49 protein-coding genes, 1 tRNA gene, 1 rRNA gene and 2 pseudogenes (1 of these 53 only partly in view) are annotated in these 56,262 nt (G+C 70.7%); 32 read left to right on the forward strand and 21 right to left on the reverse strand.

Going from position 1 to position 56,262, the window contains the following annotated elements; translation table 11 throughout:
• The first annotated feature begins 2 nt into the window (after window positions 1-2).
• From rrf to ACGFW6_RS40370, 3 genes are all read left to right on the forward strand, one after another.
• A 5S ribosomal RNA gene (rrf, locus tag ACGFW6_RS40360) occupies window positions 3-119 on the forward strand.
• Window positions 120-232: 113 nt separating this feature from the next.
• Window positions 233-895, forward strand: coding sequence for a DegT/DnrJ/EryC1/StrS family aminotransferase (locus ACGFW6_RS40365; protein WP_393521658.1), 663 nt, complete (start codon window positions 233-235; stop codon window positions 893-895).
• Window positions 896-971: 76 nt separating this feature from the next.
• Window positions 972-1,047, forward strand: a tRNA-Thr gene (locus ACGFW6_RS40370).
• Window positions 1,048-1,105: 58 nt separating this feature from the next.
• Here ACGFW6_RS40370 and ACGFW6_RS40375 read toward each other — a convergent pair.
• Window positions 1,106-3,850: a SpoIIE family protein phosphatase gene (locus ACGFW6_RS40375; protein WP_393521526.1), complete on the reverse strand. Its 2,745-nt coding sequence runs from the start codon at window positions 3,848-3,850 to the stop codon at window positions 1,106-1,108.
• 378 nt (window positions 3,851-4,228) lie between these two features.
• On the opposite strand from ACGFW6_RS40375, the gene ACGFW6_RS40380 reads away from it, so the two are divergent.
• The 9 genes from ACGFW6_RS40380 (at window position 4,229) to ACGFW6_RS40420 (ending at window position 18,630) form a co-directional block, all read left to right on the forward strand.
• Window positions 4,229-9,703 (forward strand): HAMP domain-containing protein, encoded by a 5,475-nt coding sequence (locus tag ACGFW6_RS40380; RefSeq protein WP_393521528.1) that lies wholly within the window; start codon window positions 4,229-4,231, stop codon window positions 9,701-9,703.
• Between the two features lie 244 nt (window positions 9,704-9,947).
• Complete coding sequence (locus tag ACGFW6_RS40385) at window positions 9,948-10,631, forward strand: two-component system response regulator (RefSeq protein ID WP_393521530.1); 684 nt, start codon at window positions 9,948-9,950, stop codon at window positions 10,629-10,631.
• Window positions 10,632-10,792: 161 nt separating this feature from the next.
• Window positions 10,793-13,531 (forward strand): DNA translocase FtsK, encoded by a 2,739-nt coding sequence (locus ACGFW6_RS40390; RefSeq protein WP_393521532.1) that lies wholly within the window; start codon window positions 10,793-10,795, stop codon window positions 13,529-13,531.
• A 282-nt stretch (window positions 13,532-13,813) separates the two neighbouring features.
• Window positions 13,814-14,650, forward strand: a complete 837-nt coding sequence (locus ACGFW6_RS40395) for a helix-turn-helix domain-containing protein (protein WP_393521534.1) — start codon at window positions 13,814-13,816, stop codon at window positions 14,648-14,650.
• Between the two features lie 94 nt (window positions 14,651-14,744).
• The gene (gene rimO, locus ACGFW6_RS40400) at window positions 14,745-16,226 is read left to right on the forward strand and encodes a 30S ribosomal protein S12 methylthiotransferase RimO (protein WP_393521536.1); all 1,482 of its coding nucleotides are present in this window, start codon (window positions 14,745-14,747) and stop codon (window positions 16,224-16,226) included.
• Complete coding sequence (pgsA, locus tag ACGFW6_RS40405; RefSeq protein ID WP_393521538.1) at window positions 16,223-17,005, forward strand: CDP-diacylglycerol--glycerol-3-phosphate 3-phosphatidyltransferase; 783 nt, start codon at window positions 16,223-16,225, stop codon at window positions 17,003-17,005. The genes rimO and pgsA overlap by 4 nt, the downstream gene beginning before the upstream one ends.
• Window positions 17,002-17,547: a CinA family protein gene (locus ACGFW6_RS40410; protein WP_393521540.1), complete on the forward strand. Its 546-nt coding sequence runs from the start codon at window positions 17,002-17,004 to the stop codon at window positions 17,545-17,547. The genes pgsA and ACGFW6_RS40410 overlap by 4 nt, the downstream gene beginning before the upstream one ends.
• Window positions 17,548-17,656: 109 nt before the next feature.
• The gene (locus tag ACGFW6_RS40415) at window positions 17,657-18,037 is read left to right on the forward strand and encodes a helix-turn-helix domain-containing protein (protein WP_030046881.1); all 381 of its coding nucleotides are present in this window, start codon (window positions 17,657-17,659) and stop codon (window positions 18,035-18,037) included.
• 293 nt (window positions 18,038-18,330) lie between these two features.
• Window positions 18,331-18,630, forward strand: coding sequence for a hypothetical protein (locus tag ACGFW6_RS40420; protein WP_393521542.1), 300 nt, complete (start codon window positions 18,331-18,333; stop codon window positions 18,628-18,630).
• Here the strand turns inward: ACGFW6_RS40420 and ACGFW6_RS40425 are convergent.
• The 3 genes from ACGFW6_RS40425 to ACGFW6_RS40435 are packed head-to-tail and all read right to left on the reverse strand — an operon-like array spanning window position 18,578 to window position 25,257.
• The gene (locus ACGFW6_RS40425; RefSeq protein ID WP_393521544.1) at window positions 18,578-19,342 is read right to left on the reverse strand and encodes an SDR family NAD(P)-dependent oxidoreductase; all 765 of its coding nucleotides are present in this window, start codon (window positions 19,340-19,342) and stop codon (window positions 18,578-18,580) included. The genes ACGFW6_RS40420 and ACGFW6_RS40425 overlap by 53 nt on opposite strands.
• Window positions 19,343-19,374: 32 nt before the next feature.
• The gene (locus ACGFW6_RS40430; protein WP_393521546.1) at window positions 19,375-20,262 is read right to left on the reverse strand and encodes an Fpg/Nei family DNA glycosylase; all 888 of its coding nucleotides are present in this window, start codon (window positions 20,260-20,262) and stop codon (window positions 19,375-19,377) included.
• 51 nt (window positions 20,263-20,313) lie between these two features.
• Window positions 20,314-25,257 carry an ATP-dependent helicase gene (locus tag ACGFW6_RS40435; RefSeq protein ID WP_393521548.1) on the reverse strand — a complete coding sequence of 1,648 codons (4,944 nt, stop codon included), beginning with the start codon at window positions 25,255-25,257 and terminating at the stop codon, window positions 20,314-20,316.
• Between the two features lie 575 nt (window positions 25,258-25,832).
• Between ACGFW6_RS40435 and ACGFW6_RS40440 the strand changes: the two genes are divergently transcribed.
• From ACGFW6_RS40440 to ACGFW6_RS40450, 3 genes are read left to right on the forward strand one after another with little or no spacing between them, the layout of a single operon-like run.
• Window positions 25,833-26,669, forward strand: a complete 837-nt coding sequence (locus ACGFW6_RS40440) for an AraC family transcriptional regulator (protein WP_393521550.1) — start codon at window positions 25,833-25,835, stop codon at window positions 26,667-26,669.
• 22 nt (window positions 26,670-26,691) lie between these two features.
• Complete coding sequence (locus ACGFW6_RS40445) at window positions 26,692-27,417, forward strand: AzlC family ABC transporter permease (RefSeq protein ID WP_393521552.1); 726 nt, start codon at window positions 26,692-26,694, stop codon at window positions 27,415-27,417.
• Window positions 27,414-27,722 carry an AzlD domain-containing protein gene (locus ACGFW6_RS40450; RefSeq protein ID WP_393521554.1) on the forward strand — a complete coding sequence of 103 codons (309 nt, stop codon included), beginning with the start codon at window positions 27,414-27,416 and terminating at the stop codon, window positions 27,720-27,722. Before ACGFW6_RS40445 ends, ACGFW6_RS40450 begins: the two co-directional genes overlap by 4 nt.
• Before the next feature lie 6 nt (window positions 27,723-27,728).
• On the opposite strand, the gene ACGFW6_RS40455 is transcribed toward ACGFW6_RS40450, so the two are convergent.
• On the reverse strand, window positions 27,729-28,673 hold the full coding sequence (locus ACGFW6_RS40455) for a hypothetical protein (RefSeq protein ID WP_393521556.1): 945 nt from the start codon (window positions 28,671-28,673) through the stop codon (window positions 27,729-27,731).
• Window positions 28,674-28,753: 80 nt separating this feature from the next.
• Here ACGFW6_RS40455 and ACGFW6_RS40460 point away from each other — a divergent pair, with 80 nt between their 5' ends.
• A complete protein-coding gene (locus ACGFW6_RS40460; protein WP_393521558.1) occupies window positions 28,754-28,948 on the forward strand; it encodes a DUF3046 domain-containing protein in 195 nt (64 codons plus the stop codon).
• Between the two features lie 60 nt (window positions 28,949-29,008).
• Window positions 29,009-30,283 carry an AI-2E family transporter gene (locus ACGFW6_RS40465; protein ID WP_393521560.1) on the forward strand — a complete coding sequence of 425 codons (1,275 nt, stop codon included), beginning with the start codon at window positions 29,009-29,011 and terminating at the stop codon, window positions 30,281-30,283.
• A gap of 68 nt (window positions 30,284-30,351) precedes the next feature.
• Here ACGFW6_RS40465 and ACGFW6_RS40470 read toward each other — a convergent pair whose 3' ends face one another.
• On the reverse strand, window positions 30,352-31,518 hold the full coding sequence (locus ACGFW6_RS40470; protein ID WP_393521562.1) for an MFS transporter: 1,167 nt from the start codon (window positions 31,516-31,518) through the stop codon (window positions 30,352-30,354).
• Window positions 31,515-32,105, reverse strand: a complete 591-nt coding sequence (locus ACGFW6_RS40475) for a helix-turn-helix domain-containing protein (protein WP_393521564.1) — start codon at window positions 32,103-32,105, stop codon at window positions 31,515-31,517. The genes ACGFW6_RS40470 and ACGFW6_RS40475 overlap by 4 nt, the downstream gene beginning before the upstream one ends.
• Between ACGFW6_RS40475 and ACGFW6_RS40480 the strand changes: the two genes are divergently transcribed.
• From ACGFW6_RS40480 to recX, 3 genes are all read left to right on the forward strand, one after another.
• The gene (locus tag ACGFW6_RS40480; RefSeq protein ID WP_393521566.1) at window positions 32,104-32,625 is read left to right on the forward strand and encodes a GNAT family N-acetyltransferase; all 522 of its coding nucleotides are present in this window, start codon (window positions 32,104-32,106) and stop codon (window positions 32,623-32,625) included. The two genes, ACGFW6_RS40475 and ACGFW6_RS40480, sit on opposite strands and share 2 nt — an antisense overlap.
• 379 nt (window positions 32,626-33,004) lie before the next feature.
• Window positions 33,005-34,129, forward strand: coding sequence for a recombinase RecA (recA, locus tag ACGFW6_RS40485; RefSeq protein ID WP_393521567.1), 1,125 nt, complete (start codon window positions 33,005-33,007; stop codon window positions 34,127-34,129).
• Between the two features lie 3 nt (window positions 34,130-34,132).
• Window positions 34,133-35,077 (forward strand): recombination regulator RecX, encoded by a 945-nt coding sequence (gene recX, locus ACGFW6_RS40490; RefSeq protein ID WP_393521569.1) that lies wholly within the window; start codon window positions 34,133-34,135, stop codon window positions 35,075-35,077.
• A gap of 148 nt (window positions 35,078-35,225) precedes the next feature.
• Here the strand turns inward: recX and ACGFW6_RS40495 are convergent, their stop codons facing one another.
• The 8 genes from ACGFW6_RS40495 to ACGFW6_RS40530 all read right to left on the reverse strand — a co-directional run bounded on the left by ACGFW6_RS40495 (window position 35,226) and on the right by ACGFW6_RS40530 (window position 42,216).
• On the reverse strand, window positions 35,226-35,681 hold the full coding sequence (locus tag ACGFW6_RS40495) for a rhodanese-like domain-containing protein (RefSeq protein ID WP_393521660.1): 456 nt from the start codon (window positions 35,679-35,681) through the stop codon (window positions 35,226-35,228).
• 134 nt (window positions 35,682-35,815) lie between these two features.
• Window positions 35,816-36,412 carry a cysteine dioxygenase gene (locus ACGFW6_RS40500; RefSeq protein WP_393521571.1) on the reverse strand — a complete coding sequence of 199 codons (597 nt, stop codon included), beginning with the start codon at window positions 36,410-36,412 and terminating at the stop codon, window positions 35,816-35,818.
• A 90-nt stretch (window positions 36,413-36,502) separates the two neighbouring features.
• Window positions 36,503-36,700, reverse strand: a complete 198-nt coding sequence (locus ACGFW6_RS40505; protein ID WP_393521573.1) for a putative leader peptide — start codon at window positions 36,698-36,700, stop codon at window positions 36,503-36,505.
• Between the two features lie 268 nt (window positions 36,701-36,968).
• On the reverse strand, window positions 36,969-38,624 hold the full coding sequence (locus ACGFW6_RS40510; RefSeq protein WP_393521575.1) for an FAD-dependent monooxygenase: 1,656 nt from the start codon (window positions 38,622-38,624) through the stop codon (window positions 36,969-36,971).
• 176 nt (window positions 38,625-38,800) lie between these two features.
• Entirely contained in the window at window positions 38,801-39,703 is a 903-nt protein-coding gene (locus ACGFW6_RS40515; RefSeq protein WP_393521577.1) for an amino acid ABC transporter permease, read from the reverse strand.
• A complete protein-coding gene (locus ACGFW6_RS40520; protein WP_393521579.1) occupies window positions 39,700-40,374 on the reverse strand; it encodes an amino acid ABC transporter permease in 675 nt (224 codons plus the stop codon). Before ACGFW6_RS40520 ends, ACGFW6_RS40515 begins: the two co-directional genes overlap by 4 nt.
• A 96-nt stretch (window positions 40,375-40,470) precedes the next feature.
• Window positions 40,471-41,313, reverse strand: a complete 843-nt coding sequence (locus ACGFW6_RS40525; protein WP_393521581.1) for a glutamate ABC transporter substrate-binding protein — start codon at window positions 41,311-41,313, stop codon at window positions 40,471-40,473.
• A 126-nt stretch (window positions 41,314-41,439) separates the two neighbouring features.
• Entirely contained in the window at window positions 41,440-42,216 is a 777-nt protein-coding gene (locus ACGFW6_RS40530; protein ID WP_393521583.1) for an amino acid ABC transporter ATP-binding protein, read from the reverse strand.
• Window positions 42,217-42,499: 283 nt separating this feature from the next.
• On the opposite strand from ACGFW6_RS40530, the gene ACGFW6_RS40535 reads away from it, so the two are divergent.
• Together ACGFW6_RS40535 and ACGFW6_RS40540 are read left to right on the forward strand one after the other, a co-directional pair.
• Complete coding sequence (locus tag ACGFW6_RS40535; RefSeq protein WP_393521585.1) at window positions 42,500-43,186, forward strand: response regulator transcription factor; 687 nt, start codon at window positions 42,500-42,502, stop codon at window positions 43,184-43,186.
• Window positions 43,187-43,194: 8 nt separating this feature from the next.
• Complete coding sequence (locus tag ACGFW6_RS40540; RefSeq protein ID WP_393521587.1) at window positions 43,195-44,586, forward strand: ATP-binding protein; 1,392 nt, start codon at window positions 43,195-43,197, stop codon at window positions 44,584-44,586.
• An 18-nt stretch (window positions 44,587-44,604) separates the two neighbouring features.
• Here the strand turns inward: ACGFW6_RS40540 and ACGFW6_RS40545 are convergent, their stop codons facing one another.
• The gene (locus ACGFW6_RS40545; protein ID WP_393521589.1) at window positions 44,605-45,600 is read right to left on the reverse strand and encodes a TAXI family TRAP transporter solute-binding subunit; all 996 of its coding nucleotides are present in this window, start codon (window positions 45,598-45,600) and stop codon (window positions 44,605-44,607) included.
• 118 nt (window positions 45,601-45,718) lie between these two features.
• Between ACGFW6_RS40545 and ACGFW6_RS40550 the strand changes: the two genes are divergently transcribed.
• A complete protein-coding gene (locus ACGFW6_RS40550) occupies window positions 45,719-46,123 on the forward strand; it encodes a MazG nucleotide pyrophosphohydrolase domain-containing protein (protein ID WP_393521591.1) in 405 nt (134 codons plus the stop codon).
• A gap of 127 nt (window positions 46,124-46,250) precedes the next feature.
• On the opposite strand, the gene ACGFW6_RS40555 is transcribed toward ACGFW6_RS40550, so the two are convergent.
• Window positions 46,251-47,198, reverse strand: coding sequence for an NADP-dependent oxidoreductase (locus ACGFW6_RS40555; protein ID WP_393521593.1), 948 nt, complete (start codon window positions 47,196-47,198; stop codon window positions 46,251-46,253).
• A 50-nt stretch (window positions 47,199-47,248) separates the two neighbouring features.
• Between ACGFW6_RS40555 and ACGFW6_RS40560 the strand changes: the two are divergent.
• A pseudogene (locus tag ACGFW6_RS40560) lies at window positions 47,249-47,299 on the forward strand (hypothetical protein); the annotation flags it as partial.
• Between the two features lie 153 nt (window positions 47,300-47,452).
• Here ACGFW6_RS40560 and ACGFW6_RS40565 read toward each other — a convergent pair.
• A pseudogene (locus ACGFW6_RS40565) lies at window positions 47,453-47,668 on the reverse strand (DUF2218 domain-containing protein); the annotation flags it as partial.
• Window positions 47,669-47,718: 50 nt separating this feature from the next.
• Window positions 47,719-48,438, reverse strand: coding sequence for a GTP cyclohydrolase II (gene ribA / locus ACGFW6_RS40570; protein ID WP_393521595.1), 720 nt, complete (start codon window positions 48,436-48,438; stop codon window positions 47,719-47,721).
• Between the two features lie 164 nt (window positions 48,439-48,602).
• Here ribA and ACGFW6_RS40575 point away from each other — a divergent pair, with 164 nt between their 5' ends.
• From ACGFW6_RS40575 to ACGFW6_RS40590, 4 genes are all read left to right on the forward strand, one after another.
• The gene (locus tag ACGFW6_RS40575) at window positions 48,603-49,079 is read left to right on the forward strand and encodes a MarR family winged helix-turn-helix transcriptional regulator (protein WP_393521597.1); all 477 of its coding nucleotides are present in this window, start codon (window positions 48,603-48,605) and stop codon (window positions 49,077-49,079) included.
• A 116-nt stretch (window positions 49,080-49,195) separates the two neighbouring features.
• Window positions 49,196-50,722: a tRNA (N6-isopentenyl adenosine(37)-C2)-methylthiotransferase MiaB gene (gene miaB, locus ACGFW6_RS40580; RefSeq protein ID WP_393521599.1), complete on the forward strand. Its 1,527-nt coding sequence runs from the start codon at window positions 49,196-49,198 to the stop codon at window positions 50,720-50,722.
• Between the two features lie 46 nt (window positions 50,723-50,768).
• Window positions 50,769-51,059, forward strand: coding sequence for a hypothetical protein (locus ACGFW6_RS40585; RefSeq protein WP_393521601.1), 291 nt, complete (start codon window positions 50,769-50,771; stop codon window positions 51,057-51,059).
• A 10-nt stretch (window positions 51,060-51,069) separates the two neighbouring features.
• Complete coding sequence (locus ACGFW6_RS40590; protein ID WP_393521603.1) at window positions 51,070-51,798, forward strand: class III extradiol dioxygenase subunit B-like domain-containing protein; 729 nt, start codon at window positions 51,070-51,072, stop codon at window positions 51,796-51,798.
• A gap of 76 nt (window positions 51,799-51,874) precedes the next feature.
• On the opposite strand, the gene ACGFW6_RS40595 is transcribed toward ACGFW6_RS40590, so the two are convergent.
• Both ACGFW6_RS40595 and ACGFW6_RS40600 read right to left on the reverse strand, forming a co-directional pair.
• A complete protein-coding gene (locus ACGFW6_RS40595) occupies window positions 51,875-52,144 on the reverse strand; it encodes an antitoxin (protein WP_393521605.1) in 270 nt (89 codons plus the stop codon).
• Window positions 52,145-52,168: 24 nt separating this feature from the next.
• The gene (locus ACGFW6_RS40600; RefSeq protein WP_393521607.1) at window positions 52,169-52,438 is read right to left on the reverse strand and encodes a hypothetical protein; all 270 of its coding nucleotides are present in this window, start codon (window positions 52,436-52,438) and stop codon (window positions 52,169-52,171) included.
• Between the two features lie 182 nt (window positions 52,439-52,620).
• Between ACGFW6_RS40600 and miaA the strand changes: the two genes are divergently transcribed.
• The 4 genes from miaA to ACGFW6_RS40620 form a co-directional block, all read left to right on the forward strand.
• Window positions 52,621-53,559: a tRNA (adenosine(37)-N6)-dimethylallyltransferase MiaA gene (gene miaA / locus ACGFW6_RS40605; protein ID WP_393521609.1), complete on the forward strand. Its 939-nt coding sequence runs from the start codon at window positions 52,621-52,623 to the stop codon at window positions 53,557-53,559.
• Between the two features lie 108 nt (window positions 53,560-53,667).
• Entirely contained in the window at window positions 53,668-54,171 is a 504-nt protein-coding gene (locus ACGFW6_RS40610) for a hypothetical protein (protein WP_393521661.1), read from the forward strand.
• Between the two features lie 111 nt (window positions 54,172-54,282).
• Window positions 54,283-55,158 carry a diaminopimelate epimerase gene (dapF, locus tag ACGFW6_RS40615; RefSeq protein ID WP_393521611.1) on the forward strand — a complete coding sequence of 292 codons (876 nt, stop codon included), beginning with the start codon at window positions 54,283-54,285 and terminating at the stop codon, window positions 55,156-55,158.
• A gap of 299 nt (window positions 55,159-55,457) precedes the next feature.
• Window positions 55,458-56,262: the beginning of a RelA/SpoT family protein gene (locus ACGFW6_RS40620; RefSeq protein WP_393521613.1), read on the forward strand. It continues 1,367 nt past the right edge of the window; 805 of the gene's 2,172 nt are visible here — the first part of the coding sequence; it begins with the start codon at window positions 55,458-55,460; the stop codon falls past the right edge of the window.

Consider the following 56,262-nt stretch of genomic DNA (forward strand, 5'->3'; position numbering starts at 1 on the left):
GTTTCGGTGGTTATAGCGTGAGGGAAACGCCCGGTTACATTCCGAACCCGGAAGCTAAGCCTTACAGCGCCGATGGTACTGCAGGGGGGACCCTGTGGGAGAGTAGGACGCCGCCGAACTCCTTTTATAGGGTTGGACCCTGAACTTCGGTTCTGGGTCCAACCCTTTTTTGTTGTCCGTCACCTGACGTTCACGTTCCGCAACCAACATCACCCACATGGGTACTGCTGCAATGCTCAGGGCCGCCGGCGTCGGTGTCGGTGATGAGGTTGTCGTACCGGCCTTCGGGAACGTCGAAGTCGCCGAGGCCGTGGTCCTGGCCGGAGCGCTGCCGGTGTTCGCCGACATAGATCCGGTGACGTACTGCCTGGACGGCTCCGCTGTCGAGGCGGTGGTCACTCAGCGCACGGCCGCCGTCGTCGCCGTACACCGTTTCGGTCGGTCGGCTGATATCGCGCGGTTGCACGAGATCGGTCAGCGGCACGGGCTGCTGGTGCTGGAGCAGGGTGAGTCCGAGGCTCCGTACGACGAGATCGCTCAGCGCAGGCAGCGGGCCTCGTACCTGGATGCGAAGCTCAAGGGTGTGTACACGCCGGACGGCGGCGACGGGCACACCTACCAGCAGTACGTCGTGCGGGTTCCGGGGAACGGGCGGCCGGATCGGGACGCTTTCGCTCGGGCCGTGCGGGCCAGGGGAGTTGAGTGCCGGGTGCCGGTGAAGACGCCCGTGCATCGGCTGCCTGAGTTCCGGCGGTGCGTGTCCCTGCCGGAGACCGAGCGAGCCTCTGATGAAACGTTGGCTCTGCCGGTCGACGCTTCCCTGACCAAGCGCGACATGCAGCGCATCGTGTCTGCCTGTAATGCGCTGGGAGGACTGCTTCAGCCCGCCTTCTGAGCGAGTTTGGGAGCATGGCGCGTTCAGGGTATGATCTATTCCGTTGCCGCGAGGGAAACTTCGCAAAGGGCAGCAGGCCCCTATAGCTCAGTCGGTAGAGCGTCTCCATGGTAAGGAGAAGGTCAACGGTTCGATTCCGTTTGGGGGCTCCACGCAGAAGGCCCCGCCCATTCGGGCGGGGCCTTTCTCATGCCCTTGTTCCAGCCTGCCTCAGTCCTTGTGGATGCCCGGCACCCGCATCGCCAGGATCGCCATGTCGTCGGACGGGGCGTCAGAGGCGAAGCGTTCGACCGCGCGCATGATGCGGGCCGCCACAGCGCCGGCTGTGAGGCCGGTGCAGGTCGTGAGGACGTCGGTGAGGCCGTCGTCGCCCAGCATGCGGCTGCCTTCGCGGCGTTCGGTGACACCGTCCGTGACGCAGAGCAGGACATCGCCCGGGTCGAGGGTGACCGTCTGCTCGTAGAGCTCCAGGTCCTCCATGACGCCGAGGAGCGGCTGGGGTTCCGCGGCCGGCTCGACCGTGCCGTCCTGGCGCAGGCGGAGCGGCAGCGGGTGGCCGGCGCAGACCACCTTCAGTTCGGCGCTGCCGTCCTCCTGTGGCCTCAACTCGCCGTAGAGGAGGGTCAGGAAGCGGCTGCGGGCGCCCTCGTCGAGGATCGCGGAGTTGAGGCGCTCCAGGACCGCGGGGCCGCTGAGGCCCTCGCGCGCCAGGAGCCGGAGGGCGTGCCGGGCGAGGCCGGTGACCGCCGCCGCGTTCGGGCCCGTACCGCAGACGTCGCCGATGGCGAAGCCGTAGGCGCCGTCGCTGATCGGGAAGAGGTCGTAGAAGTCGCCGCCGACCTCGTTGCCCTCGCCGGCCGCGCGGTAGATGACCTCGACCTCGACGCCGTCGATCTCCGGGAGCTCGGGCGGCAGGAGGCTGCGCTGGAGGGACTGGCTGATGGCGGTGCGCTCGGAGTAGAGGCGGGCGTTGTCCAGGGCCAGAGCGGCCCTTCGGGAGAGGTCCTCGGCCAACTCCAGGATTTCCTGGCGGAAGTGTTCGTCCGTGGGCTTGCCGAGGGTGAGCATGCCGATGACGCGGTTGCGCGCCACCAGGGGCAGGACGACCGTCTCGCCGCCGACCGCGGACGCCGTGGCCAGCGTGGGGCCGATGCCGGCGCTGATGCGGCCGACGGGCTCGCCCAGGCCGAGGCTGCGCATGGAGGTGCGCAGGGCGGCCTGGTGGGCGGATTCGGCGGGGGCCGACCAGACCCGGGCGCCCGGGGTGGGTACCGGGTCCGGCGGGGGGATCTTCGAGAGCAGTGACTTAATGCCGTCGATGAGTTCCTCGTCCTCGTGCAGGACGTAGGACAGGTACGGCTCCGAGGCCTGGTCGGCGATCGTGTAGACCGCGCACCAGGTGGCCAGGGTCGGGACCGTCATCTGTGCCATCAGGGCGAGGGTCTGGTCGCGGTCCAGGGTGCCGGCGAGGAGGTCGGAGGCCTCCACCAGGAAGCTGAGGGAGCCGCGGCGCAGGCGTTCGAGCTCGCCCAGGCGGGCCGATTCGACCGCGAGCGCGATGCGGTCGGCGGCGAACTGCAGGCGCAGGGCCTCTTCGTTGGAGTATCTCGCGGGGCCCTCGGCGGCGACGCCGAGGGAGCCGGTCAGGCGGCCCTCGACTTTCAGGGGGACCGTGACGACCGAGCGCATGCCGGTGCCGCGGAGCAGGGGTACGGCGCCGGGGACCATGGTGAGGTCCTCGTGGACCGCCGGCATCCGGGCGGAGCCGTAGCGGCCGGGGCCGGCTTCGACGGGCACGCGCGCGAAGCGCTGGCGGGCGGAGGGCAGGCCGGTGGACGCGCGGACCTCCAACTCCGTCTCGTCGTCGGTCGCGAGGAGCAGGAACGCGGAGTCGCCGTCCAGCATGTCCCGGGCGCGTTCCACCGTGCGCTGGAGGAGGCCGTCGAGGTCGTCCGGGGCCGGGGAGCCGATGAACACCTCGAACGGGTCGGTGCTCGTCGACTCGCTGGACGCGTCGGAGGCGGGGACCCGCAGCGGGGTCTGGAGGACGGCGCGTTCGTGGTCGCGGACCAGGAGGCAGACCGTGGAGGGTTCGCCGCCCGTGTCGCGGACGCGGAGATGAGAGGCGTACACCGGGGTGACGCGGCCGTTGGCGCCCCTGATGCCGTAGCTGCCCTCCCAGCGTGAGAGCTGGAGGGCCTCCGCGATGCCGGTGCTGGTGCCCGGGGTGTGCGGCCAGGCCGCGAGGTCCGTGAGGGGCTTGCCGGTGACCTGCTCGGCCGCGTAGCCGAAGAGCTCCTCGGCGTCCTCGTTCCACGACGAAATGGAGCCCGTGCGGTCGATCTGGACGACCGCGACGCGGACCCGGCCGTCGGCGAGCGGGAGGAGGTCGGAGGGCAGCGAAGGGCCGGCGGCGCGCGTGCCCACCGGGCGTGCGGGGAGGTCGAGTTGGAACCAGACCTGCTTGTGCGTGGGGGTGTACTCGACGCCCCAGCGGCCGGCGAGGGCCGCGCAGAGCTGGAGGCCGCGGCCGCCCTCGCGGTCGGGGCTGCCCATGTTGACCGGTGAGCCCTGGAGCGGGATCTCGCGCTCCGGATACCGGTCGGCCACCTCGATTCGTACACCTTCCTCACTGCGCAGACACAGGACGTCCGCGGAGGTGCCGGCGTGCACGACGGCGTTGGTCACCAGTTCACTGGTGAGGACGACGGCGTCGTCGACGATGTCGGCGAAACCCCAGCCCTGCAGCGTGTCGCGGACGAAGGAGCGGGCGCTCGCGACCGATCGCCCGACGGGATCGAAGCTGGCTGCCGCGCGCGCGGTGATCACTGAACTCCTCGTCCGGTTGTCGACGTGCAGGCCTACCTGGCCGACCGGCTCACGCCGCTGGTGCGGCATGTGCGCCCCCGTCGGCCGGTCCGGGGATTGTCCCCCCGGGATCAGTCCGGTGGTCATGTCCGGCTGCCCCTCCGATGCCCGCTCGTGCTCCTCCTGTCACCGCCCAGGCCGGACGGGACCGGCGCGGCTGGACAGCCGCATGCAAGGTTACTTACCTTCGCCGTCCATGCGGATGCCGGTCTGCAGTGTTTCCGCCCAGAGGGTGTGCGGACGATGTGCGAAGCTGCCGAACTGTTATGGCCGGGTTCAGGCAGGGTGAAACACTGGGCAAGCTTCTTGTGAAGGTCCGGGCAGGCTGAGTGTGAGTCGCGTACCGCGGGCAGCAGCACGTGGTGTGGCCTGGTATATCCGGCAGGAATACCCAGCAGTAATGGGTACGCGGAGCAGCAGCAACCCGAGCACGGCATAACGGTCGACCCCTGCGGGAGGGACACAGTGGAGTCTGGCGCAGCGACGCGGGGCACTAAGACGCGCGCGAAAGGCGGACAGTCCCTGAGGAACGAGCGCAAGGCGCGTGGCGGGACCACTGCCGTGGACACGGCTGCCCTGAACCGGCTGCTTGCGGCACTGGTGTCCATGCGCGACGGGAACTTCCGGAAGCGGCTCACGGTGTCCGGCGACGGCGTGATGTCGGAGATCGCCGCCGTCTTCAACGAGGTGGCCGACCGCAATCTCCACCTCACGGGTGAGCTGGCGCGTGTGCGGCGCATGGTCGGCCGGGAGGGCAAGCTCACGGAGCGGCTGGAGACGGGCGCCTGCGAGGGCTCCTGGGGAGCCGCGATCGACAACTCCAACTCCCTGGTCGACGACCTCGTACGGCCGGTCTCCGAGGTCGGCCGGGTGCTGTCCGCGGTGGCGGACGGTGATCTGTCGCCGCGCATGGAGTTGCGTACGCAGGGCGCGGACGGGACCGGGCATCCGCTGCGGGGCGAGTTCCTCAAGGTCGGGCGTACGGTGAACAACCTCGTCGATCAGCTCTCGACGTTCACCGACGAGGTCACCCGGGTGGCCAGCGAGGTCGGTACCGAGGGCAAGCTCGGCGGGCAGGCACGCGTGCGCGGGATGTCGGGTTCGTGGAAGGACCTCACGGACTCCGTCAACACGATGGCCTACCGGCTGACGGCGCAGGTGAGGGACATCGCGCTGGTGACCACGGCGGTCGCCAAGGGCGATCTGTCCCGCAAGGTCACCGTGCACGTCGCCGGCGAGATGCTGGAGCTCAAGAACACCGTCAACACGATGGTGGACCAGCTGTCGTCCTTCTCCTCCGAGGTGACGCGAGTCGCGCGCGAGGTGGGCACGGAGGGCGAGCTCGGCGGGCAGGCGCAGGTGCCGGGTGTGGCCGGCGTGTGGAAGGACCTCACCGATTCGGTGAATCTCATGGCCGGCAACCTGACGGCCCAGGTGCGTGGGATCGCCCAGGTGACGACGGCGGTCGCCAACGGTGATCTGTCGCAGAAGGTGACCGTGTCGGCGCGGGGCGAGGTCGCCCAGCTCGCGGACACGATCAACCAGATGACCGAGACGCTGCGCATCTTCGCGGACGAGGTCACCCGCGTGGCCAACGAGGTCGGCGCCGAGGGCCGGCTGGGCGGCCAGGCGAACGTGCCGGGCGCCGCGGGCACCTGGAAGGACCTGACGGACTCCGTCAACACCGTCTTCCGCAATCTCACCATTCAGGTGAGGGACATCGCCGCCGTGACGACGGCCGTGGCCAGTGGTGACCTGTCGCAGAAGGTCACGGTCGACGTGGCCGGCGAGATGCTGGAGCTGAAGAACACCGTCAACGGCATGGTGGACCAGCTGTCGGCGTTCGGTGCCGAGGTCACGCGGGTCGCGCGTGAGGTCGGTGTCGAGGGTGAGCTGGGCGGCCAGGCGCAGGTGCCGGGCGCGGCCGGGACCTGGAAGGACCTGACGGACTCCGTCAACACCGCGTTCCGGAACCTCACCGGACAGGTGAGGAACATCGCCCAGGTGACGACGGCCGTGGCCAACGGCGACCTGTCGCAGAAGGTCACCGTGGACGTCTCCGGCGAGATGCTCCAGCTGAAGAACACCGTGAACACGATGGTCGACCAGCTGTCGTCCTTCGCCGACCAGGTCACGCGGATGGCCCGGGACGTGGGTACCGAGGGCAGGCTCGGCGGTCAGGCCGTCGTACCGGGGGTCGCCGGTACGTGGAAGGAGCTGACCGACTCCGTCAACGGCATGGCAGGCAACCTGACCGCCCAGGTGCGCAACATCGCGCAGGTCACCACTGCGGTGGCCCAGGGTGACCTGTCGCAGAAGATCGACGTCGACGCGCGCGGCGAGATCCTGGAGCTGAAGAACACCATCAACACGATGGTCGACCAGCTCTCCGGCTTCGCCGACCAGGTGACCCGGGTGGCCCGCGAGGTGGGCACCGAGGGCCGGCTGGGCGGGCAGGCGCAGGTGCCCGGTGTGGCCGGCGTGTGGCGGGACCTGACCGACTCCGTGAACGGCATGGCGGGGAACCTCACCGCCCAGGTGCGCAACATCGCCCAGGTCGCCACCGCGGTGGCCCGCGGTGACCTGTCGCAGAAGATCACCGTGGACGCGCGCGGCGAGATCCTGGAGCTCAAGAACACGCTGAACACGATGGTGGACCAGCTGTCGTCGTTCGCGGAGGAGGTCACCAGGGTCGCCCGTGAGGTGGGTACGGAGGGCCAGCTCGGCGGTCAGGCCGAGGTCCAGGGCGTCTCCGGCACCTGGAAGGACCTCACGCAGTCCGTGAACTTCATGGCGAACAACCTGACCATTCAGGTGCGCCAGATCGCCGAGGTCACGACCGCGGTCGCCAAGGGCGACCTGTCGAAGAAGATCACCGTCGACGCCAAGGGCGAGATCCTCGAGCTCGTGACGACCGTCAACACGATGGTCGACCAGCTCTCCAGCTTCGCCGAGCAGGTGACCCGGGTGGCCCGTGAGGTGGGCACCGAGGGCATCCTGGGCGGTCAGGCGCACGTTCCGGGTGTCACGGGCATCTGGAAGGACCTCAGCGGCAACGTGAACCTGATGGCCAAGAACCTGACCATGCAGGTGCGCAACATCTCCCAGGTCGCTGCGGCCGTCGCCAACGGTGACCTGACCCGTACGGTGACGATCGAGGCGCGCGGCGAGGTCCAGCAGCTCGCCGACACCTTCAACACCATGGTGAAGACCCTGAGTTCGTTCGCCGACCAGGTCACCAAGGTGGCCCGCGAGGTGGGCACGGACGGCATCCTCGGCGGCCAGGCGCACGTACCGGGTGTGGCGGGTACGTGGAAGGACCTCACCGACTCCGTGAACGGCATGGCGTCCAACCTGACCGGCCAGGTGCGCAACATCGCGATGGTCACCACGGCCATCGCCAAGGGCGACCTGACCAAGAAGATCGACATCGATGCCCGCGGCGAGATCCTCGAACTGAAGACGACGATCAACACGATGGTCGACCAGCTGTCGTCGTTCGCCGAGGAGGTCACCCGAGTCGCCCGCGAGGTGGGCACCGAGGGACAGCTCGGCGGCCAGGCACGCGTGCGTGACGTCGACGGAACCTGGCGCGACCTCACCGAGTCCGTGAACGAGATGGCAGGGAACCTGACGCGTCAGGTGCGCGCCATCGCGCGCGTGGCGACCGCGGTGACCCGTGGTGACCTGAACCTGAAGATCGACGTCGACGCGTCCGGCGAGATCCAGGAGCTCCAGGACTACATCAACAAGATGATCGCCAACCTGCGCGACACCACGATCGCCAACAAGGAGCAGGACTGGCTCAAGGGCAACCTCGCCCGGATCTCCGCGCTGATGCAGGGCCGCCGCGACCTGGCGGACGTGGCCTCGTTGATCATGAGCGAGCTGACGCCGGTGGTGACCGCGCAGCACGGCGCGTTCTTCGTCGCCATGCCGCTCCTGGACGGCAAGGACCTGGCCGCGGAGAACGACGAGGCGTACGAGCTGAGGATGCTCGGGTCGTACGGCTATTCGATGGGCTCCATGCCGACGTCCTTCCGGCCGGGTGAGGCGCTCATCGGGACGGCCGCCGAGGAGAAGCGCACGATCCTCGTGGAGAACGCGCCCAGCGGCTATCTGAAGATCTCCTCCGGGCTCGGCGAGGCGCCTCCGGCGCAGGTGATCGTCCTTCCGGTGCTGTTCGAGGGCAAGGTGCTCGGCGTCATCGAGCTGGCCTCCTTCACCCCGTTCACCCAGATCCAGAAGGACTTCCTCAACCAGATCGCCGAGATGATCGCGACCAGCGTCAACACGATCTCGGTCAATACCAAGACCGAGGTGCTGCTGAAGCAGTCGCAGGAGCTGACCGAGCAACTGCGCGACCGCTCCGAGGAGTTGGAGAACCGGCAGAAGGCCCTCCAGGCGTCCAACGCCGAGCTGGAGGAGAAGGCCGAGCTGCTGGCCCAGCAGAACCGCGACATCGAGGTGAAGAACACCGAGATCGAGGAGGCGCGGCAGGTCCTGGAGGAGCGCGCCGAGCAGCTCGCCGTCTCGATGCGCTACAAGAGCGAGTTCCTCGCCAACATGTCGCACGAGCTGCGTACGCCGCTGAACTCGCTGCTGATTCTGGCCAAGCTGCTCGCCGACAACGCCGAGGGCAACCTCTCGCCCAAGCAGGTCGAGTTCGCCGAGACCATTCACGGCGCCGGCTCCGACCTGCTCCAGCTGATCAACGACATCCTGGACCTGTCGAAGGTCGAGGCGGGCAAGATGGACGTCTCGCCGACGCGTATCGCGCTCGTCCAGCTCGTGGACTACGTGGAGGCCACGTTCCGGCCGCTGACCGCGGAGAAGGGCCTGGACCTGTCCGTACGGGTCTCTCCGGAGCTGCCCGCCACGCTGCACACCGATGAGCAGCGGCTGCTCCAGGTGCTGCGGAACCTGCTGTCGAACGCGGTGAAGTTCACCGACTCCGGCGCGGTCGAGCTGGTGATCCGGCCCGCCGGGATGGACGTACCGCAGGTCATCCGGGAGCAGCTGCTGGAGGCCGGTTCGCTGTCCGAGGTGGGCGCGCCGTTGATCGCGTTCTCCGTGACCGACACCGGCATCGGGATCGCGGCCAGCAAGATGCGGGTGATCTTCGAGGCGTTCAAGCAGGCGGACGGCACGACCAGCCGCAAGTACGGCGGCACGGGGCTGGGGCTGTCCATCTCGCGGGAGATCGCGCAGCTGCTCGGCGGCGAGATCCACGCGCAGAGCGAACCGGGACGCGGCTCGACGTTCACGCTCTACCTGCCGCTGCACCCCAGCGAGCTGCCGCCGCACGGCTACCAGCAGCAGCTGCCGGCTCTCAACGCCGGCGATCTGGTGGCCGCGGCCGACCTCGCGGAGCTGTCCGACGTGGAGGTCGAGACGCCGGCGGAGGTGCGGTCGTACCGGGAGACCCAGAACGGCGCCGCCGCGCTCTTCAGGCGCCGTCGCAGGGCCGTGCACGAGCTGGAACAGGCTCCGGCGCAGCCGGAGCAGTGGCCGGCGCCGGAGCGGCAGGAAACGGCTCCGAAATCGCGTCGCGGGATCCGGTTCGGTGGTGAGAAGGTGTTGATCGTCGACGACGACATCCGCAACGTCTTCGCGCTGACCAGTGTCCTGGAGCAGCACGGCCTGTCGGTGCTGTACGCCGAGAACGGCCGCGAGGGCATCGAGGTCCTGGAACAGCACGACGACGTGGCGGTCGTCCTGATGGACATCATGATGCCGGAGATGGACGGATACGCGACGACGACGGCGATCCGCAGGATGCCGCAGTTCGCCGGGCTTCCGATCATCGCGTTGACCGCGAAGGCGATGAAGGGTGACCGGGAGAAGGCGATCGAGTCGGGCGCTTCCGATTACGTGACGAAGCCGGTCGATCCCGATCATCTCCTGGCGGTGATGGACCAGTGGATGAGGGACCAGTGACGAGAGCCGAAAGTGTTCACACGGAGTTGCTGACTCAGTGTGCTCGAAGCCGTGTAGAAGTGCGGGATTCGGGGAACCTTCTGGTCTCCTGCTGCGTTTCTGCTACGTGCACAGTGACATCGCGGTGACAGGGTGTGGCGACAGGCGGGGTGCGGCTACCATGACCGGCACGAGGGCGGGCGGCGTAAGGGAGTCGTCCCCTGGGGCGGAGCCCGGTGCACTGCCGGGGCGAGGAGGGCGGGCCATGGTGCAGAAGGCCAAGATCCTCCTGGTCGATGACCGGCCGGAGAATCTGCTGGCGCTGGAGGCGATCCTCTCTGCGCTCGATCAGACCCTGGTGCGGGCATCGTCCGGGGAGGAAGCGCTCAAAGCACTGCTGACGGACGACTTCGCAGTCATTCTGCTGGACGTCCAGATGCCGGGCATGGACGGTTTCGAAACCGCGGCGCACATCAAGCGGCGGGAACGGACCAGGGACATCCCGATCATCTTCCTCACCGCGATCAATCACGGCCCGCACCACACGTTCCGCGGCTACGCGGCCGGCGCGGTGGACTACATCTCCAAGCCGTTCGACCCGTGGGTGCTGCGGGCGAAGGTCTCCGTGTTCGTCGAGCTGTACATGAAGAACTGCCAGCTCCGGGAGCAGGCGGCGCTGCTGCGGCTCCAGTTGGAGGGCGGTGGCGGCAAGGCCGCGGGCGCCGAGTCCAAGGAGCCGGCGGGGCTGCTCGCCGAGCTGTCGGCGCGGCTCGCGGCCGTCGAGGAGCAGGCCGAGGCGCTGTCCAAGCAACTCGACGACGACTCGGCGGACGCGGCTGCGGTGGCCACCGCGGCTCATCTCGAACGCAAACTCACCGGGCTGCGGCGGGCGCTGGACGCGCTGGAGCCGGGCACCGGGAGCACGTCGTCGGTGCCGTCGCAGAACTGACTCCCCGTCGGCTCCGGTTGGCGGGTGGGCGGCGCCCGACCGTCCTGTACGTGACCGGCTCGTGAACCGGCGTCAGTTCGCCGCCTCCGCAAGGGCGACACGAACGGGTGAAGCAGTGGGCACACGTGTCCACTGTCTTCTCCACCGGTAACCTCACACCCATGGCCTCACGTTCCTCCGCAGCCAAGAAGCCGCCCGCGAAGAAGGCGGCCGCTTCCGCGAAGGCTCCGGCGAAGAAGGCCGCCGCCAAGAAAGCCCCCGCGAAAAAGGCGCCGGCGAAGAAGGCCGCGGCCAGGAAAGCCGCGCCCCCGAAGCCCGCGCCCAACCCCACCGGGGGCGTGTACCGGCTCGTGCGCGCCGTCTGGCTCGGGCTCGCGCACGCGGTCGGCGCCGTGTTCCGCGGCATAGGGCAGGGCGCGAAGAACCTCGACCCCGCCCATCGCAAGGACGGCATCGCGCTGCTGCTGCTCGGCCTCGCGCTGATCGTCGCCGCGGGCACCTGGTCCAATCTGCGCGGTCCCGTCGGCGACCTCGTCGAGATCATCGTGACCGGCGCCTTCGGCCGGCTCGACCTGCTCGTGCCGATACTGCTCGCGGTCATCGGCGTGCGGTTCATCCGGCACCCCGAGCAGCCCGAGGCCAACGGCCGCATCGTCATCGGCCTGTCCGCGCTCGTCATCGGCGTGCTCGGCCAGGTCCACATCGCCGTCGGCTCGCCGGCCCGCAGCGACGGCATGCAGGCCATAAGGGACGCGGGCGGGCTGATCGGCTGGGGCGCGGCGACCCCGCTGACGCACACCATGGGCGACGTCCTCGCCGTACCGCTGCTCGTGCTGCTGACGATCTTCGGTCTGCTGGTGGTCACCGCGACCCCGGTCAACGCCATCCCGCAGCGGCTGCGGCAGTTGGGCATCAAGCTCGGCATCCTGCCCGACCCCGAAGAGGACGACGAGTACAGCGACGACGACGAGCGCTACGACGACCAGTGGCGCGAGGCGCTGCCGGCGGCGCGCGGGCGCAAGCGGGCTCCGGCGCGCGAGGCGTACGACCCCGAGGGCGCCGAGCAGCAGGCCCTCTCGCGGCGTCGTGGGCGTCCGAGGCGCTCCGCGGTGCCGCAGCCCGAGATGGACCGTCCCATGGACGCTGTGGACGTCGCCGCGGCGGCCGCGGCAGCGCTCGACGGCGCCGTCCTGCACGGTATGCCGCCGTCGCCGATCGTCGCCGACCTCACCCAGGGCGTCAGCGTGGGCGACCGCGCGGAGACGACCCCGGTGCCGACGCCGGTCCCGGCCGCGCGGCCCAAGCAGGAGAAGCTCCCGAAGACCGCCGTCCCCGACCCCGCCAAGTCCGAGGTGCCGGACCTCACCAAGGCCGCGCCCGACGAGATGCGCGACCTGCCGCCGCGCGCGGAGCAGCTCCAGCTGTCCGGAGACATCACGTACGCGCTGCCGTCTCTGGACCTCCTGGAGCGCGGCGGTCCCGGCAAGTCGCGCAGCGCCGCCAACGACGCGATCGTCGACTCGCTCACGACCGTCTTCTCCGAGTTCAAGGTCGACGCCCGCGTCACCGGCTTCACGCGCGGTCCGACGGTCACGCGCTACGAGGTCGAGCTCGGGCCCGCCGTGAAGGTCGAGCGGATCACCGCGCTCACGAAGAACATCGCGTACGCGGTCGCCAGCCCGGACGTGCGGATCATCAGCCCGATCCCCGGCAAGTCCGCGGTCGGCATCGAGATCCCCAACACCGACCGCGAGATGGTCAACCTCGGCGACGTGCTGCGTCTGGCGGCCGCCGCCGAGGACGACCACCCGATGCTGGTCGCGCTCGGCAAGGACGTCGAGGGCGGCTACGTGATGGCGAACATCGCGAAGATGCCGCACGTGCTGGTCGCCGGTGCGACCGGTTCCGGTAAGTCCTCGTGCATTAACTGCTTGATCACTTCGATCATGATGCGTGCGACCCCCGAGGACGTCCGCATGGTCCTCGTCGACCCCAAGCGCGTCGAGCTGACGGCCTACGAGGGCATCCCGCACCTGATCACGCCGATCATCACCAACCCGAAGCGGGCCGCCGAGGCGCTCCAGTGGGTCGTACGCGAGATGGACCTGCGCTACGACGACCTGGCGGCGTTCGGCTACCGGCACATCGACGACTTCAACGAAGCCGTGCGCAACGGCAAGGTGAAGGCACCCGAGGGCAGCGAGCGCGAGCTCCAGCCGTACCCGTACCTGCTGGTGATCGTCGACGAGCTCGCCGACCTGATGATGGTCGCGCCGCGCGACGTCGAGGACGCGATCGTGCGCATCACGCAGCTCGCGCGTGCCGCCGGCATCCACCTGGTGCTCGCCACGCAGCGGCCCTCCGTGGACGTCGTCACCGGTCTGATCAAGGCGAACGTGCCCTCGCGGCTCGCCTTCGCCACCTCCTCGCTCGCCGACTCCCGGGTCATCCTCGACCAGCCCGGCGCCGAGAAGCTGATCGGCAAGGGCGACGGGCTGTTCCTGCCGATGGGCGCCAACAAGCCCACGCGTATGCAGGGCGCGTTCGTGACCGAGGAAGAGGTCGCGGTTGTCGTCCAGCACTGCAAGGACCAGATGGCGCCCGTCTTCCGGGACGACGTCACCGTCGGGACGAAGCAGAAGAAGGAGATCGACGAGGAGATCGGCGACGACCTCGACCTGCTCTGCCAGGCCGCGGAGCTGGTGGTCTCCACGCAGTTCGGTTCGACCTCGATGCTGCAGCGCAAGCTGCGCGTCGGGTTCGCCAAGGCCGGGCGGCTGATGGACCTCATGGAGTCCCGCGGCATCGTGGGGCCGAGCGAGGGATCCAAGGCTCGTGACGTTCTTGTGAAGGCTGATGAGCTGGACGGAGTGCTCGCCGTGATCCGCGGGGAGGCATAAAGCGAGCCCCACGCGGAATACGAGCTTGAAGTGGTCGCCTCGCGGGTGGGTGGGCGACGAGCCCGATGCCCGATCGTGACTCACCCGTAAGGGATCATTGAGCAACCGTTCCCCTTCGGCGTACGTCAAGTTGAGGGAAGCGACAATCGCGTACCCCACCATCGGTCTGACCGGCCATACCGATGGCGTACAAAGTCCCACCGCCCGGTTGCCCCACCCTTTCGTTACCCCCCTAGACTGAACCTCCAGCACAGGTGGCTTAAACGCTCGAAAGGCGCCCCCGTGTCCATCGGCAACTCCCCTGAAGACGAGCGTCCGTTCGAAGACGTATCCGAGGAAGCCCGCCCCTCGATCGGCCGTGCCCTGAGGCAGGCGCGCCTCGATGCCGGGCTGACCGTCGACGACGTCACCAACGCCACCAGGGTCCGCATCGCCATCGTGCAGGCCATCGAGGCGGACAACTTCGCCCCCTGTGGCGGCGACGTGTACGCCCGTGGTCACATCCGAACCCTGGCCAAGGCCGTCCACCTCGATCCGGCCCCGCTGCTCGCCCAGTACGACGCCTCGCACGGCGGGCGACCGGCGCCGACCCCCGCCGCCCCTCTGTTCGAGGCGGAGCGCATCCGTCCCGAGCGGCGCGGGCCGAACTGGACCGCGGCCATGGTCGCCGCGATCGTCGCCGTGGTCGGTTTCGTCGGGTTCACCGCCTTCAAGGGCGGCGACGACGGCGGCAACTCGGCCGTCGCCGAGGGCGGCTCGACGCCGACGTCCGACAAGACCACCCCCACCCCGAAGACCGACAAGCCCAAGGACCCGAAGCCCGAGCCGTCGGACAGCGCCATCGCCGCCGTCCCGCAGGACAAGGTGACCGTCCAGGTCAGCGCCGCCGACGGACGGAGCTGGATCGCGGCCAAGGACCACAACGGCCGGTTCCTCTTCGACGGGCTCCTCAAGCAGGGCGACACCAAGACCTTCCAGGACAACGAGAAGATCAACCTGGTCCTCGGTGACGCGGGCGCGATCGACCTCTACGTCAACGGCAAGAAGATCGAGGACGACTGGCAGCCCGGCGCCGTGGAGCGCCTCACGTACACCAAGGGCGACCCGCAGGCGGGATGAGTCCGACCGAACGGTCGAGCTGAGGACGGGGTTGGCCAAGATCGGCCAACCCCGTCGACGTGGGCTGTCAGTGAGACAAAGTAGTCTTGAGCCCATGCCTGAACGCCGTACCGTCGCACTCGTCACTCTTGGCTGCGCCCGTAACGAGGTGGACTCGGAGGAGCTCGCAGGCCGCTTGGAGGCGGACGGCTGGGACCTCGTGGAGGACGCCGCGGACGCGGACGTCGCCGTCGTCAACACCTGCGGCTTCGTCGACGCCGCCAAGAAGGACTCCGTCGACGCCCTCCTGGAGGCCAACGACCTCAAGGACCGTGGAAGAACCCAGGCCGTCGTGGCGGTGGGCTGTATGGCCGAGCGGTACGGCAAGGATCTCGCCGAGGCCCTTCCCGAGGCCGACGGAGTGCTCGGCTTCGACGACTACGCCGACATCTCCAACCGCCTCCAGACCATCCTGTCCGGCGGCATCCACGCCTCGCACACCCCGCGCGACCGGCGCAAGCTGCTGCCGATCAGCCCGGCCCAGCGGCAGGAGTCCGCGGCCGACGTCGCGCTGCCCGGGCACGCCCCCGTCGACCTCCCGGAAGGGCTCGCTCCGGCCTCCGGCCCCCGCGCGCCCCTGCGCCGCCGCCTCGACGGCGCCCCGGTCGCCTCGGTGAAGCTCGCCTCCGGCTGCGACCGGCGCTGCTCCTTCTGCGCCATCCCGTCCTTCCGCGGTTCCTTCATCTCACGCCGGCCCAGCGATGTGCTGAACGAGACGCGGTGGCTGGCCGAACAGGGCGTGAAGGAGATCATGCTGGTCTCCGAGAACAACACCTCCTACGGCAAGGACCTGGGCGACATCCGCCTGCTGGAGTCCCTCCTGCCGGAGCTCGCCGAGGTCGACGGCATCGAACGCGTCCGTGTCAGCTACCTCCAGCCGGCCGAGATGCGTCCCGGCCTGATCGACGTGCTGACCTCCACGCCGAAGGTCGCCCCCTACTTCGACCTGTCCTTCCAGCACTCCGCGCCGGACGTGCTGCGCGCGATGCGCCGCTTCGGCGACACCGACCGGTTCCTCGAGCTGCTCGACACCATCCGCGGCAAGGCCCCGCAGGCCGGCGTCCGCTCCAACTTCATCGTCGGCTTCCCCGGCGAGACCGAGGCCGACCTGGCCGAGCTGGAGCGCTTCCTGAACCACGCGCGGCTGGACGCCATCGGCGTCTTCGGCTACTCCGACGAGGACGGCACCGAAGCCGCGACGTACGACAACAAGCTCGACGAGGACCTCGTCGCCGAGCGGCTGGCGCGTGTCTCCCGGCTGGCCGAGGAGCTTGTCTCGCAGCGGTCGGAGGAGCGCGTCGGGGAGACCGTGCACGTGCTCGTCGAGTCCGTGGACGACGAGGACTCGGCGGAGGGCGCGTACGGCCGGGGTGCGCACCAGGCGCCCGAGACGGACGGCCAGGTGCTGCTCACGAGCGGCGAAGGGCTGCGCGTCGGTCGTATGGTCGAGGCGAAGGTGGTCGGTACGGAAGGTGTCGACCTGGTGGCCGAGCCGCTGCTGGGCTCGCTCGCGTGTAGTGAGGAGGCGGACAGATGACCGGAGTTCCGGCGTCCGCCGCGGGCGGCTCCCAGGCGGGTGCGGCGGCGGGCAAGGCGAGCGCGATGGGCTCGTCCAAGGCCGGCGCGTCCAAGGGTGTCGGCCCGAGGGCGGGCGGCTCCGACGCGGGCGGCGCCGAGGGCGGGGCGAAGTCGCCCCGCGGCGGGAAGATCGCGGCCGCGGCCGTCAACCAGGCCAGCGTCTGGAACATCGCCAACCTCCTGACCATGCTCCGCCTGGTCCTCGTGCCCGCGTTCGTGGCCCTGATGCTGGCCGACGGAGGCTACGACCCGGCGTGGCGCTCGCTCGCCTGGGCGGCCTTCGCCATCGCCATGATCACGGACCTCTTCGACGGTCATCTGGCGCGCACGTACAACCTCGTCACCGACTTCGGGAAGATCGCCGACCCCATCGCCGACAAGGCGATCATGGGTGCGGCGCTGATCTGTCTGTCGGGACTGGGCGATCTGCCGTGGTGGGTGACGATCGTCATCCTCGGCCGGGAACTCGGGATCACGCTCCTGCGTTTCCTGGTCATCCGGTACGGCGTGATCCCGGCCAGCCGCGGCGGCAAGCTCAAGACGCTCACGCAGGGCGTGGCCGTCGGGATGTACATCCTGGCGCTGACGGGGTGGCTGGCCACCCTGAGGTGGTGGGTGATGGCCGGTGCGGTCGTCCTGACCGTGCTGACCGGGCTCGACTATGTGAGACAAGCCATTGTGCTGCGCAGGCAGGGAATCGCCGAGCGCAAGGCCGCGTTGGAGGAGACGGAAGCGTGAGTTCCCGGGCCACCGACGTGGTGCGACTACTCACAGTGAACGGTGAGACGCTCGCTGTGGCGGAGTCGCTGACCGGCGGGCTGGTGGCGGCGGACATCACGACCGTCCCGGGGGCATCAAAGGTCTTCCGGGGGTCGGTGACCGCTTACGCCACCGAGCTGAAGCACCGGCTACTCGGCGTCGACGCCACCCTGCTGGAGCAGCACGGCGCGGTGAATCCGCAGGTCGCGGCCCAGATGGCGGCCGGCGTGCGGAAGGCGCTGGGTGCCGACTGGGGCATCGCCACCACCGGTGTGGCGGGGCCCGACATGCAGGACGGACACCCCGTAGGGACCGTTTTCGTCGCCCTGGACGGGCCGATCGGTCCTGGTTCCGGTTCTGCCGGTGGCGGAAAAGTGGAGGCCCTGCGGTTGAACGGCGGCCGCGAGGAAATTCGTATGGAGAGTGTACGGAGCGTACTCGCACTGCTCCTGACGGAGCTTGCGGGCGAACACAGTGGGAATGAGCGGGCACAGGATACGGAACAGAACGGGGGGTTTTGATGTTTGCAGCCCTGAGTGAACACGACATCGCTCCCCGCACGGCCGCGGCGCAAGGCGGTACGGTGGGGCGTGAAGGATGCGGCTACGCGGTCCGAGGAGGGAGCCACCGATGATTCTGCTCCGTCGCCTGCTGGGTGACGTGCTGCGTCGGCAGCGCCAGCGCCAGGGCCGTACTCTGCGCGAAGTCTCCTCGTCCGCCCGAGTCTCACTCGGCTATCTCTCCGAGGTGGAGCGGGGGCAGAAGGAGGCTTCCTCCGAGCTGCTCGCCGCGATTTGCGACGCGCTGGACGTACGGATGTCCGAGCTCATGCGAGAAGTGAGCGACGAGCTCGCCCTCGCCGAGCTGGCCCAGTCTGCTGCGGCCACACCCAGCGAGCCCGTCCCCGCGTCGGTCCGTCCGATGCTGGGTTCCGTGTCGGTGACCGGTGTGCCACCGGAACGGGTGACCATCAAGGCGCCCTCCGAGGCGGTGGACGTGGTCGCCGCGTGACGGTGACGCCGGTGCGCATGGGCTGACCATGCGCTGAGGAGTTGTGTGAGACCCCGGTCGGGGCTTCGCCAGGGAGACCTGGAGAAGAGCGGCCGGGGTTTCGTGCTGTCTGGGGCCGGGGCCGGCGGTTGCCGTCGGGTCCGTTTGCCGGGGTGTGGTCGCGCGGTCAAGGTGGAGGGTGTGACGGTGCCCGACACGGCGTGAAGGCGTTGGCCCGCGCCGTCACCGTGTGCCGTTGCTGCGCCCTCCCGGCCGGTGTGCGGGCGGCCTAGCCTCGGGCTGGAGGTGAGCTGATGGCAGGGCCGATAGCGCGCTGGGGGGCGGCTCTCGGGTTCGGGGCGCTGTGGTGGTGGGCCGTGCTGCGGCTCGCGCTGGCGCCGGACGCGGGGGCGATGGAGGCGGGCGTGGCCGCCGGGGGGTGGGGGCTGAGCCTGCTGCCGGTGCACTGTGTGCCGAAGGCGCGGGCCGTGGGCGCCGTCGATCCTCGGCGTTGGGTGCGGGCCTGGCGGGCCGGGCGGACGGGGCGGGCCGCGGTGGCGGCTACCACGGCATCGCCACACCACCGTTCGGACGCAGGATCTGGCCCGTGGTGAAGGACGACGCGTCGGACGCCAGGTGCAGCACCGCGTGCGCGACGTCTTCCGCTTCACCGACGCGGCCCAGCGGCGACATCCGCGCCATGAACGTCTCTGTGTGAGTCTGCGCCGCGGTGTCGTGGCGGTCGGTCATCCGAGTGCGGATCCAGCCGGGGGCGACGGCGTTGACGCGGATGCCGTGCGGGCCCATCTCGGTGGCCAGTGTCTTCGTGAGCTGGACGACGGCCGCCTTCGCCGCGCCGTAGCAGAGGAGCCCGGGGCCGCCGGTGTCCACGGCGCCCGAGGCCATGGTGACGATGCTGCCCTTGACGCGCTGGGCGAGCATCGCGCGGGCCGCCTCCTGGCAGGCGTACAGCACACCCTTGAAGTTGACGTTCAGTACCCGGTCGAGGTCCTCGTCGCGGGTCTCCAGGACCGGGCTGCTGTGCATGATCCCGGCGACCGCGGCCATCACGTCCAGCCGCTCGCAGGCGGCGACGGCCTGGCGGAGCTGCGTGCGGTCGGTGACGTCGAGGTGGTGGACGTGGGCGGTGCCGCCGCTCGACTTGATGAGGGTCGCCGTGTCGTGCAGGCCCTGCTCGTCGCGGTCGGCGCAGTGCACGCTCGCGCCGGCCTCGGCGAGCAGCACGGCCGAGGCGCGGCCGATGCCGCTGGCGGCGCCGGTGACGAATGCGGTGCGTCCGGTGAGGTCGTACGCCTTAACGGCCATGAGGGGACGGTACGAGTCGATCTGACGGGGCGTCAATTAGTCGTACGCGGTTGGGTTCTGCGAGGGGCTGCTGTGCCGCGCGTCCGGCTCGGGGACGGGCCCGCCTGGCAGTTGGGGCACCAGTAGGTGGGGCGCTCGCGGGAGCCGTCGCCCTGGTCGGCCGCGCGGATGGGGGTGGCGCAGCGCAGACAGGGGCGGCGGGTGCGGCCGTAGACGAAGAGGTCCTGGCCGCGGCGGCCCGTGGTGTTGCGGACCGGGCGGTCGCGGTTGGCTTCCAGGAGCTTCTTGGCGAGAAGCGGCAGTTGGGCGGTGTGCTCGGCGGGGAGCGCGCCGACGGGGAGCCAGGGGGTGACGCGGAGCAGGAAGCAGAGCTCGCTCTTGTAGACATTGCCGATACCGGCGAGGTTGCGCTGGTCCAGCAGGGCCTCGCCGAGGGCGCGGGCGGGGCCGGTGAGCAGGTTGGCGAGGGCGCGGTCCGGGTCCCAGTCCGGGCCCAGGAGGTCGGGGCCCAGGTGACCGACGGCTCGGTCCTCCTCGATGGTGCGCAGGAGTTCGAGGACCGGGAGGCGGTAGCCGACGGCCGTGCGGGCGGGGCGGGCGTCGGCGGTGCCCGGGATGTCCGGGCCGGGGGCGGTGGTGAGGACCACGCGGATCTGGTGGACGGGACCGCCGGTCCAGCGCTGCTGGTCGGTGAACACCTTCCAGGAGCCTTCCATCCCCAGGTGCGAGTGGATCGTCAGGCCGCCTTCGACGCGGGTGAGGAGGTGTTTGCCGCGAGGGGTGACGTTCAGGACGGTGCGGCCCGTGAGGTCGGCCGTGGCGAACTTGGGCACCCGGAAGTCGCTCCGGGTCAGCGTCCCGCCGGCGAGGGCGGTGTGGAGCCGCTTCGCGGTCTGCCAGACCGTGTCTCCTTCGGGCATGGGTCAAGGGTGGCACGGGCCGAGGGCCTGCGCGGGTGGGCGGTCGGCCGGTCAGGCTCGTAGCCGCAGACCTCTGGGTGTGGCGATGAAACCGGCTCTCTCCAGGAGGGTGCCCATGGGGGAGGTCAGGGCCGAGGCGCCGTTCACCCGTTCCACCGTGACCGTGCCGAGGGAGCCCGCACGGGCGGCCGAGGCGAGGGCCTCCGCCGCCGCGTGGAGGCGTGGGTCGTCGGTGGGTTCCGTGTCCGGGGCGGAGGGCCAGGCCAGCAGGGTCTTGCCGCCGCGCTCCATGTAGAGAGTCAGCTCGCCGTCGACGAGGACCACCAGGGAACCCGCCTTGCGCCCCGGCTTGTGGCCGGCGCCGGTGGGGGGCTCCGGCCAGCCGAGTGCGGCGCCGTAGGCGTTCGCCGGGTCGGCGGCGGCGAGGACTACGGCTCTGGTGTCCGGGGTGGACCGGGTGCGGCGGGTGGCGGAACCGGGGCCGGCGCCCGGGCCGTACTGGGCTCCGCCGTTGTGCCATGCGGGCCCTTGCGGGGTGCGTCGGCCACTCTCGGCGGCGAGGTCGCGGGGCGAGACCCATTCGCTCGGTCCGAGATGAGCGTCGAGGAAATCGTGGTCGAGGTCGGGGATGTCGTACGAAGGGGCGCCGTCGGGGCCGTCGTACGCCGACGGGCCGGCGTCCGCATTCCCCGAGGTGCCGTAGGACGCCGGGTCGAAGGCGCCGAGGGTGTCAGGGGCAGGCAGGTCGTCACCGCGGTCACGGGCGTTGGACACCGCGCGGAGACGGTCCACCGCGCCGTCCATCGCGAACTGGGCCGCGCCGAGCCCCTCCACCACATAGCCGCGCCGTGCCTGGCCGCTGTCCTCGAAGGCGGACAGGATGCGGTACGTCGCCGAGAAGCCGCCTTCGACGCCCTCCGCTCCTACCGCTCCCCGGGTCACCACGCCGTGCCGGTCCAGGAGGGTCCGCGCCAGGGCGTGCGCGCGGACGGTGGGGTCGGGCTCGTGTGCCGGGAGCACCGACCAGCGGCCGGCGACGGTCGGCGGGCCCGTGCGGGACGCGGGGCGGGCGGCGGACGTGAGGGAGCCGTAGCGGCCCCGCGGGATGGTGCGCTTGGCGCGGTGGGCCGTGGAGCCCGCAGTGCGGCCGGAACCCAGCAGGGAGCGCATCGGAGCGAGCGTGTCGTTGGTCAGACGGCCCGACCACGCCAGCTCCCAGAGAGCGTCGGCGAGTTGAGGGTCGGTGGCGTCGGGATGGGTGGTGGCGCGGACCTGATCGGCGATCTGGCGGAAGAACAGGCCGTAGCCGCCGGACAGGATGTCCAGAACGGACTGGTGCAGTGCCGTCAGCTCCAGCGGGTGCGGCTGCGGCAGGAGCAGAGGGGCCGCGTCCGCCATGTAGAGGGAGACCCAGCCGTCCTTGCCGGGGAGCGAGCCGGCTCCGGCCCAGACCACCTCGCCGGCCGAGGTGAGCTCATCGAGCATCGCCGGGGTGTAGCCGGCGACGCGTGACGGCAGGACGAGCTTCTCCAGGGCGGACGCGGGCACGGACGCGCCCTGCAACTGCTCGATGGCGCGGACCAGCCCGTCGATGCCGCGCAGCCCATGGCCCTTGCCGATGTGCTGCCACTGCGGCAGGAACTGCGCGAGCGCGGCCGGCGGCACCGGCTCCAGCTCGTGCCGCAGCGCGGCGAGGGAGCGGCGGCGCAGACGGCGCAGGACCGTCGCGTCGCACCACTCCTGGCCGATGCCGGCCGGGTGGAACTCGCCCTGGACGACGCGCCCGCCGGCCGCCAGCCGCTGGAGGGCGCCGTCGGTGATCGCCACCCCCAGGCCGAAGCGGGCGGCCGCCGTGGCCGAGGTGAACGGGCCGTGGGTGCGGGCATGACGGGCGAGGAGGTCGCCGAGCGGATCCTTGACCGGCTCGGTGAAGGCTTCGGGGACGCCCACCGGCAGGGCTGTGCCGAGCGCGTCGCGCAGACGGCCCGCGTCCTCGATCGCCGCCCAGTGGTCGGTGCCGGCGATGCGGACCTTGATGGCCCGGCGGGCGCCGGCCAGCTCCTGAGCCCACTGCGGCTCGGCACCGCGCTCGGCCAACTCGCCGTCGGTGAGCGGGCCGAGCAGGCGCAGCAGGTCCGCGACCCCCTCGGCGTCCTTGACACGGCGGTCCTCGGTGAGCCACTGCAGCTCACGCTCCAGCTCGGTCAGCACCTCGGCGTCGAGCAGCTCGCGCAGCTCCGCCTGGCCGAGCAGCTCGGCGAGCAATCGGGAGTCCAGCGACAGGGCGGCGGCCCGGCGCTCGGCGAGCGGGGAGTCCCCCTCGTACAGGAACTGGGCGACGTACCCGAACAGGAGGGAGCGGGCGAAGGGGGACGGCTCGGGGGTGGTGACCTCGACGAGGCGCACCCTGCGGGACTCCAGGTCGCCCATCAGCTCGACGAGTCCCGGAACGTCGAAGACGTCCTGGAGGCACTCGCGGACCGCCTCCAGGACGATCGGGAACGAGCCGAACTCGCTGGCCACCTGGAGCAGCTGGGCCGCGCGCTGCCGCTGCTGCCACAGCGGGGTGCGCTTGCCGGGATTGCGGCGCGGCAGCAGCAGCGCGCGGGCGGCGCACTCGCGGAACCGGCTCGCGAACAGGGCCGAGCCGCCGACCTGGTCGGTGACCATCTGATCGACGTCACCCTTGTCGAAGACGACGTCCGCCGCGCCGACCGGCGCCTGGTCCGCGTCGTACTCCGTGCCGGCCTTGCGCGGCTCCTGGTCCAGCAGGTCCAGGCTCATCAGATCGGCGTCGGGCAGGCGCAGCACGATGCCGTCGTCGGCGTGCATGACCTGCGCGTCCATGCCGTACCGCTCGGAGAGCTTCGCACCGAGGGCCAGGGCCCAGGGCGCGTGGACCTGGGCGCCGAAGGGGGAGTGCACGACGACGCGCCAGTCGCCCAGTTCGTCGCGGAACCGCTCGACGACGATCGTGCGGTCGTCCGGGACGTGCCCGCATGCCTCGCGCTGCTCGTCGAGGTACGACAGGACGTTGTCCGCCGCCCACGCGTCCAGGCCGGCGGTGACGAGACGCAGACGGGCGTCGTCCTTGGTCAGGGAGCCGACCTCGCGCAGGAACGCGCCCACCGCGCGGCCCAGTTCGAGCGGGCGGCCCAGCTGGTCGCCCTTCCAGAAGGGCAGGCGGCCCGGGACGCCCGGTGCCGGGGAGACCAGGACGCGGTCGCGGGTGATGTCCTCGATGCGCCAGGAACTCGTGCCCAGCGTGAACACGTCGCCGACGCGGGACTCGTAGACCATCTCCTCGTCGAGCTCGCCGACCCGGCCGCCGCCCTTCTTCGGGTCCGATCCGGCGAGGAAGACACCGAAGAGACCGCGGTCGGGGATGGTGCCGCCGGAGGTGACCGCGAGGCGCTGGGCGCCCGGGCGGCCGGTGATCGTGCCGGCGACACGGTCCCAGACCACGCGCGGGCGCAGCTCCGCGAAGGCGTCGGACGGGTACCGGCCGGCGAGCATGTCGAGGACCGCGGTGAAGGCGGACTCGGGGAGCGACGCGAAGGGCGCGGCCCGGCGGACCGCGGCGAGAAGGTCGTCGAACTGCCACGTGTCCATCGCCGTCATCGCGACGATCTGCTGCGCCAGGACGTCGAGGGGGTTGGCGGGGACCCTCAGCGACTCGATGGAGCCCGTGCGCATGCGCTCGGTGACCACTGCCGCCTGGACCAGGTCGCCGCGGTACTTCGGGAACACCACGCCGGTGGACACGGCGCCGACCTGGTGGCCCGCGCGGCCCACACGCTGGAGGCCGGAAGCCACGGAGGGCGGTGATTCGACCTGGACGACCAGGTCGACCGCGCCCATGTCGATGCCCAGTTCCAAGCTGGAGGTGGCCACGACGGCCGGGAGGCGGCCCGCTTTGAGGTCCTCCTCCACGAGGGCGCGCTGCTCCTTGGAGACGGAGCCGTGGTGGGCCCGGGCGATGACCGCCGGCGCGCCCTGGGCTGCTCCCGAGCCGCCCATCAGCTCCGCCGGGGCATGGTGTTCGTCCAGGGGTTCGCCGGTGGCCCGCTCGTAGGCGATCTCGTTCAGGCGGTTGCAGAGGCGTTCCGCGAGGCGGCGGGAGTTGGCGAACACGATCGTGGAGCGGTGGGACTGGACGAGGTCGGTGATGCGTTCCTCGACGTGCGGCCAGATCGAGGGGCGTTCCGCGCCCTCGGAGCCGTCGGCGACCGGGGAGCCGCCGAGTTCACCGAGGTCCTCGACGGGGACGACGACCGAGAGGTCGAACTCCTTGCCCGACTTCGGCTGGACGATCTCCACCTTGCGGCGGGGGGAGAGATAGCGGGCGATCTCGTCGACCGGGCGGACCGTCGCGGAGAGGCCGATGCGGCGGGCCGGCTTCGGGAGGAGCTCGTCCAGGCGCTCCAGGGTGAGGGCGAGGTGGGCGCCGCGCTTGGTGCCGGCCACCGCGTGGACCTCGTCCAGGATCACCGTCTCGATGCCGGTCAGAGCGTCGCGGGTGGCCGACGTCAGCATCAGGAACAGGGACTCGGGGGTCGTGATGAGGATGTCCGGGGGGCGGGTCGCGAGGGCTCGGCGCTCCGCGGCGGGGGTGTCGCCGGAGCGGATGCCGACCTTCACCTCGGGTTCGGGGAGGCCCAGGCGGACGGATTCCTGGCGGATGCCGGTGAGGGGGCTGCGGAGGTTGCGCTCCACGTCGACGGCTAGGGCCTTGAGGGGGGAGACGTAGAGGACGCGGCAGCGCTTCTTGGGGTCGGCCGGTGGGGGTGTGGAGGCCAGCTGGTCCAGGGCGGCCAGGAATGCGGCGAGGGTCTTGCCGGAGCCGGTGGGGGCTACGACCAGCACGTCCGAGCCTTCGTTGATGGCTTGCCACGCGCCTGCCTGGGCTGGCGTGGGCGCGGAGAAGGCGCCCGTGAACCAGCCGCGGGTTGCGGGGGAGAAGCCGGCCAGGGCTCGGTGTGGGTTGCTGACCATGCGTCCATCCTGCACCCGGGGACTGACAATCGGGTTGACCTGCGGGGACGTCGGTGGCGGGGGCGGGATGCCTGCGGCGGCCTGTGCGGGTTGGGTGGGGGTGCGGGTAGCGCCTGCGGGGTGGGGGGTGGGTCGGGGGGGGGGGGGGGGGGGGGGGGGGGGGGGGGGGGGGGGGGGGGGGGGGGGGGTGTCCGTCCTCGGTCGGGCGGTGCTGTCTCTCAAGACGGTGCCCTGCGTTGACGCCCGCCGCTGCGGGCGGACACCCCCCGGCACGTCCCCTTCTCGCCGTCGGCGACCGCAGGTGCTTCGTGGCCCACCTGTTTTCAGGGGCGCGGGGAACTGCGCGAACGGTCGCGACGGCTGCGGTCACGTCATGGCGCAGCCCGCCTGCAACGCCCTTCTTGGGGGCGCGGGGAACTGCGCGATCAATCACGACGGACCCGCGGCCGCGGTCCGGCCCAACCCCTAGCGCGGGGAACTGCGCGACCAGCCACGTCGGACCCGCGGCCGAAGTCCGGCGCAGCCCGCTAGGGACCCGCAGGCGGCGTGTGTGGGTGCTCGCGGACAATGGCCGTATGGGTTCTCGGGAGCGGGCGCGGCATTGGCGGTATGCCGAGTTGCCCGGTGTTGATCTGCTGCGGGCCCGGTACATAGAGAAGACGTTCGTACGGCATACCCATGAGCACTTCGTGATCGCTGCTATCGCGGAGGGCGTGGAGGTCTTTCATCATCGGGGGGCCGATCAGTACGCCGGGGCCGGGGCGCTGGCGTTGGTCAATCCTGATACGCCGCATACGGGGCGGGCGGGGGTGCCGGAGGGGTGGCAGTACGGGGCTGTTTATCCGTCGCCCGAGCTGGTGGCGGAGATCGCGGCCGAGACGACCTCTGTGCGCGGGACGCCGGGGTTCGTGCGGCCGGTGCTCGATGACGTCTATGCGGTGCAGCTGGTGCATCGGGTGTTGCGGGCCGCTGATGAGGGCAATGCCCTGGCTGCGGATACTTTGCTGCGGGTCGCCGTGACGCGGTTGCTGCGGTTGAACGGTGGGGCGCTGCCGCAGCGGGAGGTGCGGACGGCGGGGGATCTCGTCGCCGTACGCGCGCGTGAGGTGCTTGAAGGGCGGATGGCCGAGCCGCCCAGTCTGGAGCGGTTGGCCGCCGATCTCGGTACCGGGCCGTTCGCCTTGTTGCGGGCCTTTCGGGACGTCTATGGGATGCCGCCGCACACCTGGCTGACGGACGCGCGGGTGCGGCGGGCTCGGCGGTTGCTGGACGCGGGCGTCTCGCCGGCCGAGGCGGCGGTGGCCGTGGGGTTCACCGATCAGCCTCATCTGAATCGGCACTTCGCGCGGATCGTCGGAGTGCCGCCGGGGGCTTATCAGCGGGAGCGCAAGAACGTACAAGACGCGCGGTAGCGGGTTGCCTAGCGTCGAAGGCGTGCAAGAACGGAACGCTGTCACTGATCTTCGCGTCGGCCGGGACGACAAGCCCGACGCCGCCGTCGTACGGGACGCCCTCGGCGTCGGGGTCGCCGTCGGGCTGTCCGGGTTCGCCTTCGGGGTGACGTCGGCGGGCAGCGGGCTCACGCTCCTGCAGACCTGTGTGCTCAGCCTGCTGGTGTTCACCGGGGCCTCGCAGTTCGCGCTCGTGGGGGCGCTCGCTGCCGGTGGCAGTCCGTTCACCGCGGCTGCCGGGGCCTTCTTCCTGGGGGTGCGCAACGCCTTCTACGGGCTGCGCCTGTCCCAGGTGCTGCGCCTCACGCGCGCGATGCGGCCGTTCGCGGCGCAGTGGGTGATCGATGAGACGACGGTCGTCGCGCTGGCGCAGCCCACTCGGCGCAGTGCGCGGATCGGGTTCGTGGTGACCGGGCTGAGTCTGTACGTGCTGTGGAATCTCACGACGCTGCTGGGCGCGCTGGGGGCCGAGGCCATCGGTGACACCGCCGCCTGGGGGCTCGACGCCGCCGGGCCCGCCGTGTTCCTCGCGCTGCTCGCGCCGATGCTGAAGTCCGGCACCGAGCGAGCCGTCGCCGCGCTGGCGGTCGTACTGGGGCTCGGGCTGCTGCCCGTGCTCCCTGCCGGGGTGCCCGTACTGGTGGCCGCGCTCGCCGCGCCGGTCGTGCTGTGGGCGCAGGGACGGCGTGGGCGGGAGGAGGCGCGGTGAACACCTGGATCGCCATCGGTGCCACCGTCGTGGGCTGCTACGCCGTGAAGCTCATCGGGCTGCTGGTGCCCGCCGGGGCGCTGGAGAAGCCTCTCGTGCGACGTCTCGCCGCCCTGCTGCCCGTCGCTCTTCTCGCCGCCCTCACGGCCCAGCAGACCTTCGGCGACGGACAGGCGCTGGTGCTGGACGCGAGGGCGGCAGGGGTCGCCGCGGCGGCCGTGGCGCTCGTCCTCAGGGCGCCGTTCCTGCTCGTCGTCGCGGCGGCCGTCGCGGTGACCGCCGGGGTGCGGGCTCTGGGCGGGTGAGACGGGTCAGCCGATGTGGCGGCCGTACGCCCTGAGCGTGCGCAGCGCCTGGATGGTCACCATGGGGCGTGCCTCCAGCAGGATGCCCGGCGTCCACTGGCGCCAGCGGACGGGCCAGCCGCCGTCCTCCTGCTGCTCGCCGGCGAGGTGGTCCAGGGAGCGGCTCATCTCGGCGTCCGTGAACCACGCGCGCGCGAGCGAGCGCGGAGTGCGCGCGTAGTCGTGCGGGAAGTGGTGCTCGCCCGCGGCGTAGCCGGGTGGGACGGGGTACGCGTCGAGGTCGTCCGGCTCCAGTACCGCCAGGCGCTGCTCGCGCACCAGGCGGCCCAGTCGGTCCGCGGCCGTCTCCGCGCGCGGGCGGTCGGGAGCGGAGTCCAGGAAGGCCACGGCGGCCTCGATCTCGTACGGATGGGACTTCTCCAGGGACTCCACCGCCTGCCAGCAGAAGTCCGTCGCACGGAACAGCCACGCGTGCCAGACCTCGTTGCGGTGCAGCAGACCGACCACCGGACCGGTCGCCAGGAGCGAGCTGGACGGGTTGTCCTCGATCGGGATGAACGGCGCCGTGGGGTAGCCGCGCTGGCCGGTGTGGACCGCCGGGAGGGCGCCGTCCGGGGTGGAGACCGACGTCAGGTAGCGGCACACGCGGTCCACGCGCTGGCCGCCGCAGCGCTCCACGGCGTCCAGGACGTGGAGGGCCTGACCGACGTGCAGCGGCTGGCTGACCGGGCCGCGCAGATCCGGCTCCAGGGCGTGGCCGTAGCCGCCGTCCTCGTTGCGGTAGGCGTCCAGGGCGGTCTCCACCGGGTCGGCGGCGCCGTTCAGGAAGTGGTACGCGAACAGGCGCTGTTCCAGCACGCGCGCGGTGAGCCAGACGAACTGCTCGGCGCGGAAGAGCGGGGAGTGCGCCGGGGGCGTCGGTGGGAGCGGGGGCGCTCCGGATTCGGGCATGCGTCAGACCGTAGGGCGGAAAGCGGTCTCGGCAAGCGGTCCCGGCGCAGGCCCACCCCCAGGGGCGGGATACTGGACGCATGCGGTTGACGGTCTTCTGGCAGCGGATGGCGGAACATTTCGGTCCGGGGTACGCCGACACCTTCGCGCGCGACCACGTGATGGCGGAGCTCGGCGGACGCACGGTGCACGAGGCGCTGGACGCGGGCTGGGAGGCGAAGGACGTATGGCGTGTGGTCTGTGCCGTGATGAACGTTCCGGGGGAGAGGCGCTGACCGGTAACGAAGATCGCATGACCGGGGCCGATTGTCGGTGGCGTGGGCGAGACTTGCTTCGTGGCACGCACTGACGAGACCGGGGAGATCGCCCGGCACGGGTCCCCGTTCGGCACGACGCCGCCCGATCCGCCCAAGGGCGGGGGCGACGCCGGGACGAACGGCCGTATGCCGCGCTGGCTGCCGCGCGCCCTGGTGCTCGCGCTGGCGCTCGTCGGCGTGTTCCAGCTGGGCAGCTGGGCGTTTCACCAGCTCACCGGGCTGCTGATCAACATCCTCATCGCGTTCTTCCTGGCGCTCGCCATCGAGCCCGCGGTGAGCTGGATGGCCTCGCGCGGCCTGCGCCGGGGACTGGCCACGGCCCTCGTCTTCTTCGCCGTGATCATCGTGTCCGCCGGGTTCGTGACCTTGCTGGGGTCGATGCTCGCGGGTCAGATCATCAAGATCGTCGAGGATTTCCCGAACTACCTCGACTCCGTCATCAATTGGATCAATGCGCACTTCAACACCGACCTGCGCCGCGTCGACGTCCAGGAGGGGCTGCTCAAGTCCGACTGGCTGCGCAACTACGTGCAGAACAGCGCCACCGGCGTCCTGGACGTGTCCGCCCAGGTCCTCGGCGGTCTCTTCCAGCTGCTGACGATCACGCTGTTCTCGTTCTACTTCGCCGCCGACGGCCCCCGGCTCCGCCGCGCTCTGTGCTCCGTACTGCCGCCCGCCAGGCAGGCCGAGGTGCTGCGCGCCTGGGAGATCGCGGTCATCAAGACCGGCGGCTATCTGTACTCGCGCGGCCTCATGGCGCTGATCTCCGGCATAGCCCACTACGTCCTGCTGGAGATCCTGGACGTGCCGTACGCGCCCGTGCTCGCGGTGTGGGTCGGGCTGGTGTCGCAGTTCATCCCGACCATCGGTACGTATCTCGCGGGCGCCCTGCCCATGCTGATCGCGTTCACGGTCGACCCCTGGTACGCGCTGTGGGTGCTGATCTTCGTCGTGGTCTACCAGCAGTTCGAGAACTACGTGCTGCAGCCCAAGCTGACCGCCAAGACCGTCGACATCCACCCCGCGGTCGCCTTCGGTTCGGTCATCGCGGGCACCGCGCTCCTGGGCGCGGTGGGCGCGCTGATCGCCATCCCGGCCGTCGCCACGCTGCAGGCGTTCCTGGGGGCCTACGTGAAGCGCTACGACGTCACGGACGACCCCCGTGTCCACGGGCACCGGGAGCGGGGGCGCAGCTTGTTCGCACGCGCGCGTGACCTCTGGCTACGCCCGCCGGATCAGTCCGGCCAGAACCTTCCGGAGGGAACCGGAGGGGCGGGGGACGGGAAGAACTGACCCCCGATCGGCCGGCGTCGTCGCGCAGGCGTCGGCGCCCGGCGTTCATGAGGTCGATCGCCCGGCGTTCATGAGGTCGATGCGGAGGACGCGCGTCCGAGGGCGGCTGCGAGGAGGAGTGCCGTGATGGCGGTCAGCGCGGTGCCCTGCCAGCCGACCGTGTCGAGCAGAGGCGCGGCGACGGCGGTGCCGAGGGCGCCGACGGTGAAGTAGAGCACCAGGTAGACGCTGCTGAGGCTGCCCGAGTGGTGCGGGTCGAGGGCGATGACGCGGCTCTGGTTGGCGGCCTGGGCGGCGAAGCAGCCGGCGTCGAACAGAGCGAGCCCGAGGGCCGTGGCGGGCGGGCTGTCCAGGCCGGTGACGAGCAGGGCCGTGCCCGCCGCCGCGGTCAGCATGCCGGCGATGATCACGACCTGGGGGGTGTAGCGGTCGATGAGCCGTCCGGTGACGGGGAGCACGGCGAAGCCGAGGATTCCGGCCAGGCTGTACAGGCCGATCGCGGTGGGGTCCAGGGAGTGGGGCGGCCGGGCCAGGGTGAGGGCGAGGGCGACCCATATGAGGTTGAAGGCGAAGTACCACAGGCCGCCGGTGGCCACGGCGTGGCGCAGTTGCGGATGGCGACGCAGGAGCGGGGGAAGCGAGGCGAGCGTGGCGCGGTAGCCGCGGTCCGGCCGGGGTCGTTGCCGAGGCAGGAGGGCGAGGGCGGCCACCGCGCCGAGCAGGGCGAGTGCGGCGAAGACCAGCAGCATCCGCCGCCACCCGACGAGGTCGGCCAGCGCCCCGCCCGCCAGACGGCTGAGCAGGATGCCGGCCGACATCCCGGCGGCCACGGTGGCGACGCCGGTTCCACGGCGGCCCGGCGGGGCGTGCCGGCCCGCGATGTTGCCGGCCTGCGCGGCGACGCTGGCGGAGGCGCCGATCAGCAGGTAGGCGGCCAGCAGCGGGACCGGGCCCGGTGCCGCCGCGGCGAGAGCGAGGGCGACGGTCAGCGCGCCGAGTTGCGCGGCGACCAGACGGGCCGGGGCGAGGTGGTCGGTGAGGGGCAGCAGGACGGCGAAGCCGATCATGCAGCCGACCAGTGCGGCGGTGGGGACGAGGCCGATCACCGGAGCGGGGACGTCCAGGTCGGCGGCCACAGCGGTGAGCGCGGGCTGGACGGCGTAGTTGTTCGCGATCGCCGTACCGGCTATGGAAGCCAGGAAGAACGTGCCGCCCCGGGGGAGGGGCCGGGTCACGGCCGGGTGCCGCGAGTGAGGACGACGGCGTAACGGCAGGTGGTGTCGGTGGTGTTGGCGAAGACGCGCTCGGCGGGCTCCCCGAGCTCGATGGTGTCGCCCGCGTCGAGTTCGTGGACGGTGTCGCCGTCGTGGAAGGTCAGACGGCCGTCGAGGACCCAGACGACCTGCCGGACGAAGGCGAAGGCCGCTGCCGGATACGGGACCCGGGCGCCGGCGGGCAGACGGATCTCGGCGATCTCCGCGGGGAAGTGCGGGCTGGTGATCTGGCGGCGCAGGTAGCCGGTGGCGGGGTCGCGCCACTCGGCCGCCTCGGCCTCCCGCCGCACCTCCCCGAGTCCGTACGTCTCGTCCGGCGTTCCTTCGGCGAGGGCGAGCAGGGAGGAGACGCTGAGCTGGAAGGCGGCCGACAGCTTGCCCAGGACGACTGCGGTGGGGCTGCTCTCGCCGCGCTCGATCCTGCTGATCATGGCCTGCGAGACGCCGGAGGCCTCCGCGAGCTGGGCCAGCGTCCAGCGGCGACGCTCCCGTTCGGTGCGGATACGGGATGCGATCTGCCCCACCAGAGGATCTACTATGTTGGACATGAATCCAATATACGAGAGAGCGCGAGCGGCCGTGACCGTGCGCCCCGCCCGCTCCGGTGACGTGGAGGCCGCCCGCGCGATCCGCAATCACGCCATCGAGCACTCGACCGCCCTGTGGACGCAGACCCCGCAGTCCCTCGTCGAGGCTGAAGCCTGGCTGGCCGTCCACTTGGAGCGCGGCTCGGCCTTCGTGGCCGAGGTGGAAGGTGAGGTGGCCGGCTTCGCGGTCTACGGGCCGTGGCGCGAGTTGGACGGGTATCGCCACACGGTGGAGGACTCGGTCTACGTCCGCGACGGCCGGCACGGACTCGGCATCGGCTCCGCCCTCCTCGGGGCGCTCGTCACCGCCGCGCGCGAGGCGGGCCACCATGTCGTGATCGCCGGTATCGAGGCGGAGAACGTCTCGTCGATGCGGCTGCACGAACGCTTCGGGTTCCAGTGCGTCGGCGTGATCCCGGAGGTGGGGACGAAGTTCGGCCGCTGGCTCGACCTGACGCTCATGAGGCTGGCGCTGTCCTGAGCCCGCCGGTCGGGTCGTGGGCGCTGTTCGTGGGGTCTTGGTGTCGACGGAGGCCGGGGCAGGTCGCGAGGGGCACCCGACCGGGTTGCCGCGGATTGCCCGGACGTGGTCAACCGGCCCGCCTGGCGCACCCGGTCGTGGTCGGCACGAGCCGGGTCGCGGGGTGTGCGTGAGTGTCGCGTGGTGCGCTTGACACGAAAATCGAACATCCATTCTTATGGAAGAGCCGGCGAGGCGCTCGGCAGGCATTTCGCCATGGTTTCGACGGAGAAGTGCCCGAGTTATCCACAGGCCGGACGGGCGTCGGGGCGCATTGTCAGTGGCAGGCGTTAGCGTCTTTGACGTGAAGCGATCGACTCAAGCAAACCGGGTGGAACCCATGGCAGGAACCGACCGCGAGAAGGCCCTGGACGCCGCGCTCGCACAGATTGAACGGCAGTTCGGCAAGGGTGCGGTCATGCGCCTGGGCGAGCGGCCGAACGAGCCCATCGAGGTCATCCCCACCGGGTCGACCGCGCTCGACGTCGCCCTCGGCGTCGGTGGTCTGCCGCGCGGCCGTGTGGTGGAGGTCTACGGACCGGAGTCCTCCGGTAAGACCACGCTGACCCTGCACGCCGTGGCCAACGCGCAGAAGGCCGGCGGCCAGGTCGCCTTCGTGGACGCGGAACACGCACTCGACCCCGAGTACGCGAAGAAGCTCGGCGTCGACATCGACAACCTGATCCTCTCCCAGCCCGACAACGGCGAGCAGGCCCTGGAGATCGTGGACATGCTGGTCCGCTCCGGCGCCCTCGACCTCATCGTCATCGACTCCGTCGCCGCGCTCGTCCCGCGCGCGGAGATCGAGGGCGAGATGGGCGACAGCCACGTCGGTCTGCAGGCCCGACTGATGAGCCAGGCCCTGCGGAAGATCACCAGCGCGCTCAACCAGTCGAAGACCACCGCGATCTTCATCAACCAGCTCCGCGAGAAGATCGGCGTGATGTTCGGCTCCCCGGAGACCACGACCGGTGGCCGGGCGCTGAAGTTCTACGCCTCGGTGCGTATCGACATCCGCCGCATCGAGACCCTGAAGGACGGCACGGACGCGGTCGGCAACCGCACCCGCTGCAAGGTCGTCAAGAACAAGGTCGCGCCGCCCTTCAAGCAGGCCGAGTTCGACATCCTCTACGGCCAGGGCATCAGCCGCGAGGGCGGTCTGATCGACATGGGCGTGGAGCACGGCTTCGTGCGCAAGGCCGGCGCCTGGTACACGTACGAGGGTGACCAGCTCGGCCAGGGCAAGGAGAACGCGCGCAACTTCCTGAAGGACAACCCCGACCTGGCCAACGAGATCGAGAAGAAGATCAAGGAGAAGCTGGGCGTCGGGGTACGGCCCGAGGAGCCGGCCGCCGAGCCGGGCGCGGATGCCGCGGTCTCCGCCACGGACGACGCCGCGAAGACGGTGCCGGCACCGGCCGCGGCCAAGGCGACCAAGACCAAGGCCGCGACCGCCAAGAGCTGATCCGTGACACGGCGAACCGACTGGGCCGAGTACACCGCCTACCCGGACGCTCCATGGGGGCAAGGGAGAGACGGCGACGAGGGCTCCTCCGGGACGGGCGGACACGCCTCCGGAGGAGACGCGGCCCATCACGCGGACGGGGGGAAGGACGGCATGGCGCCGTACGGTACGAGCGACTCGTACGGCGCGGGCGATGCGTACGACGGCGGCGCGCACGGCACGGGCGACTCGTACGGGGCGAGTGGCTCGCACGGGGGATACGGCGATCACGGCGACGAGTCGGGCCCGGCGGCGTACGGCGCCTCCGGTGGCGGCTCGCGTCGAGGTCGTGGCGGGACTCGGGGCACGGACGGCTCACGGGGGCGTCGCCGACGCGGTCGCGCCGAGTCGTCCGGTGAGGACGGAGGCACCTCTTCCTCGTCGAGGGCCGAGGAGGGGACGCCCCCGGCGGACCCGGTGGAGCGGGCGCGGGCGATCTGCCTGCGCCTGCTCACCGGGACCCCGCGCACGCGGAAGCAACTCGCGGACGCCCTGCGCAAGAGGGAGATCCCGGACGACGCCGCCGAGGAGGTGCTGTCGAGGTTCGAAGAGGTCGGCCTCATCAACGACAGCGCGTTCGCGGAGGCCTGGGTGGAGTCCCGGCACCACGGTCGAGGGCTGGCGCGGCGCGCGCTCGCCCAGGAACTGCGCACCAAGGGCGTCGACTCCACGCTGATCGACGCGGCCGTCGCCCAACTCGACTCCGAGCAGGAAGAGGAGACCGCCCGCGAACTGGTCGAGCGCAAGCTCCGCTCCACGCGGGGCCTCGATCGCGACAAACGCCTGCGCCGCCTCGCGGGCATGCTCGCCCGCAAGGGCTATCCGGAGGGCATGGCCCTGCGGGTGGTCCGACAGGCACTGGAGGAAGAGGGCGAGGACACGGAGTTCCTGGGGGACGAGGGCTTCTGATCGGTCCTGGGGGCGAGAGCTTTCCGGCCCGAGCACGGTGGACGCGCGGGGGCGCCCATCGCGTACCGGGCCGGGGTCGACGTTCGCAAGTGGGTCGAGGGAAGGGGCAGGGAGCGGGCAGGACAGTGGCTCCGGACCGAACCTGAGATCAGGGGGCGTGCACGGCACGGGGCGGTGGAGGCGGTTCCACCTCCGTCGTCACCGGCAAGCCCTCCGCTCGCCAGGCCTGGAATCCGCCGACCAGATCGGTGGTCCGGTGCAGCCCCAGCCGTCGTAGCGACTCGACCGCCAGACTCGACGCGTACCCCTCGTTGCAGATCACCACGACCAGCAGATCGTGACTCGTCGCCTCGGGGGCGCGGTGGCTCCCCTGGGGGTCGAGCCGCCACTCCAGTTCGTTGCGCTCGACGACGAGGGCACCGGGGATGAGGCCGTCCCGCTCGCGCAGGGCGGCGTACCGGATGTCGACCAGCAGGGCCCCGCCGTCCTGGGCGGCCTCGTACGCCTCCCGGGGCTTGATTCGCTCGTAGCCGGCGCGGATCCGCTCCAGGAACTCGTCGATGCCGACCGGCGGTTCGCCCGTGCTGCCGGCGCCCGCCGGCAACTCACTTCCGACGACGCGCTGATCGCGCCCACCGCTCACGCTGCTCCCCCTCAACTCCGGCGGATCCGCCGCTTGTTCGCCCTCCGGGTGTCCGTTGATGCCACGCACCACCACAGGTTCGCCTCCCACCCCGCTCACTGCCAGTCCTCCGGACGTTCCACCTGCTCCAGGCGCAGGATCGGTCCGCTGCGGCTGAAGCGGCGCATCTGCGGCAGGGGCGGGTAGTAGGCGTGGACGGAGATCGCGTGCCGGTCGGTGGACTCGTTGAGGACCTCGTGCACATGGTGACGGCCGAAGGAGCGGCCCTTGCCGGCTGACAGACGGCGCGAGCGGTCCACGTCGTCCGCGAGTTCCAGGGTCTTCCAGCCGTCGGCCGGCAGCCGGACTGCGAGGGAGTGCTCCTTGAGCTCACCGGCCGCCGTCACGAAGGCTCCGACCGAGTCGGCGTGGTCGTGCCAGCCGGTGCCGGTTCCGGGCGGCCAGCCGATCAGCCAGGCCTCGCTGCCGCCGGGGCCTTCGAGCCGTACCCAGGTACGGCCCTCGGGATCGAGCGGGAGCGAGGCGATCAGCTCGGCGTCGGCGGCGGTGCTCCGTACGAAATGGAGGAGGTCCGCCTGCGTCGGAGCGGAGTGCGGAGCAGGGTTCGGGGCGGAGCGGGGAGCAGGATCCGAAGCGGGGTTCGGCGTGACGACCGGCTCGGAAGCGCCGACGGCGGCAGGAGAGACAGACACGGGCACCGTCCTGAAGAGAGTTCGCGAAGGGCCCGCTACGGCACCGGCCAAGGGCGCGGCACGTGCGGGAAGAAGGAGAGGGATGCGAATTCAGCAGGACGGGCGACACACGCAGCCCGCATAGCGGACGAGGTCCATATGGACCCTCCGCCACAGGCGCACACAGGTGTCGGTCACGATCCGGAGTACACCATGCCGGTGCGGGCCGGTCAACTCACTGTCACTATGCGGACCGCATAGTGACGGCGAGTGCTGTTTCCCGGCGAAATCGGTGTTGCGGGTGATCACCTGCTACCCGGATGGGTGGCACTTCCGCCCGGTGGGGGACGGGTGGCGAGTGACGGTGCCTGGGCGATGGGCTGCCGGCCCCGGCCCCGGCCCCCGGGCTCCGGCTCCCGGCTGACGGCTCACGTGCCTCGGCTCACCGGCTCCGGCTCAGGCTCACGGGCTCCGGCTCACGGGCCCGGCTCCCGCGGTGGGCGTGCGATGGGCGTGCGGTGGGCGTACGCGGTCGAGAGAAGCGCGCGCGGGAGCCGACCCGGACGACAGGCGGGCGTCAGCGCGAGCCGGCGGCCGCCGTCCTCGCCTCCTCCGTGGCCGTCTCGGCCGCCTTGGTCGGTCCGCCCAGCGCCGTCTCGGCCGCGGAGTACAGATCGGCGGGCCGTACCCCGCTCAACGCCGTCACCAGATGACCGTCGGGCCGCACCAGCAGGACCGAGTGCGCGGCCGCGCCCGGGTAGCTCTCGGCGACGAGCAACTCGGCCGGGTGTGGCAGCGCCGTCACCGCGGCCGCGAGGCGGGGCATGATCCCGGCGGTCGCCCAGTGCTTGCGATCCCACACGCCGGTGCCCGGCGCGATCAGCAGGACGAGCAGCGCACCGCGTCCGAGCCGGTCCCTCAGCTGGACGAAGGAGCCGTCCTCGGCGGTGACCCGTACGTCCACGACCGGTGCGCCGCGTGGCGTGTCCACCGGGACCTCGCCCTCGAGCTGCTGGGGCGCGAGCGGCGACTCGGCGTAGGTGCCGGGCGAACCGATCGCTCCCTGCCCGAGGTGGCCGTCCGTCAGCAGGGCGTCCAGGCCCCGTGCGGATCCGCGGACGAACGAACGCATCCCGCTGCCCGTACGCAGGAGCGGCAGCACCTGGTCGGCGGCGCGCAGCCGGGCGGCGACGACGGCGCGCCGCTCGGTCTGGTAGCTGTCGAGCAGCGCCTCGTGCCGCCCGTGGTGCCAGGCCGATGCCAGCTTCCAGGCGAGGTTGTCGGCGTCGCGCAGACCTTCGTCGAGCCCGTGCGTGCCGAGCGTGCCGAGGCAGTGCGCCGCGTCCCCGGCGATGAAGACGCGGCCCACGCGCCAGCGCCGTGCGAGGCGGTGGTGGACCGTGTGAACCCCGGTGTCGAGGAGTTCGTACGACGGTGTCGGCCCGTCGGACCAGCCGGCGAGCGTCTCGCGGACATGACCCACCAGAAGCTCGGGTGTGACCAGGTCCTTGCCCGCCGGCAGCAGCCAGTCCAGGCGCCACACCCCCTCCGGGAGGGGCCGCCCGGTGATCTCCCCGCCCGAGGGTCCGGACGTGCGCCACGGCGGCATCCGATGGAGCAACGCCTGGCCTTCCCACGGAAGTTCCACGCGCAGCGCGGCCACGGCGTGTCGTTCCACCGCCGTACGGCCGGGGAAGCGGATGTCCATGAGTTTGCGCACGGTGGAGCGCGGGCCGTCGCAGCCGATGACGTAACTGCCACGCCACCAGGTGCCCTTCGGGCCGCGGGTGTGCGCGGTGACACCCGAGGACTCCTGCTCGATGGCGTCCAGGCGGCTGTCCACGACGACCTTGACGAGCGGTTCGGCCTTGAGGGCCGTGCGCAGGGCGCCGGTCAGGACGTGCTGGGCGACGTGCAGGGGAGCGGGGTTCGCAACAGCCAGGTTGTTCTCGGGGTTTTCCGAGGCGTCGTCGAACGTGACCTCGCGCATCACCTGCTTGCGCCGCATCGACCGCCATCCGGCCCAGCGGGTCCCGACCTCACCGAGCGGCATACCGGTCAGGCGTTCGATGAGGGCGGTGGTGTCCTCGCGCAGGACGACGGAGCGTGCGAGGCGGGGTTCGTCCTTGCCGGGACCCTCGTCGAGAACGACGCAGGGGACTTCCTGACGGGCCAGGGCCAGGGCGAGCGTGAGCCCGACGGGCCCCGCTCCGACGATGATCACCGGGTCCATGGCGCGGCGCCCCCTGCCCGCAGCGGTGTCCCCAGGAACGCGAGTGAACAGAAAGTTGGAGCAGGGTGCACGATCACAGAACGTATGCAACCCATTGCCGGTGCTTGCGTCAAGTGACGGAGGGCAGTGGCGATCATGCCACTGCCCTCCGTGCGTTCAAGCGATGTGACCAGTTGTCAGGTCGCCGCGCCGGTTCCGTAGCTGCCACCCGTCGCCGCCGGGTTCAGCTCCTCCATGTCCTCGGCGCTGAGCACCGCACCCGTGCCCCGCTTGCTGCGCCGCAGCCGCTTCTCCAGCCAGCTCGCGAAGCTGGTGAGGATGAAGTTGAGGACGATGTAGATGATCGCCACCACGATGAAGCTGGGGATGACGTTGGCGTAGAAGGCCGCCAGGGTCTGGCGCGCGTTGAGCAGCTCGGTGAAGCCGATCATCACGCCGCCGAGCGCCGTGTCCTTCACGATGACCACGAGCTGGCTGACGATGGCCGGCAGCATCGCGGTGACGGCCTGCGGCAGCAGGATCGTCCGCATCGTCTGGCTCTTGCGCAGGCCGATCGCCATGGCGGCCTCCGACTGCCCCTTGGGCAGGGAGAGGATGCCGGCCCGTACGACCTCGGCGAGGACGGAGGCGTTGTAGAGCACCAGGCCCGTGACGACCGCGTACAGAGGCCGCTGCTCACTGCTGACGTTCGTCCATCGGTCGTAGAACTCGTTGGCGAACAGCATCAGCAGCAGGACGGGGATCGCCCGGAAGAACTCGACCACCCAGGCGGCCGGCAGCCGCACCCACCGGTGGTCGGACATACGCGCGATACCGAAGATCGCGCCCAGCGGAAGGGCGATCACCATGGCCAGGGCCGCGGCCTTCAGCGTGTCGGCGAGACCCGGCAGCAGATAGGTCGTCCACGCTTGCGATTCGGTGAACGGCTTCCACAGGGCCCACTCCAGCTGGCCCTTCTCGTCCAGGGTGTCCCAGACGAACCACGCGAGCAGGGCCAGCAGGGCGAAGAAGACCACCGAGATGAGCACATTGCGCCGCTTGGCGCGGGGGCCCGGGGAGTCGTAGAGAACGGAGCTCATCGCTTCACCGCCAGTCGCTTGCTCAGCCAGCCGAGGAAGAGGCCGGTGGGCAGGGTCAGTACCACGAAACCGAAGGCGAAGATCGCGCCGATGAGCAGCACCTCAGCCTCGTTCTCGATCATTTCCTTCATCAGGTAGGCGGCCTCGGCCACGCCGATCGCGGCCGCCACGGTCGTGTTCTTGGTGAGGGCGATCAGCACGTTGGCCAGCGGGCCGATGACCGAGCGCAGGGCCTGCGGCAGGATGATCAGCCGGAGGGTCTGGCTGAAGGTCAGCCCGATGGCCCGGGCTGCCTCGGCCTGGCCCATGGGCACGGTGTTGATGCCGGAACGGATCGCCTCGCAGACGAAGGCCGCGGTGTAGGCGACGAATCCGAGGACCGCCAGGCGGAAGCCACGGACGCCGAAGTCGGAGGCGCCCATCGTCACACCGAAGATGTCGGCGAGACCGAGCGAGGTGAAGATGATGATGACCGTCAGGGGGATGTTCCGGACGATGTTCACATAGGCCGTGCCGAACCCGCGCATGAGCGGGACCGGGCTGACCCGCATCGCGGCCAGGAGGGTACCCAGGATCATGGAACCGATGGCGGAGAAGAAGGTGAGCTTCACCGTCATCCAGAAGGCACCCAACAGGGTCGGGTCGTTGTAGTCAGAAAGAAAATCGAACACGATCTCCCGCGCTTCCGGGTGGGTGGCGAACGTGGATAGCGCGGCGCGCCGCCGCCCTGATCGCGGTGGACGGCGGCGCGCCGATGGATCCTCGCGCTACTGGACGATGACGCCGATCTTCGGCGCGGGCTCGTTCTTGTAGTCGGCCGGGCCGAAGTTCTCCTTGACGGCCGTGTCCCAGGCGCCGTCCTTGACCATCTTCTCCAGGGCGGCGTTGACCTTGTTCACGGTCTCGGTGTCACCCTTCTTCACACCGATGCCGTAGTTCTCGTTGCTCAGCTTGAGGCCGGCGAGCTTGAACTTGCCCTTGTACTGCTCCTGCGCGGCGTAACCGGCGAGGATCGAGTCGTCCGTGGTCAGGGCGTCCACGGAACCGCTCTGCAGGCCGGCGATGCACTCCGAGTAGCCGCCGGTCTCCTTCAGGTTGGCCTTCGGCGCGAAGTCGTTCTTGACGTTCTGCGCCGACGTGGAACCCGTGACCGAACACAGGTTCTTGCCGTTGAGGTCGGTGGCCTCGGTGATGTCCGAGTCCGTCTTGACCAGCAGGTCCTGGTGGGCCAGCAGGTACGGGCCGGCGAAGTCGACCTTCTCCTTGCGCTCGTCCGTGATCGAGTACGTGGCCGCGATGAGCTTCACGTCGCCACGCGACAGCGCGTTCTCACGGTCGGCGCTCTTCGTCTCGATGAACTCGATCTGGTCGGGCTCGTAGCCGAGCTCCTTGGCCACGTACGTGGCGACGTCGACGTCGAAGCCGGAGAAGGTGCCGTCGGGCTCCTTCAGGCCGAGACCGGGCTGGTCGTACTTGATGCCGATCTTGATCTTGTCGCCGCCACCCGAGCCGGACCCGCTGTCGCTGTCGCCGTCGCCGCCACACGCGGTGGCGGTGAGGGAGAGGACGAGGGCGGCGGCCGCCGCGGCGGAGACCTTGCGGAGCTTCATGGTGAACATCCTTTGTGTGGAGAAGAGATGCGTGCCGCCAGGAGCGGCGGGGTGACGCAGGTCGTCGGCTGCGAGACGCAGTCCGTCAGTGGTGCGGGAGCGCAGTCTGTCGGTGGTGCGGGATCCTCAGTGGTGCAGGATCTTGGACAGGAAGTCCTTCGCGCGGTCGCTGCGCGGATTGCTGAAGAACTGGTCCGGTACGGCTTCCTCGACGATCTTGCCGTCCGCCATGAAGACCACCCGGTTGGCGGCCGAACGGGCGAAGCCCATCTCGTGGGTCACGACGATCATGGTCATGCCGTCGCGGGCGAGCTGCTGCATGACCTCCAGGACCTCGTTGATCATCTCCGGGTCGAGAGCCGACGTGGGCTCGTCGAAGAGCATGACCTTGGGGTCCATGGCCAGAGCTCGGGCGATGGCCACACGCTGCTGCTGACCACCGGAGAGCTGTGCGGGGTACTTGTCCGCCTGTGTACCCACACCCACCCGGTCCAACAGGGCGCGGGCCTTCTCCTCGGCCTTCTTCTTGTCCGTCTTACGGACCTTGATCTGCCCCAGCATCACGTTCTCGAGCACGGTCTTGTGCGCGAAGAGGTTGAAGGACTGGAAGACCATCCCGACATCGGCACGCAGCCGGGCCAGCTCCTTGCCTTCCTGGGGAAGCGGCTTGCCGTCGATGGCGATCGCACCGGAGTCGATCGTCTCGAGGCGGTTGATGGTGCGGCACAGGGTGGACTTCCCGGACCCGGAGGGTCCGATGACCACGACGACCTCACCGCGGGCGATCGTCAGATCGATGTCCTGCAGCACGTGCAACGCGCCGAAGTGCTTGTTGACGTTCTTCAGGACGACCAGGTCGCCGGTCGCGGCCACATCTTCCTTGGCCACCGATACTTCGGTCATCGCTCTCAGGCTCCGTCCTCCTCGGTTTCGGAGGACAGTAATAACCGTATCCGACCTGCGTCATTAGTTCTGAGGGGAATCTGAGCATTACGATCCGATAGCAATCGGACACATGTCGTAGCACTTGGACCTGCGTGCGTACCGGCTGCATAACGGAAGCCGCCCGCAACCGGAACCCCCTTGACGGCGTCCTCGTCCATCAGCGTGACTGCCATGGTGCACGCGCGCGTGCGCACTGTGTATCTATCCGATTCGTACGGCCAGTGAACTGAGGGAGGCCGGGATGAGACTCCTCCTCGTCGAGGACGACAACCATGTCGCTGCCGCGCTGTCCGCGGTGCTGGCACGGCACGGCTTCGACGTGACGCACGCGCGCAGCGGCGAGGAGGCCCTCCAGGCACTCGTTCCCGAGGGCAACGGCTTCGGCGTCGTCCTCCTCGACCTCGGCCTGCCCGACCAGGACGGCTACGAGGTCTGCGGCAAGATCCGCAAGCGCACCAGCACGCCGGTGATCATGGTCACCGCGCGCTCCGACGTCCGCTCCCGCATTCACGGACTCAACCTCGGGGCCGACGACTATGTGGTGAAGCCGTACGACACGGGGGAGCTGCTCGCCCGGATCCACGCCGTCAGCCGGCGCACCGCGCCCGAGGACACCGCGACCGGCGGCGACGGTGTGCTGCGCCTGGGCGCCGTGCATATCGAGCTGCCCACCCGTCAGGTCAGTGTCGATGGTTCCGTGGTCCAGCTGACCCGCAAGGAGTTCGATCTCCTCGCCCTGCTGGCTCAGCGCCCCGGGGTGGTCTTCCGCCGGGAGCAGATCATCAGCGAGGTGTGGCGCACGAGTTGGGAGGGGACCGGGCGCACTCTTGAGGTGCATGTGGCGTCCCTGCGCGCCAAGCTCCGCATGCCGGCGCTGATCGAGACCGTACGAGGCGTCGGCTACCGGCTCGTCGCCCCGGCCGCGTAGCGGGCACGGTGCGCACTCGACTTCTTCCGCTGCTCATCGTTCTGATGGCGGCCGTACTGCTCGCCCTCGGTGTGCCGCTCGCCGTCAGCCTGGCCTCCGCCCAGCAGCAGAACGTGGTCGTCGACCGGATCGACGACACGGCGTACTTCGCGGCCATCGCCCGGCCCGCCGCGGACACCACCAGCGGGTCCCGCGACGACCTGCGCATCCTCAGCCGGGAACTGGAGAGCTACTACGAGGTCTACGGCATCCGGGCGGGCGTCTTCCTGCCGAACGACACGCCGCTCGCCAACGGACCGACGACCTGGTTCCTGCCCGAGACCGGCGAGGTGCGCGAGGCCTTCGAGGAGTCGCTGCTCAGCCGGCGCAGCCACGACCCCAAGCAGGTCTGGCCCTGGCAGCGCGGCCGCCTCGTGGTCGCCTCGCCGGTGATCCGGGACGGCGACGTCGTCGCGGTCGTAGTCACCGACTCGCCCACCGGGGAGATGCGCTCGCGGATCCTGAACGGCTGGCTGATCATCGCGGGCGGTCTGACGGCCGCGATGCTGGTGGCCGTCGGGGCCGCCCTGCGGCTGACCGGCTGGGTGCTCAGGCCGGTGCGCGTGCTGGACGTGACCACGCACGAGATCGCCAGCGGCCGGCTGAAGTCCAGGGTCGCGGTGGCCAGCGGCCCGCCGGAACTCCGCAGGCTGGCCCGGTCGTTCAACGAGATGGCGGACAACGTCGAGGACGTGCTGGAGCAGCAGCGCGCCTTCGTCGCCGACGCCTCCCACCAGCTGCGCAACCCGCTCGCGGCGCTGCTGCTGCGCATCGAGCTGCTCGCCTTCGAGCTGCCCGAGGGCAATGAGGAGATCGCCTCCGTGCAGACCGAGGGCAAGCGCCTCGCCCAGGTCCTGGACGATCTGCTCGACCTCGCCCTGGCCGAGCACACCGCGGCCGACCTGCGGCTGACCGACGTCGGCGCGCTGGCCGCCGAGCGCGTCGCGGCATGGGCGCCGACCGCCGAGGCCAAGGGGGTCCGGCTGCTCGGGAACTGCCCGCCCACCACCGGCTGGGCCGACCCGGTCGCGCTGTCCAGCGCGCTGGACGCGGTGATCGACAACGCGGTCAAGTTCACGCCGAAGGACGAGAGCGTCGAGGTGTCGGTCACCTCCAACGGCGCCGTCTCGACGATCGAGGTCGTCGACAACGGCCCCGGTCTCACCGACGAGGAGCTCGCCCGCATCGGCGACCGCTTCTGGCGCAGCGGCCGCCACCAGAACATCAAGGGCTCGGGCCTGGGCCTGTCGATCTCCCGAGCGCTGCTCTCGGCGGGCGGCGGCACCATCTCGTACGGTCACCACGAGCCGCGGGGGCTGCGAGTGACGGTGACGGTGCCGAGGTCGGGACCGTCCGCCTGAGCCGCTCTTCTGCGGTTGCTACGGCTTGACCGAGCGGTAGTACCGCCGGGCACCGTCGTGCAGTGCCAGCGGGTCGGTGTAGATCGCCGTACGCAGATCGACGAGCTGGGCGGAGTGGACGTGGGCCCCGATGCCGTCGCGGCTCTTGATCACCGTGCGGGTGAGCCACTCCGTGAGGCGGGGGTCCATGTCCTTGCGGGTGATCAGCAGGTTGGAGACGGCGATGGTCGGCACCGTGTCGCCGTTCTGCACGGTCGGATACGCCGACTCCGGCATGTTGGTCGCGCGGTAGAAGTGCGCCGTGTCGCCCTGCGCGTGCACCTTGGCGACCAGCCTGGCGTCGATCGGCACGAACCGGAACGCGGACGTCTCGGCGATCTTCTCCAGCCCGTCCGTCGGCACGCCACCGGACCAGAAGAAGGCGTCGAGCTCGTGGCCGAGCCGCTTGGGCCCGGTGTCGATGCCGTCCGACCTGGGGGTGATGTCCTTCTCCGGGTCGATGCCGGCGGCCTCCAGGACACGGGTGGCGATCAGCCGTACGCCGGAGTTCGGCAGCCCTATGGCCACCCGCTTGCCCTTGAGGTCCGCGACGGAGCGGATGTCGGAGTCCGGGGGGACGACGAGCTGCACGTAGTCGTCATAGAGGCGGGCCACACCGCGCAGCCGGTCGGTGACGGGCTTGCCGCTCATCTTGTACGTGTCCACGGCGTCGGCGGCGGCGATGGTGAAGTCGGCCTTGCCGGTCGCCACGCGCTCGACGTTCTCCTGGGAGCCGGCGCTCGTCAGCAGCTTCACCTCGAGCTGCGGCATGTCCCTGGCCAGCTCGTTGCGCAGCAGCTCGCCGTACTCCTGGTAGACCCCCGCCCGCGTGCCGGTGCTGAACGTGATCGTCCCGCTCGGCGGCTCCTCGCCCAGGGGCAGCAGCCACCACAGCAGCAACCCGAGGGCCACGGCCCCGGCGACCGTGGCCTGGACGGCCCGGCTGCTGCTGATGCGGTCGAGTGCCTTGGACATGCGGCGATCCTGCCAGCCGGTACGCGGTGCTGACCAGGGCCGAGGTCACAGGGCGCGGGCCGTGTTCATGATCGGGACCGCGACCGGGGCCGTCCCGCCCGGTCGCTACAGTCGCCGCATGAGTTCCTCGCCTGCCGACCTGGTCCGTGAATTCCACCTCGCCTTCGGGCTGGCCGCACGCAGTACGCCGACCGAGGTGTCCCGGGACCTCGCCGCCCACAGAGGGGAGCTGCTCGCCGAGGAGGCGGCGGAGGTCGCCGAGGTCTCCGTCACCGGCCCGCTCGACAGGCTCGCGCACGAGCTGGCGGACGTCGTCTACGTCGCGTACGGCACGGCCCTGGTCCACGGGATCGACCTCGACGCCGTTCTGGCCGAGATCCACCGCTCCAACATGACCAAGCTCGGCCCCGACGGCCAGATCTCCCGCCGGGCCGACGGCAAGGTCCTCAAGGGCGAGCACTACGAGGCACCGGACGTGTCGGCCGTGCTGCGCCGGCAGGGGTGGGCGGCCGACAACGTCTGAGCCGGCGGCCGTCGTCTGAGCCCGCGGCCGTCGTCTGAGCGTGCGGCCGATGTCTGAGCCGGCGGCCGTCGTCTGAGCCGCGGCCGTCGTCTGAGCGTGCGGCAGACGTCTGAGCTGGCGGCCGATGTCAGAGCAGGATGACCGTCTTGCCGCGCGAGCCACCGGCGCGGGCGCGGACGACGGCGGCGGGGGCGTCGGCCAGGGGCACCTCGGCGTCGATGGTGATCCGGAGCTTGCCCGCGTCGGCCAGCGCAGCGAGGGACTCCAGCTCCTTGCGGCTCGGGTCGTTCACGAGGTTGACGCCGTGTATCTCGCGGGCGGCCAGGGCGTCGGGGTCGGCGGCCCGGTTGGTGCTCACGTAGGTGCCACCCGGCTTGAGGAGTGCCGCCAGGGCGTCGACGTCGCCGCCGGGTGCGGTGACCAGGTCGAGGATCGCGTCGATGCCGTCGGGATGGGCGGCCAGGACCTGCTCGGCGGTGGGCGCGGCCGTGAAGTCGAGGGTCTCGTCGGCGCCGAGATCACGCAGGTGGCCCGCGATGTCGCCGGTGGCGGTGGCCAGCACCCTGGCCCCCTGGAGCGCGGCGAACTGGATCGCGGACTGACCCACTCCGCCGGACGCGCCGTTGATCAGGATCACCTGTCCGGTGTCGAGGCGGGCCGCCTCGATGGCCTGGTAGGCGGTGACGCTCGCGGTGGGCAGGGCGGCGGCGACCGGGAAGGGCAGGTCGTCGGGCATACGGGCGAGGGTGCCGTTCTCGGCGGCGATCACGTACTCCGCGTAGGAGCCCCGGCCGCGCGCGAGGTTCATGAACTGGCCGTAGACGGTGTCCCCGGGGCGGAAGTGGATGACCCCGGGGCCGATGCGCTCGACCACGCCGGCCCCGTCCGAGCCCATGACCAGCGGGAAGTCGTGCTCGACGAGGTCCTTGAGGGCTCCGTCGGCGACCTTCCAGTCGAAGGGGTTGAGCGCCGCGGCGTGCAGCCGGACCAGCAGCTCGCCCGGGCCCGGCTCCGGCACGGGCAGATCGGTCAGGCGCGGCTCGGCCCCGAAGCCGGTGATCGTGACGGCCTTCATGGCGGTGCCTTTCTCTCGGACGCCGGTCGGGCGCGTCAGTCCTGAGCGGGGTGGACCTGAGTCGAGTCGTCCTGAGCGGGGTCGATCTGCGCCGGGTCGTCCTGAGCGGCGTCGACCTGAGCCGGCTCGTCTTTAGTCAGGTCCTCCTGAGCGGGGTCGATCTGCGCCGGGTCGTCCTGAGCGGTGGGCTCGTCCCAGGCGACGATGAGTTCGTTGCGGCGCCCGAAGCGTTCGAGGTGGCTGCCCACGACGTCCCGGATGCCGGTGAGCGTGGCGGCGTCGGGTGCGGTGACGCGGATCAGCAGATGCTCGGGCCGAGGTTCGAGGACCACGTCGGTGTGCTGGAAGGTGAGGCGGTGGCCGCCGTCGGCCGTCTCCTCGACGGGGATCTTCCGGCCGAAGTGGGAGGCGAGCTGCTTGGCGTAGCGCGGGGCGGCGTCGGTGGCGACGCGGGCGAGGGAAGAGGGCATGGGAGTGCTCCGGAGGGGATGACGGGTCCGTTCTCACGGATCCCGGACGGTCAGCCGGCCAGCGTGGAGACCGCGCCCGGACCGGCCTGCTCGGGCAGACCGATGGAGACAGCGCCCGGACCGGCCTGCTCGGGCAGCGCGATGGTGTGGTGGGTCCGCTCCGCCTTGGCGTGCAGATAGCGGACGTTGCTGTCGGTGGCGAAGACCCCGGTCCGCCGCACGTGGCGCACGGAGACGCCCAGGTCGCGCAACTGCCCGGCCTTGTCGGGGTTGTTGGTGAGCAGGTCCAGCTCGCCGATGCCGAGGGCGGTGAGCATCTGGGCGGCGGCGGTGTAGTCACGGCCGTCCTCGGGCAGGCCCAGGGCGGTGTTGGCGTCGTAGGTGTCCAGGCCGGCGTCCTGGAGGGCGTAGGCGTCCATCTTGTTGTAGAGACCGATGCCGCGGCCCTCCTGGCGGAGGTAGAGCAGGACGCCGCCGGTGTCGGCGATGCGCTCCACGGCCTCGCGCAGCTGGGGACCGCAGTCGCAGCGGGCCGAGCCGAACACGTCCCCGGTCAGGCACTCCGAGTGCAGCCGCACCAGCGGCGCGGGCGCGGCCGCGGGATCGCCGAGGACCAGCGCCACGTGCTCCTCGCCGTCGGCCAGGCCGTGGAAGGTGACCGCGTCGGCCTTCACCTCGTAGCCGTCGGCGAAGCGCAGCGGGATGGTCACGCGGGTGCGGATCGAAGCGGGGCCGGAGCGGGAGTGACCTGCTGAGGGGGCGGCGTCCATGCGTACTCCTTCGTGGTCCCGGCAGGTTCAAATTTGAACCTCGATGCGTCGACCCTAGCGTGAAGTTTCAAATTTTGAGCAACCTGCGTGCTGTTGCGCCCGTCACACCCCGGGGACCGCGCTCGGCGCGGGGTCCGCATGTGAACCACCGCTAACGTGGACGCATGGCCGAACCCCAGTGGTTGAACGAGGAGGAGAAGCGCGCCTGGCATGCCTTCGTGGCCGCCTCGTCGCTCGTCAACCGTCGGCTGGACCAGCAGCTCAAGGACGAGGTCGGGATCACGCACCTCCAGTACGAGATCCTCGTGCGCCTCGAAGCCGCCGAGAACCGCGAGATGCGCATGAGCGGCCTCGCCGACGCGCTGCTCAACTCCAAGAGCGGCCTGACGTACCAGATCACCCAGCTGGAGAAGGCCGGCCTGGTCACCCGGCGCTCCTGCGCGAGCGACGTGCGCGCGGTGTACGCCGTCCTCACCGACGTCGGCCACGGGATGCTGGAGCGGGCGGCGCCGGGCCATGTCGCCCTCGTGCGCAAGCTGCTCATCGACGTCCTGACGCCCCGGCAGCTCGCGGCCGTCGCCGACGGGCTCGGGGAGGTCGTGCAGCGCATGCAGGAGGGCGAACCGGGGGACGTCCGGTAGGGATCACCGGGTCGTCGGCGGCGTACTCCGGTACGGGACCGCGCCGCCGAGGACCGCACGGTCCCTCACGGGAGTACGGGACAAGGCCCCTCCGCCGACCGCCTACCCTTGAACGCATGACCAGCAGCAGTGACCGGAGCCCGGCAGTGGAAGCGCGTGGAAATCTCACCTATGAGGTGCGCACCTACGGGTGTCAGATGAACGTCCACGATTCCGAGCGGTTGTCCGGCCTGCTCGAGGACGCCGGTTACGTGCGCGCGCCCGAGGGCTCCGACGGCGACGCCGACGTCGTCGTGTTCAACACCTGCGCGGTCCGTGAGAACGCCGACAACAAGCTCTACGGCAACCTCGGCCACCTGGCCCCGAAGAAGGCGAGCCGGCCCGGCATGCAGATCGCGGTCGGCGGCTGCCTCGCGCAGAAGGACCGCGACACCATCGTGAAGAAGGCGCCCTGGGTGGACGTCGTCTTCGGCACGCACAACATCGGCAAGCTGCCGGTCCTGCTGGAGCGCGCCCGCGTGGCCGAGGAGGCGCAGGTCGAGATCGCCGAGTCGCTGGAGGCGTTCCCCTCGACGCTGCCGACCCGGCGCGAGAGCGCCTACGCGGCCTGGGTGTCGATCTCCGTCGGCTGCAACAACACCTGCACCTTCTGCATCGTCCCGGCCCTGCGCGGCAAGGAGAAGGACCGCCGCACCGGCGACATCCTCGCCGAGATCGAGGCCCTGGTCGCCGAGGGCGTCAGCGAGATCACGCTGCTCGGGCAGAACGTCAACGCCTACGGCTCCGACATCGGCGACCGTGAGGCGTTCAGCAAGCTGCTGCGCGCCTGCGGAAAGATCGAGGGCCTGGAGCGCGTCCGCTTCACCTCGCCGCACCCGCGCGACTTCACCGACGACGTCATCGCCGCCATGGCCGAGACGCCGAACGTCATGCCGCAGCTCCACATGCCGCTCCAGTCCGGCTCGGACACCGTCCTGAAGGCGATGCGCCGCTCCTACCGCCAGGAGCGTTACCTGGGAATCATCGAGAAGGTCCGCGCCGCCATCCCGCACGCCGCGATCACCACCGACATCATCGTCGGCTTCCCCGGCGAGACCGAGGAGGACTTCGAGCAGACGCTGCACGTCGTCCGCGAGGCCCGCTTCGCCCAGGCCTTCACCTTCCAGTACTCCAAGCGCCCCGGCACCCCGGCCGCGACCATGGAGGACCAGATCCCCAAGAAGGTCGTCCAGGAGCGTTACGAGCGCCTCGTCGCCCTCCAGGAGGAGATCTCCTGGGAGGAGAACAAGGCGCAGATCGGCCGCACCATGGAACTGATGGTCGCCGAGGGCGAGGGCCGCAAGGACGGCGCCACGCACCGCCTGTCCGGCCGCGCCCCCGACAACCGCCTGGTCCACTTCACCAAGCCCGACCAGGAGGTCCGTCCCGGCGACGTCGTCACGGTCGAGATCACCTACGCGGCCCCGCACCACCTCCTGGCCGAGGGTGCCGTCCTCGATGTGCGCCGCACGCGCGCGGGCGACGCCTGGGAGAAGCGGAACACCGCCGAGGCCGCCAAGCCGGCCGGTGTCCTGCTCGGCCTCCCGAAGATCGGCGTCCCCGAGCCGCTGCCGGCGGCCACGGGCGGGTGCGCGGCACACTGAGCACGTACGGCTGAACCAGGGGCGGGCGAGGGGACGGGGGCGGGACATGGCGCAGTGGGTCGTGGTCGTGCAGTCGGGTTACGGCGAGCAGTACATGTGCGACGAGGCCGCCCGCTTCCAGGGCACGCGGGAAGAGGCCCGCGCCCGCCTCTACGAGATCGCCTGCACGTACAAGCACCGCAGCGGGCTGCGGCAGAAGCACCGCGAGGTGTTCCGGGTCGGTGACGGGGACGCGTACTACGCCGTCGTCGCGGGCATGATGACCACCCATCGGGTCCTGTTCCAGCTGGCCGAGCGGGTGTGGAGCACCGACCCGGAGCCCAAGACCTGGGAGTAGGCTCCCGATCATGCTCGTCGCCGCCGCAGTCTGCCCCTGTCCTCCGCTCCTGGTGCCCGGCGTCGCCGCGGGTGCCGCGCCCGAGCTGGACCCCGCGCGTGCCGCCTGCACGGACGCGCTGGGCCTGCTCGCGGCCGCCCGGCCGGACCGGCTCGTGGTCGTGGGCCCCGGCCGGGAGAGCGAGCACGGGGGGTACGCCGAGGGGACGCACGGCACCTTCCGCGGCTTCGGCGTGGACATCGACGTACGACTGGGGCGCTCCGCGGCCGACACCGGCCCTTCCGGGCCCTCAGAGCGTCCGCTGCCGACCTCGCTGGCCGTCGCCGCGTGGCTGCTGGAGCGGACGGGCTGGGCGGACGCCCCGATCGAGGGACTCGGAGTGGGGGAACCGCTGACGCCCGAGCGGTGTATTGAGATCGGGAGGGACGTCGCCGCCCGGGCCGAGCGGGTGGCGCTGCTGGTGATGGGCGACGCCAGCGCCTGCCGCACGCTCAAGGCTCCCGGTTACCTCGACGACCGCGCGGCGCCCTTCGACGCGTCCGTCGCGCGGGCGCTGGGCGAGGCGGACCTGGCCGCGCTCAAGACGCTGGACACCGAGCTCGCGTACGAGCTGAAGGTCTCGGGCCGGGCTCCCTGGCAGGTCCTGGCGGGGGCCGCCGAAGAGGCGGGCCTGTCGGGCGCGCTGCTGTACGAGGACGCGCCGTACGGGGTCGGGTACCTCGTCGCGACCTGGTCGTAGACGCGGGGCGGCACTCGCGCGAACGGCGGACGGCCGGGAGCCGTGAAGCTCCGCGGCCGTCCGTCGAAGTGCCGTTTCAGGTGGTCGGCGGGGGTGAATCCTGCGGCGGCGTGCTGCCGCCGGTCGCCGGGCCGTCGTCCTTGTGCGCGATGCGGCCCATGGCGCCCTTGGCCTTGCCCGTGCCCGTGTGGATCTTGTTGCTGTACTTGCCCTTGGTCCGTTCGTCGACGGCCCGCGCGGCCCGGTCGAGGCCGTGGTGGACCTGCTCCTCGTGCCGCTGCGCGAAGTCGGAGACCTTGTCCTTGGCCGGGGCGAGTTTGGCTTTCAAATTGTCCATCAGACCCATCGTTCACCTTCCCGCGCGGGGCAGTTACGTGCGGGCGCCCTCACCGGCCTCGCTGTCGGCGGCCTCGTCGGCGGACTGCTGCTTGGGGATCTCGACCCCGTCGTCGGCGTCGGCCTCGACGGACTCCGCCGCGGGCGGCTGGACCGCCTCGTCGGCCTCGGCCTCCGCCGACCCCTTCGCCTCTGCCGTCTCCTCCGCTGCCTGCTCGGCCGTTGGTGTGTCGGCCTGAACCTCGACGGTTGACGCCTCTTCCGCGGCCTTGGACCGCCGGAAAAGCCGTGCGAAAACGCCCATATCCACTCCATACGTTACTCGTGCGGGCGAAATCCCGCGTCGTCCGGTGTGTTCCATCGCGCCCCCGGGTGGCCGCCTCCGTGAAACCGGCGGCGAGAACCTCGCAACACGCAACGACCCCGCGCGCGTGCCGTCACGTAACTCGTTCGAGGCCACCCCGTGAGGTTTGCGAGACTGGGGCGGTGAGCAGTGCACCCCCCGCCCCGCGCGTCATCGCCGTAGTCGGCCCCACCGCAGCCGGAAAGTCCGATCTGGGCGTTTTCCTGGCCCGCCAACTCGGCGGCGAAGTCGTCAACGCCGACTCCATGCAGCTCTACCGAGGGATGGACATCGGCACCGCCAAGCTGACGCCCGAGGAGCGCGAGGGAGTCCCGCACCACCTCCTGGACATCTGGGACGTGACGGTCACGGCGTCCGTCGCCGATTACCAGCGGCTCGCGCGGGAGCGGATCGACGCCCTCCTCGCCGAAGGGCGCTGGCCGGTCCTGGTCGGGGGCTCGGGGCTGTACGTCCGCGGGGCCGTCGACAACCTGGAGTTCCCCGGCACCGACCCCGAGGTCAGGGCCCGCCTCGAGGAGGAGCTCGCACTGCGCGGCTCCGGGGCGCTGCACGCCCGGCTGGCCGCCATCGACCCCGAGGCGGCGCAGGCGATCCTGCCGAGCAACGGCCGCCGTATCGTCCGGGCCCTCGAAGTGATCGAGATCACCGGTCAGCCCTTCACGGCCAACCTCCCCGGGCACGACTCGGTGTACGACACGGTCCAGATCGGCGTCGACGTGGCCCGCCCCGAGCTGGACGAGCGCATCGCGCGCAGGGTGGACCGGATGTGGGAGGCCGGGCTGGTGGAAGAAGTGCGCGCACTGGAGGCGCAGGGGTTGCGCGAGGGGCGTACTGCCTCGCGCGCGCTCGGCTACCAGCAGGTGCTCGCGGCGCTCGCCGGTGAGTGCACCCTCGAAGCCGCCCGCGACGAGACCGTCCGAGCCACCAAACGCTTCGCGCGCCGCCAGGATTCATGGTTCAGGCGCGACCCCCGGGTGCACTGGCTCAGTGGGGCTGCGGCAGATCTCACAGAACTTCCGCATCTCGCACTGGCGTTGGTCGAACGACCGGTTACAGCCTGATCACGTGATGGCATCGGGACGCTCCGGCCGTCATCCCGGCCTCCGGCGCCATGCCATCATCGAGCTTCGATCGACCAAGTGGAGTCCGAGTTGGGAGGGCGCGTGGCGATGGAGGCCGGCCCTCGCGACACCGCACAAAGTACCGAGAACGTCACCACTGACACGGGTGAGCGGGAACCGGACGGTGACCGCCTGAGCCCGGACGGGCCCGACGAGACCGAGGTCGGCGTCACCGACGACGGTCCCGAGCCCGAGGAGATGTACGCGAGCGGTCCCGAGGTCGAGGTCGAGCTCCGCCCGCAGCGCCGACTGCGCATCTGGCAGCTCGCCCCCATCGTGGGTCTGGCCGCGGTCGGCTCCCTGATGTTCGCCTTCCCGCTGGCCTTCGACTTCGGCGACAGCGGAGCCGTGATCGCCATGCTGGGGCTCCTCATCTGCTCCTGCGCGGCCGGCTGGGGCATGATGGCCGCCCGCCGGGTCGGCTACACCTGGCCCGGGCTGCCGCAGCGCGGCTCCGGGCGCAGACCCGACTGGCGTGTGGTGCTGGCGTACGTCCTGGTCGTCGCCGCAGTGGTGGTTCTCGCCGTGTGGCGCGTCGCAAGACTCCGCTGAAGCTCCCCGGAAAGGGACGCTGAGCCGGGCCGATGTCCGGCTCAGCCGTGTGGGCGGGACCGGCCCCCACCGGCCCGCGGCAAAGGAACCGCCTTCACATACGATCGATGCATGAGCACGCGCACGCGGATCGCCTTCCTCAAGGGCCACGGCACCGAGAACGACTTCGTGATCGTCCCGGACCCGGACAACGCCATCGACCTGTCCCCGGCCGCCGTCGCCGCCCTGTGCGACCGCCGCGCCGGCATCGGCGGTGACGGCCTGCTGCACGTGGTCCGCTCCGCGGCGCACCCCGAGGCCAAGGCCATGGCGGCCGAGGCCGAGTGGTTCATGGACTACCGCAACGGCGACGGTTCGATCGCGGAGATGTGCGGCAACGGCGTGCGCGTCTTCGCCCACTACCTCCGGCGCGCCGGTCACACCACCGAGGGCGACCTCGCGATCGCCACGCGCGGCGGCGTGAAGACCGTGCACATCGCCAAGGACGGCGACATCACCGTCGGCATGGGCAGGGCCCGCCTCCCCGAGGGGGACGTGACGGTGAGCGTCGGCGAGCGCACCTGGCCCGCGCGCAACGTGAACATGGGCAATCCGCACGCCGTCGCCTTCGTGGACGACCTCGCGCACGCGGGCAACCTGTACTCCCCGCCGCCGTTCAGCCCGGCCTCGGCCTACCCGGACGGGGTCAACGTCGAGTTCGTGGTCGACCGGGGCCCCCGGCACGTCGCCCTGCGCGTGCACGAGCGCGGCGCCGGTGAGACCCGGTCGTGCGGCACGGGCGCGTGCGCCGTCGCCGTGGCCGCCGCGCGCCGGGACGGCACCGACCCGGCGGTCACCGGTGTCCCCGCGACGTACACCGTCGACGTACCCGGCGGCACCCTGGTGATCACCGAGCGGCCCGACGGCGAGATCGAGATGACCGGCCCCGCGGTGATCGTGGCCGAGGGTGAGTTCGACGAGGAGTGGCTGGAAACGATCGCTCGCTGAGTGCTCGGGTGGCCGGGAAGCGTGGCCCTGAGGCGTCTGCGCTTGGGGAGTAGAGGTTCTGACGCCGTGAAAGCGTTGGAAAACGCGAACTCCGGCTGGTCGGCTGGCGCAAAATCGTAAACCTGCAAACCCTCCCTCGATTGGGTGATCCGTTTCACGCTCGGCGAGAGGCGGTCAGTCGCACGTGATGGGCTCGGTAGCATCAAGCACCGGCCCGGACGGGGGACAAGTCGCCATCCCCTGAGCCGTGTCCGCCATGGGGTACCCCGTCCGCCGGTTTGACGCAGCCGGAGGTGCCCATGAGTGCGGAGGCAACGAATTCCGCGATGCCAGGCCCGGTAGCAGGCCCTGTCCCGCCTGCCGTGCCCCGCAGGAAGGCCCGCGCCCGCCTCGACCTGCGCCGCCTCGGCCGGGCGGCGCTGCTCGGCCCCGCCTCACGCGACCGGCTGCCCGACGCCATCGGCCATGTCGTCGACGCCCACCGGGCGCACCACGCCGACGCGGACCTCGAACCGCTGCGCCGCGCCTATGTGCTGGCCGAGTCCTCGCACCGCGGCCAGATGCGCAAGAGCGGTGAGCCGTACATCACACATCCCCTCGCGGTGACCCTGATCCTCGCCGAACTCGGCGCCGAGACCACGACCTTGACGGCCTCCCTGCTGCACGACACCGTCGAGGACACCGAGGTGACGCTCGATCAGGTCGGCGAGGAGTTCGGCGCGGAGGTGCGCTTCCTCGTCGACGGTGTGACGAAGCTGGAGAAGGTCGACTACGGCGCCGCCGCCGAGCCCGAGACCTTCCGCAAGATGCTCGTCGCCACCGGCAACGACGTCCGCGTGATGTCGATCAAACTCGCCGACCGGCTGCACAACATGCGCACGCTCGGTGTGATGCGCCCGGAGAAACAGGCGCGCATCGCCAAGGTGACCCGTGACGTGCTCATCCCGCTCGCCGAACGGCTCGGCGTCCAGGCGCTCAAGACGGAGCTGGAGGACCTCGTCTTCGCGATCCTGCATCCCGAGGAGTACGAGCACACCCGGGAGTTGATCGTCGAGAACGCCTCCCGCGACGACGATCCGCTCGCGGAGATGGCCGAGCAGATGC

Origin of the sequence: Streptomyces sp. Y7 (genome assembly GCF_043195415.1) — a bacterium.
Lineage (GTDB): Bacteria > Actinomycetota > Actinomycetes > Streptomycetales > Streptomycetaceae > Streptomyces.

Coding starts and splice junctions, on each gene's coding strand:
- ACGFW6_RS40365 (WP_393521658.1), top strand. CDS start 233: ATGCTCAGGGCCGCCGGCGTCGGTGTCGGTGATGAGGTTGTCGTACCG.
- ACGFW6_RS40375 (WP_393521526.1), bottom strand. CDS start 3,850: ATGACCACCGGACTGATCCCGGGGGGACAATCCCCGGACCGGCCGACG.
- ACGFW6_RS40385 (WP_393521530.1), top strand. CDS start 9,948: ATGGTGCAGAAGGCCAAGATCCTCCTGGTCGATGACCGGCCGGAGAAT.
- ACGFW6_RS40390 (WP_393521532.1), top strand. CDS start 10,793: ATGGCCTCACGTTCCTCCGCAGCCAAGAAGCCGCCCGCGAAGAAGGCG.
- rimO (WP_393521536.1), top strand. CDS start 14,745: ATGCCTGAACGCCGTACCGTCGCACTCGTCACTCTTGGCTGCGCCCGT.
- pgsA (WP_393521538.1), top strand. CDS start 16,223: ATGACCGGAGTTCCGGCGTCCGCCGCGGGCGGCTCCCAGGCGGGTGCG.
- ACGFW6_RS40415 (WP_030046881.1), top strand. CDS start 17,657: ATGATTCTGCTCCGTCGCCTGCTGGGTGACGTGCTGCGTCGGCAGCGC.
- ACGFW6_RS40420 (WP_393521542.1), top strand. CDS start 18,331: ATGGCAGGGCCGATAGCGCGCTGGGGGGCGGCTCTCGGGTTCGGGGCG.
- ACGFW6_RS40425 (WP_393521544.1), bottom strand. CDS start 19,342: ATGGCCGTTAAGGCGTACGACCTCACCGGACGCACCGCATTCGTCACC.
- ACGFW6_RS40430 (WP_393521546.1), bottom strand. CDS start 20,262: ATGCCCGAAGGAGACACGGTCTGGCAGACCGCGAAGCGGCTCCACACC.
- ACGFW6_RS40435 (WP_393521548.1), bottom strand. CDS start 25,257: ATGGTCAGCAACCCACACCGAGCCCTGGCCGGCTTCTCCCCCGCAACC.
- ACGFW6_RS40440 (WP_393521550.1), top strand. CDS start 25,833: ATGGGTTCTCGGGAGCGGGCGCGGCATTGGCGGTATGCCGAGTTGCCC.
- ACGFW6_RS40455 (WP_393521556.1), bottom strand. CDS start 28,673: ATGCCCGAATCCGGAGCGCCCCCGCTCCCACCGACGCCCCCGGCGCAC.
- ACGFW6_RS40460 (WP_393521558.1), top strand. CDS start 28,754: ATGCGGTTGACGGTCTTCTGGCAGCGGATGGCGGAACATTTCGGTCCG.
- ACGFW6_RS40480 (WP_393521566.1), top strand. CDS start 32,104: ATGAATCCAATATACGAGAGAGCGCGAGCGGCCGTGACCGTGCGCCCC.
- ACGFW6_RS40475 (WP_393521564.1), bottom strand. CDS start 32,105: ATGTCCAACATAGTAGATCCTCTGGTGGGGCAGATCGCATCCCGTATC.
- recA (WP_393521567.1), top strand. CDS start 33,005: ATGGCAGGAACCGACCGCGAGAAGGCCCTGGACGCCGCGCTCGCACAG.
- ACGFW6_RS40510 (WP_393521575.1), bottom strand. CDS start 38,624: ATGGACCCGGTGATCATCGTCGGAGCGGGGCCCGTCGGGCTCACGCTC.
- ACGFW6_RS40515 (WP_393521577.1), bottom strand. CDS start 39,703: ATGAGCTCCGTTCTCTACGACTCCCCGGGCCCCCGCGCCAAGCGGCGC.
- ACGFW6_RS40525 (WP_393521581.1), bottom strand. CDS start 41,313: ATGAAGCTCCGCAAGGTCTCCGCCGCGGCGGCCGCCGCCCTCGTCCTC.
- ACGFW6_RS40530 (WP_393521583.1), bottom strand. CDS start 42,216: ATGACCGAAGTATCGGTGGCCAAGGAAGATGTGGCCGCGACCGGCGAC.
- ACGFW6_RS40535 (WP_393521585.1), top strand. CDS start 42,500: ATGAGACTCCTCCTCGTCGAGGACGACAACCATGTCGCTGCCGCGCTG.
- ACGFW6_RS40545 (WP_393521589.1), bottom strand. CDS start 45,600: ATGTCCAAGGCACTCGACCGCATCAGCAGCAGCCGGGCCGTCCAGGCC.
- ACGFW6_RS40550 (WP_393521591.1), top strand. CDS start 45,719: ATGAGTTCCTCGCCTGCCGACCTGGTCCGTGAATTCCACCTCGCCTTC.
- ACGFW6_RS40555 (WP_393521593.1), bottom strand. CDS start 47,198: ATGAAGGCCGTCACGATCACCGGCTTCGGGGCCGAGCCGCGCCTGACC.
- ribA (WP_393521595.1), bottom strand. CDS start 48,438: ATGGACGCCGCCCCCTCAGCAGGTCACTCCCGCTCCGGCCCCGCTTCG.
- ACGFW6_RS40575 (WP_393521597.1), top strand. CDS start 48,603: ATGGCCGAACCCCAGTGGTTGAACGAGGAGGAGAAGCGCGCCTGGCAT.
- miaB (WP_393521599.1), top strand. CDS start 49,196: ATGACCAGCAGCAGTGACCGGAGCCCGGCAGTGGAAGCGCGTGGAAAT.
- ACGFW6_RS40585 (WP_393521601.1), top strand. CDS start 50,769: ATGGCGCAGTGGGTCGTGGTCGTGCAGTCGGGTTACGGCGAGCAGTAC.
- ACGFW6_RS40590 (WP_393521603.1), top strand. CDS start 51,070: ATGCTCGTCGCCGCCGCAGTCTGCCCCTGTCCTCCGCTCCTGGTGCCC.
- ACGFW6_RS40595 (WP_393521605.1), bottom strand. CDS start 52,144: ATGGGTCTGATGGACAATTTGAAAGCCAAACTCGCCCCGGCCAAGGAC.
- ACGFW6_RS40600 (WP_393521607.1), bottom strand. CDS start 52,438: ATGGGCGTTTTCGCACGGCTTTTCCGGCGGTCCAAGGCCGCGGAAGAG.
- ACGFW6_RS40610 (WP_393521661.1), top strand. CDS start 53,668: ATGGAGGCCGGCCCTCGCGACACCGCACAAAGTACCGAGAACGTCACC.
- dapF (WP_393521611.1), top strand. CDS start 54,283: ATGAGCACGCGCACGCGGATCGCCTTCCTCAAGGGCCACGGCACCGAG.